Here is a 53,215-nt window from a genome sequence, read left to right on the forward strand (position 1 = left end):
TCGTGCTGATCGGCGACGGCGACGTCGCCGGGGTGATTGCGGTGACCGACGAGAACACCACGATCGACATGTACATGGGCTCGGGCGGGGCACCGGAAGGCGTGCTGGCGGCCGCGGCGCTGCGCTGCGTCGGCGGCCAGATGCAGGGGCGCCTGCTGTTCCGCAACGACGACGAGCGGGCCCGTGCCCGCAAGTGGGGCATCGAGGACCTCGACAAGATCTACAAGCTGCGCGATCTCGCCAAGGGCGACTGCATCTTCGCGGCGACCGGCGTGACCGACGGTTCGCTGCTGGCGGGCGTCAAGCGCCTCAAGGGCGGCACGATGACGACCGAGAGCGTGGTCATGCGCGCGAGTTCGGGAACGGTTCGCTGGATCAAGGGCGAGCACCGCCTTCGCGGCTGAATTTCAGGTGCTTGACGGCAGGAAGGCCGGGTCACGGTGACGCGGCGTCGCTTTGATGTTGCAATCCGATGACTCATGGCTAGAGGCGGGCGCGTTCAGCCACCCATCACTTCCACGCCGTCTCGGGGATTCGCCATGAAGATCATGTCCGGCAACAGCAACCTTCCGCTCGCGCGGGCCATCGCAGCCTATCTCGAGCTGCCGCTGACGGACGCGGCCGTACGCCGCTTCGCCGACGAGGAAATCTTCGTCGAAATCCACGAGAACGTCCGCGGCGAGGACGTGTTCATCGTGCAGCCGACCAGCTATCCGGTGAACGACAACCTGATGGAGCTGCTGATCTGCATCGATGCGCTGCGCCGCGCGTCTGCCAAGCGGATCACCGCCGTAGTGCCTTACTTCGGTTATGCCCGCCAGGACCGCAAGCCCGGCCCGCGTACGCCGATCTCGGCCAAGCTGGTCGCCAACCTGCTGACCGAGGCGGGTGCCGACCGCGTCCTCTCGGTCGACCTGCACGCCGGCCAGATCCAGGGCTTCTTCGACATCCCGACCGACAACCTGTTTGCCGCGCCGGTCATGGCTGCCGACATCCAGGCCCGCTACGGCGACCAGTCGCTGATGGTGGTCTCGCCCGACGTCGGCGGTGTGGTTCGCGCCCGCGCGCTGGCCAAGCGTCTCGACAACGCCCCGCTCGCCATCGTCGACAAGCGCCGTGACAAGCCCGGCCAGTCGGAAGTGATGAACATCATCGGCGACGTGAAGGGCCGCGCCTGCATCCTGATCGACGACATCATCGATTCGGGCGGCACCCTGTGCAACGCGGCCCAGGCGCTGATGGACGAGGGCGCCACCAGCGTCACCGCCTACATCACCCACGGCGTGCTGTCGGGTGCGGCGGTCAGCCGCGTCACCAACTCGGCGCTCAAGGAACTGGTCATCACCGATTCGATCCAGGCCACCGAGGACGCCAAGGCTTCGGACAAGATCCGCATCCTGACGATCGCCCCGCTGATCGGCGAGGCGATCCGCCGCATCGCCGACGAAAGCTCGGTCTCGAGCCTGTTCGACTGAGGACCGGTCTCCGGATCGAAGGCATTCAGGGCCCGGGACGCAAGTTCCGGGCCTTTCCTTTGTTGGCTACTGCCAGGGGCGCGTCTGCCCCGGCTGCAGGCGCTTGAGCATTTCCAGCCGCCGCGCCTGGCGCGCCTCCAGGATCAGCGTGAGGATCGGCTGCGGGCGCTTCACGAATTGGCTGGGCGACATGCCGAACAGTTCGGTGAACTCGTGGATCAGGTGGCTTTCGTCGTAATAGCGCAGGGCGATCTCGTCGGCCTCCTCGGCATCGACAACACCGCGCAGATAGCTTGCCATGTCCAGCGCGCGGGCGCGGCGCAGGACCTGCTTGGGGGACATCCCGAAGTCACGGTTGACCACACGTTCGAGAGTACGCCGCTCCACCCCGCATTCGCGCGCGGCATCGGCGACGGTGATCGAGGGGGAGCGGTAAGTGATCGTCTCGAAGCGGGCGGTGACCGGATCGGGCGGCGGACAGTCCATCTGCTCGATGCGGTGGCGGAAGGTCTGCTCCAGCCGTTGCAGCCATGCCTCCGGACATCCATCCGGCCCAAGCATCGCCAGGTAGCATTCCGAGGGAATCGACACCGCGCTGGTCGAGACCAGCCTGTCCACGTAGTCGCTTATGCGCGGGCCCTGCATGGCGGTGCAGGCACCGGGGCGAAAGGCAATGCCCACGCTGGTGAAACTGCCGGTCACCGTGATCGGCATGCGGTGGGTCTGCGGGCCGAGGAACAGGGCGGCCTTCTCGAATGCATGTTCGCCGTCCGCTGCCTTGGCGGTCCACTTGCCGTCGATCTGGATGCGCAGGGTAGCCGTGTCGCTGAACAGCCCGCACGACAGGGTGTATCCGGCGGGGGCGGCGACGCGCGACACGTAGAGGCGCGCGATCCACGGCGCCAGGTCGACTGCCGGGGCGCGATTGTACGACAGTGGCTGGCCGTTACGGGCAAACCCCTGCTCCGGCGCCAGGGCCGGGTCGACGGCTGGAATGGATCTTTGCAGCATGCCCCTACTCTTGCAGAAGGTGTGCTTCTGCCATGCCGGGATAAATGGGGCGGCATGGCGCTGCAATGTGTGAAAAACACATAAGGTCCGGTTCAGGGGTGATTTCCGGGTGCGGGGATGCGGCGTGGGGACGGGCTCGACGCTGGCCCGATGCTGCCTGGGAGGGGATCGCGTGCCGCTTGACCGCGCCGGGCTGGAAAAGGCACAGGAGCGGCATGAAACTCGATCAGGATATCGCTCTCGCCATGCGACTCGCCGATGCGGCGGGCGAGGCGATCCGCCCGCATTTCCGCTCCGGCCTTACCGCCGAGCGCAAGTCCGACGCGTCTCCCGTCACCATCGCCGACCAGGCGGCCGAGGAGGCGATGCGCCGCATCCTCAAGGCCGAGGTGCCGCAGGACGGGATCATCGGTGAGGAGTTCGGCACCGAGGAAGGCACGTCGCGGCGGACCTGGGTGCTCGATCCGATCGACGGCACCGTCTCGTTCATTGCCGGGCGTCCGATCTTCGGCACGCTGATCGCGCTGCTGGTCGACGGCTGGCCGGTGCTGGGGGTCATCGACCAGCCGATCCTGCGTGAGCGCTGGGTCGGTGCCAGCGGGGCGGCGACGACGTTCAACGGCCAGCAAGTGCGCACCCGCGCCTGCCGCGAACTGTCGGAGGCGATGCTGGCGACGACCGGGCCGCAGTACTTCAACGACCACGAGGGCGAGCACTTCATGGCGTTGGCCGCCAGGACCGATCACAAGCGCATGATGATGGGTGGCGACTGCTACAATTATGGCCTGCTTGCCTCGGGCCAACTCGACCTGATTTGCGAAGCCGGGCTCAAGCTGCACGACTGGGCGGCGCTGGTGCCCATCGTCGAGGGTGCGGGCGGGACGATGTGCGACTGGAACGGCGACCCGTTGCACCAGCAGTCCGAAGGCCATGTGCTGGCCATCGGCGATGCGGCGCGGCTCGAGGACGTGGTCGAGGCGATGGCCTGCCACCACCACTGAGCCGATCTTGGCGCAGGACCTGTTTGTCTACGGTACGCTCCAGCCCCATGCCGGAACGCGCATGGGGGAGTGGATCGCGGCGCGCATGGCCCATGCCGAGCCGGCATGGGCGCCGGGCCGGATTTTTGCCGTGAAGGGCGGAAATGGCTGGTTCCCTGCGCTTCTGCCGGCGCGCTCCGGCGCCGGCGTGCGGGGCACGCTGTGCCGACTGGACTTGCGGCCGGGCGATCTTGCCCGGCTGGACCGCTACGAGGGGCGCGAGTATCGCCGGATCTGCCTGCCGGTACGCCTTGCCTCGGGGCGCCGGGCGCCGGCGCAAATCTATGTCTGGCGTGCCCCGCAGCCCAAGGCCGCGCCGGTGATCCGCGATGGGGATTACCTCGGCTGGCTGGCCAGGACCGGCCGGCGGCCTTTCACCACGCTGCGCAACGGGACCTGAGGCCGCGAAATCCGCGAGGACGGCGCGAGATGGTCGGCAGGGCTTGCGCTGCGGGCCATCTCCCCCTAAAGGCGCGCCCTTCAATCGACACGGTTGAGTCTCCGCAAGGGGATTCGCTCGTCCGCCTGGCGAAAAGGGCTGCCATGGCTGACTGGACGTGTCTGCTGCGAAAGGAAACGAAATGCCCAAGCTGAAGACCAAGAGCGGTGTGAAGAAGCGCTTCAAGCTCACCGCCACCGGCAAGGTGAAGCACGGCGTCGCCGGCAAGCGTCACCGCCTCATGAGCCACAACGGCAAGTACATCCGCCAGAATCGCGGCACCGAAGTCATCTCTGACGCCGATGCAAAGACGATCAAGAAGTGGGCGCCCTACGGGCTCAACTGAGGAGTACTGACCTATGAGCCGTATTAAGAGGGGTGTTACCACCCGCGCCAAGCACAAGCGTATTCTGGACCAGGCCAAGGGTTACCGCGGCCGCCGGAAGAACACGATCCGCGTTGCCCGCCAGGCCGTCGAAAAGGCCGGCCAGTACGCGTACCGCGACCGCAAGGTCAAGAAGCGCACCTTCCGCGCCCTGTGGATCCAGCGTATCAACGCTGCCGTCCGCGCCGAAGGCCTGACCTACTCGCAGTTCATCCACGGCGCCAAGCTCGCCGGTATCGAACTGGATCGTAAGTCGATGGCCGACCTCGCCATGAACGAGGGTTCGGTGTTCTCGGCCGTGATCGCTCAGGCAAAGGCTGCTCTGCCGGCCTAAGCCGATCGTTTCGGGGCCTTTCGAGGCTCTGAAATCGCGATCCGCGAAACAGTTACGGGGTGCGGGCGCTATGGCGTCCGCACCCCGAATTGTTTCTGCTTTCATTGTTTTAACGGCACGGGCGCGCCGAATTGCTTTGCGCGCTTGGTCAAGAGCCTGTAATTTTTCGGCGCGAGGGGCAGTCGACATTGCCGTGACGACAAGCAGGGGCAGTGACAAGAAGCAGGGAATGGCAGCCAGGCGGGTCATCATCCAGTACTGCCCGGTCCCTCCGGGGCTTGAGCGCTACGTAACGGCCTTGTTCTACTGCGACGTCGATCTCGGCGCCGATGAGCGCCTGCACGACGTCCTTTGCCCCGACTGGGCGACCTTCCGGTTCCATTACGGCTCGCCCGTGCGGGCAAGCACACGATCTGGCAGCAGGATCGATGGCAGCCGCTTTACCGTGAGCGGGCCGCGCGCCCAGGAAGTGCGTTTCTCGATGGGAACGGCGCGGCACTGGGGGTTCCGCGTCACCCCGCTGGGTTGGGCTGCTCTCATCGATGCCCCGGCCTATCTTTATGCCGACAGGTTGGTGGACGGTGATGTCGACGTGGTATTTGCGCGGTTCCTGCCGCTCCATGGCCTGCTGTCCGATGTTGATGTTTCGCCCGGGGTCCATCTCGATTGCCTGATCGCGTTCCTGGCCGGGCTGGAACTGCGGGAGGTGGCACACGAGGCGTTGATCGTCGCGATCGGCGATGCCGTCCTCGATCCGGAGCTGCGCACCGCGGTTGACCTTGCCGCGGCAGTGGGCGCGCATCCGCGCATGGTCGAGCGGGTGTGCCGGGCCGCTTTCGGTTTCTCGCCCAAGCTGCTGCTGCGTCGCCAGCGTTTCCTGCGCAGTGTCGAGCAGTTTACCGAGGCGCCGGCGCGGAAGTGGATCGGGGCGATGGACGAGGCCTACCACGATCAGGCCCAGTTCGTGCGCGATTTCAAGGCCTTCATGGGGATGACCCCGCGCGAGTATGCGGCGCTCGACAAGCCCGTGACGGAAACGCTGATGCGCGAGCGGGTTCGGCTCGGCCGGACGGGCATGGGGCGGCGGTTCCGGGCGGGCTGATCGGGGGGCAGCCATGCGGCCCCTGCAGGCGCGGCGCGCTCTCGCCGTTGCGATTCTCGCGCGCTCCCCCTAAGGACCGCGCTTCCAGATATCAGCAACAGTCAGGCAGACACCAGTGGACTACGCAGCAACCGGCCAGGAGGCGCTCTCGCGGATCGCGGAAGCATCCGATCTCGATACGCTGGACGCACTGCGTGTCGAGTTTCTGGGCAAGCAGGGTTCGATCTCCGGCCTGCTCAAGACGCTGGGCAAGCTCGATCCCGAAGAGCGCAAGGTCGAAGGCCCCAAGATCCATGGTCTGCGCGAGAGCGTGAACGATGCGCTCGGCGCCCGCAAGGACGTGCTGGAGACGGCGGCGCTGAACGCCCGTCTTGCCTCCGAGACCATCGATCTCTCGCTGCCCGCGCCCGAAGCGCCGCGCGGCACCGTTCACCCGATCTCGCAAGTGATGGACGAGATCGCCGAAATCTTCGCCGACCTCGGCTTCTCGGTCGCCACCGGGCCGGAGATCGAGGACGACTGGCATAACTTCACCGCGCTCAACATGCCGGAAAGCCATCCGGCACGCGCGATGCACGACACGTTCTATTTCCCGGACCGCGACGCCAAGAACCGCGAGATGCTGCTGCGCACGCACACCTCCCCGGTGCAGATGCGCACCATGCTCGCGCAAGGCGCCCCTCTGCGCATCATCGCGCCGGGCCGCGTCTACCGTTCGGACAGCGACGCCACCCACACGCCGATGTTCCACCAGGTCGAAGGTCTGGTGATCGACAAGGACGTTCACCTTGGCCACCTCAAGTGGACGCTGGAGACCTTCCTGAAGGCGTTCTTCGAGCGTGAGGACATCGTCCTGCGCCTGCGCCCCAGCTACTTCCCCTTTACCGAGCCTTCGGTGGAAGCGGACATCGGCTTCACCCTGATCGACGGCAAGCGCGTGATCGGCGGCGATCCGTCGAAGGGCGAGGGCGGCTGGATGGAAGTGCTCGGCTCGGGCATGGTCAACCGCCGCGTCATCGAATTCGCCGGGCTCGATCCCGACGAATGGCAGGGTTTCGCCTTCGGCATCGGCATCGATCGCCTTGCCATGCTGAAGTACGGCATGGACGACTTGCGCGCCTTCTTTGACGGCGATGTGCGCTGGCTCTCCCACTACGGTTTCTCCGCCCTCGACGTGCCGACCCTTTCGGGCGGCGTTGGCACTCCGGCCTGAGCGCGGGAAGGATCTAGAAAATGAAGTTCTCGCTTTCCTGGCTCAAGCAGTACCTTGAGACCGACGCCTCGCTTGAGGATATCGCCCTGAAGCTCAACGCCATCGGCCTTGAGGTCGAGGGCATCGAGGATCCCGCTGCGAAGCTGGCCGGTTTCCGCGTGGCCAAGGTGCTGACGGCCGACAAGCATCCGCAGGCGGACAAGCTGCAGGTCCTCACCGTCGATACGGGTGAGGGCGTGCTGCAGGTCGTTTGCGGCGCACCCAATGCGCGTGCGGGCCTTGTCGGCGTGCTGGGCCTTGCCGGTGCGACCGTGCCTGCCAACGGTATGGTGCTGAAGGTCGCTGCCGTGCGCGGCGTCGAATCGAACGGCATGATGTGCTCCACGCGCGAGCTGGAGCTTGGCGAAGACCACGACGGCATCATCGAACTGCCCGAGGACGCGCCGGTCGGCACGCCTTTCGCGGACTACCACGGCGCCGATCCGGTGATCGAAGTGGCCATCACCCCGAACCGTCCGGACTGCATGGGCGTCTACGGCATCGCCCGCGATCTGGCCGCCGCCGGCCTCGGCACGCTGAAGCCGATCGAGGTGCTGGACATCGCCGGCAGTTTCCCCTGCCCGGTGGAGGTGCGCACCGACGATGCCGAGGGTTGCCCGGCGTTCTACGGCCGCGTGATCAAGGGCGTGAAGAACGGCCCTTCGCCGCAGTGGCTGCAGGACCGGTTGAAGGCGGCAGGTCAGCGTCCGATCTCGGCGCTGGTCGATGCCACCAACTACCTGATGCTGGCCTATGGTCGCCCGGCTCACGCCTATGACCTTGCCAAGCTGAGCGGCGCCGTTGTCGCGCGCCGCGCCAAGGACGGTGAGACGGTCGTCGCGCTGAACGAGAAGACCTACACGCTCGACGCCGAGATGACCGTGATCGCCGACGATTCAGGCGTGCACGACATCGCCGGCATCATGGGCGGCGAGCATTCGGGCTGCGGCGAGGAGACCACCGATGTCCTGCTCGAAATCGCCTATTTCGATCCCGAGCGCATCGCCAAGACCGGCCGCAAGCTCAACCTCACCTCGGACGCGCGCAGCCGTTTCGAGCGCGGGATCGATCCGAATTTCCTCGATACCGGCCTCGACCACCTCACCAAGCTGATCCAGACGCTGTGCGGCGGTGAAGCCTCGCAGCCGGTGCGCAGCGGTGCGGCTCCGTCGACGCCGAAGATCGTGCACTTCGATCCGGCGCTGACCGAGAAGCTGGGCGGGGTGGCCATCGAGCCGGCCGAACAGCAGCGTATCCTGGAGAGCCTTGGCTTCGCTGTCGTCGGGCAAGAAGCCGGCTTTGATAAGGCATGGGCCGTGACCGTTCCCGGCTGGCGTCCCGATGTGGACGGCGCCCCCGACATCGTCGAGGAAGTCGTCCGCATTCACGGTCTCGACAAGGTTGCCAGCGTCGCCTTGCCGCGCGTTGACGGCGTCGCCCGTCCGACCGCCACGCCGACGCAGGCGCTGGAGCGCCGCGTTCGCCGCGCCGCTGCCGCGCGCGGTCTGCATGAAGCTGTCACCTGGTCGTTCCTCCCCTCCGCCGAGGCCGATGCTTTCGCCGAAGGCAATGGCGCGCTGTGGACGCTTGCCAACCCGATCAGCGAGGACATGAAGGTCATGCGGCCGTCGCTGCTGCCGGGCCTGCTGATGGCGGCCAAGCGCAACCTCGATCGCGGTGCGGCCTCGCTGCGCCTGTTCGAACTCGGCCGTCGCTATCTGCGCGGCGAGGGCGGTGCGAGCGACGAGCGTCTGGCGCTGGGCTTCGTGCTGGCCGGCGAGAAGGTCGCGCGCGGCTGGGCAACCGGCAAGGCGGCGATGTTCGATGCCTATGACGCCAAGGCCGAAGTCACCGCGCTGCTGGCTGAGGCCGGTGCTCCGGTCGAAAAGCTGCAGGTCATGGGTGAGGCTGGTTCGCAGTTCCACCCCGGCCAGTCGGCCACGCTGCGCCTTGGGCCCAAGAACGTGCTGGCGCGCTTCGGCATGCTGCACCCGGCGGTTGCCAAGCAGTTCGATATCGAAGGCCCGGTGGCGATTGCTGAGATCTATCTCGACGCCATCCCCGGCAAGAAGGGCGCCCCCACCTTCGCCCGTACCCGCTACGCGCCCCCGGCGCTGCAGGCGGTGACGCGCGACTATGCGTTCCTGGTGCCGGCGGAACTGCCCGCTGGTGACCTCGTCCGCATGGTTGCGGGTGCGGACAAGGTGAACATCGTCTCGGCCCGCCTCTTCGACGATTTCCGCGGGACCGGCGTGCCGGAAGGGCAGAAGTCGCTCGCGCTCGAAGTCACTCTCCAGCCGCTCGAAAAGAGCTACAAGGAAGAGGACCTCAAGGCGATCAGCGACAAGGTGACCGCCGCCGCCGCCAAGCTCGGAGCCGTGCTGCGCGGTTGAAGGGGCGGCTGAAGAGGCTGCTGGGGAAAAAGGGAAGATCGCCGGTGACTGACGTGGAATTCGTGACCATCACCGCCGGCGATCTGACCGCGCGCATCGCCACGTTCGGGGCGGAACTCTGGTCGCTGGCCGACCGGACCGGCCGCGAATACATGACCGATGCCGATCCGGCATTCTGGACCGGCCATGCGCCGATCCTGTTCCCGATCGTCGGTGGGCTCAATGGCGATCGCTATCGGCTGGACGGGCAGGATTACAAACTGCCCCGCCACGGCTTTGCCCGCCATTCGACCTTCGAAGTGGTCGAGCAGGACGAGGGCGCGGTTCGCCTGCGCCTGCGTGACAGCGAGGGTACGCGCAAGGTCTATCCCTTCGCTTTCGTGCTCGACCTCGTGTTCCGCATCGACGGCGCGACGCTGCATGTGGCGGCGGAAGTTTCCAACTCCGGCGATGCACCGATGCCGTTCAGCCTTGGCTATCACCCTGCCTTCGCCTGGCCGCTGCCCGGCGGCGCGCCCAAGGCGGAACACACGATCGCTTTCGAACAGGCCGAACCGCAGCCGGTCCGCCGCATCGATCCGGCCACCGGCCTCGTCCTGCCGGAGCCGGTGCCGACGCTGGTGGAAGGCCACCTCTACCGTCCCGATGCCGTGCATTTCGTCGAGGACGCGGTGATCTGGGACCGGCTTGCCAGCCGCGCGCTGACCTTCGGTTCGCCCGGTGGCGGCCAGCTCGCGGTGGCTTTCCCGGACATGCCGATGCTGGGCATCTGGCAGAAGCCGGGCGCCAATTACCTCTGCATCGAGCCCTGGCAGGGCCACGCCGACCCGCTGGGCTATTCCGGCGATTTCCGCGCCAAGCCGGGCATGCTCTCGCTGGCGCCCGGCGCCAGCCGCCGTTTTCGCATGGACGTGACCGTCCTGACCGCTGATTGAAGGAGACCTCCATGAAGACCGCACTCGTAACCGGCGCCACCTCCGGTATCGGCGAAGCCTGTGCCCGCGCGTTCGTGGCGGCGGGCTGGCGCGTGATCGGCACCGGCCGCCGGGCCGAGCGCCTGGACGCCCTGAAGGCCGAACTGGGTACGGACAAGTTCCACGCCGCCGTCTTCGACGTGCGCGATGAAGCGGCGCGCGATGCCGCGCTGGCGGCGCTCCCGGCGGAGTTCGCCGGTATCGACTGCCTCGTCAACAATGCCGGCCTCGCGCTCGGCACGGAACCGGCTCAGAGCGCCTCGCTCGACAGCTGGAAGACGATGATCGACACCAACGTCACCGCGCTGGTCTCGCTCACCCATAAGCTGCTGCCGGCGCTGGTGGAGCGCAAGGGCGCGATCGTGAACCTGTCATCGGTGGCGGCGACTTATCCTTACACCGGCGGCAACGTCTACGGCGGCACCAAGGCTTTCGTGCACCAGTTCTCGCTGGGCCTGCGTTCGGACCTTGCCGGGACCGGCGTTCGCGTTACCTCGATCGAGCCGGGCATGGTGGAAACCGAATTCACGCTGGTACGCACGGGCGGCAACCAGCAGGCCTCGGACACGCTCTATGGCGGTGCCAATCCGATGACGGGTGAGGATATTGCGCAGACGGTGCTGTGGGTGGCCACGCTGCCGGCGCACCTCAATATCAACACGCTGGAACTGATGCCGGTTAGCCAGTCCTTTGCTGGTTTTCAGGTTGCTCGCGCCGGATAAGGCTCCGGCAGGGGAGGGATGAGCGAGGGAGGGCGCCGCCGCCGCGCGTTCCCTCGATCCTCTTTCCTTCTGGGGCAGTCCCCAGTAAAGGGCGCCGATGACCAATTCCCGCCGCACTTTCGCAATCATTTCGCACCCTGACGCCGGTAAGACCACGCTCACCGAAAAGCTGCTGCTGCAGGGCGGCGCGATTCACCTGGCAGGTCAGGTCAAGGCACGCGGCGCGGCGCGGCGTGCGCGTTCGGACTGGATGAAGATCGAGCAGCAGCGCGGAATCTCGGTCACCAGCTCGGTGATGACCTTCGAGCGGACCGATGCCGATGGCAATACGGTCACCTTCAACCTGCTGGACACGCCGGGCCACGAGGACTTCTCGGAAGACACTTACCGCACGCTGACGGCGGTCGATTCGGCGATCATGGTCATCGACGCGGCCAAGGGCATCGAGCCGCAGACACGCAAACTGTTCGAAGTCTGCCGCCTGCGTTCGGTGCCGATCATCACCTTCATCAACAAGGTCGACCGCGAAGGCCGTGCCTGCTTCGACCTGATGGACGAAGTGGCCGACATGCTGGCGCTGGATGTCTGCCCGATGTCCTGGCCGGTCGGCATGGGTGGCATGTTCGAGGGCATTCTCGACATCGCCAGCGGACGGATCAGCCGCCCGGAAGGGCCGAGCAAGGAATATCTCGGCCATGTCGACGAAAACGCCGCGCTCCCCGATGCGGTGGCCGAGGAACTGGAGCTGGCGCAGGCCGGGTATCCGGAATTCGACGTCGAGGCCTATCGCGGCGGTGACCTGACGCCGGTCTACTTCGGCTCGGCGCTCAAGAACTTCGGTGTCGCCGAGCTGATCGATGCAATTGCCAGGTTCGCCCCACCGCCCCGCCCGCAGCCTTCGGAGGCAGGCACGATCGAGCCGGACAACAAGGAAGTCACCGGTTTCATCTTCAAAGTCCAGGCCAACATGGACCCGATGCACCGTGACCGTATTGCCTTCATGCGTCTGGTCTCGGGCACCTTCAAGCGCGGCATGAAGCTGACGCCTTCGGGCCTCGGCAAGCCGATCGCGGTCCATTCGCCGATCCTGTTCTTCGCGCAGGACCGCGAGATCGCCGACAGCGCCGAGCCCGGCGATATCATCGGCATTCCCAACCATGGCACCTTGCGGGTGGGCGATACGCTTTCGGAGAAGAATCAGGTTCGTTTTACCGGCTTGCCGAACTTTGCCCCGGAAATCCTGCGCCGCGTCGCGCTCAAGGACCCGACCAAGACCAAGCAGCTGCGCAAGGCGCTGGACGACCTGTCGGAAGAGGGCGTCATCCAGGTCTTCTATCCCGAGATCGGCTCGCAGTGGGTCGTGGGGGTTGTCGGCCAGCTGCAGCTTGACGTGCTGATCAGCCGCCTCGAAGCCGAATACAAGGTCGAGGCGGTGCTGGAACCTGCTCCCTTCGATACGGCCCGCTGGCTCAAGGGCGATGACAAGGCGCTGCGCGATTTCGGCGAATTCAACAAGATGAACCTCGCCCGCGACCGGGACGGCGACCCGGTGTTCATGGCCCGCTCGGCCTGGGACGTGAGCTACCAGCAAGAGCGCAATCCCGACCTGACTTTCAGCGCCACCAAGGAGCGCTGACGGGAACCGCGAGGATACCTTGCGGATTGGACTTATCTCCGCCTTGGCAGTGCCGCGGCGGTCGGCTTAAGTTCCGGTAGCCAAGCTCTCGCGAAAGTTCCCCGTGCAGATCACCTTCGCCAGCTACAATATCCGCAAGGCCGTGGGGTTGGACCGGCGGCGCGATCCCGAACGGATTCTCTCGGTCCTGCGCGAGATCGATGCGGATGTCGTTGCGCTGCAGGAGGCGGACCGCCGTTTCGGCCGCCGGATGAGCGCCTTGCCGCTCGATGCGATCCATACCTCCACCGACTATGTGCCGGTGCCGCTATCGATGAAGCCCGACAGTCTGGGCTGGCACGGCAATGCCTTGCTGGTGCGCAAGGGCATCGAACTGCTCGATGCTGCGCCGGTGCCTTTGCCGGTGCTGGAGCCGCGGGGCGCCGTTCGCGCTGACCTTGCGCTGGACGGAACCCGCTTCCGGGTCGTGGGCATGCATCTCGATCTGTCGGGTCTGCGGCGCCGGTTGCAGGTGCGAAGCGTACTCTCGCACGTCGAGGACTGTGGCCAGCCGATGCCCACCGTCTTGATGGGCGACCTAAACGAATGGTCGGCCCACGGCGGTTGTTTCCGGGAGTTTCAGGCGCCCTGGCAGGTGCTTTCATCTGGCCGGAGTTTCCCCTCCCGCCGGCCACTGGCGCTGCTGGACCGCATCATAGTGTCCGAACAATGGGCGGTTCGTGGAACAAAGGTCCATCATAGCCCATTATCGGCGATAGGATCTGACCATCTGCCGGTATTTGCTGCGCTCGAACTGCCTAAAAAATAGGCAGTTGCTCAGGAATCGGGCGATGGCCCATGCTGCAGTTGCCCGCATCTTGTAAAAATGTGGCGGAATCTTGCCTTTTGGTAAATTGGCACGCCCCTTGCTTTACCTGGGAACGACCGGTGCTGGGACCGGTGGCAAGCAGGGGATAGGCATGAAGTTCATCATAGCCATCATCAAGCCCTTCAAACTCGACGAAGTTCGGGAAGCTTTGGGCGCGATTGGCGTCGCCGGCATGACCGTGACCGAGGTGAAGGGCTTCGGCCGTCAGAAGGGGCAGACGGAAATCTATCGTGGGGCCGAGTATTCGACCAACATGCTCCCGAAGGTGAAGATCGAGGTCGCCGCGCCGGACGATCTGGCGCCCAAGATCGTCGAGACGATCCAGCAGGTCGCCAGCACCGAAGCCATCGGCGATGGCAAGATCTTTGTCCTCGATCTCGCATCCGCGGTGCGCATCCGCACCGGCGAATCCGGCGATACCGCGCTTTGACCGGCGCCTCCCACAGAAGGGATTCCACGATGAACCGCAAACTTCTTTGCGGCGCCGGCGCTCTGGGAGCGTCGCTGTTCGCCGCCATGCCTGCCTTTGCGCAGGCCGCTGCCACCCCTGTCCCCAACCCCGGCAACAACGCCTGGATGATGACCTCGACCCTGCTGGTCCTGCTCATGATCCTGCCTGGCCTTGCGCTGTTCTACGGCGGCCTGACCCGCTCGAAGAACATGCTCTCGACGATGACGCAGATTGGCGCCGTGGCGTGTCTCGCCATGCTGCTCTGGGTGATCTACGGCTACGGCCTCGCCTTCGGTCCTGAAGGCAATGCCTTCATTTCGTGGGGCAAGTTCTTCCTCGCCGGCGTTACGCCTGAGAGCACGGCGGCAACCTTCACCAGCGAAGTGATCAGCGAATATGTGTTCATCTGCTTCCAGATGACCTTTGCCGCCATCACCATCGCGCTGGTGCTCGGTTCGACGGTTGAGCGCATCAAGTTCTCGGCGGTCATGGTATTCGGCCTGGTCTGGCTGACGATCACGTATTTCCCGATCGCCCACATGGTCTGGGCTGCCGGCGGCTTCCTGTTCGCAGGCAAGATGTTCGGTACCGATCTGCCTGCCGCGCTGGACTTTGCCGGCGGTACTGTCGTTCACATCAACGCAGGCGTTTCCGCGCTGGTCCTCGCCATGATCCTCGGCAAGCGCAAGGGTTACCCCTCGGAGCCGATGCCGCCCCACTCGCTGACGCTGACCATGGTAGGCACCGGCCTGCTCTGGGTGGGCTGGTTCGGTTTCAACGCCGGTTCGGCACTGGAGGCCAACGGCTCGGCTGGCCTTGCCATGATCAACACATTTGTCGCCACTGCTTCGGCCGGCCTGTTCTGGATGCTCGCAGAGCGCTTCAGCGGCCACAAGGGGTCGGCTCTGGGCTTCTGCTCGGGCATCGTCGCCGGTCTGGTTGCCGTGACCCCGGCTGCCGGCAATTCTGGCCCGTTCGGTGCGATCGTGCTCGGCGCCGTGGCTTCGATCATCTGCTTCTTCGCCGTCAGCAAGCTCAAGCCCGCACTTGGCTATGACGATGCCCTCGACGCCTTCGGCGTGCACGGCATCGGCGGCATGGTTGGCGCCGTGGGCACCGGTATCGTCTACGCTCCGAGCCTCGGTGGCCCCGGCGCCGCTGATTTCTCGATGGGCGCCCAGGTTGCCACACAGGTCATCGCGGTTCTGGTCGCTATCGTCTGGGCTGCAGTCGGCACCGTGATCGCCGCCTATGTCGCCAAGGCTGTCACCGGCCTGCGGGTTGCACCGGAAGTCGAGCAGGAAGGCCTCGACATCGGTGAGCACGGCGAGCGCGCCTACAACTAAGTTCTCGAGTTTGGCGGCGGCGGGATCTTTCCTCTCCTCCTTCCCGTCGCCGCCTGCCAGTGTTCCTCCTGCGAACACAAACTTAAAGGGCCGGAGCCAGCCGCTCCGGCCCATTTTTCTTTGTCGTGGAGGAGGGTTTGTGGGATGCTTGCGGCATCCGCCAGCCGGCCAGGGAGATACGCGTGAAATACATCGTCGCGATCATCAAGCCGTTCAAGTTCACCGAAGTGAAGGATGCGCTGGCCAGTGCCGGAGTGTCGGGCCTGACGGTTTCCGAGGTGAGCGGCTTTGGCCGGCAGAAAGGGCAGACCGAGATCTATCGCGGCGCTGAATACGCTTCGAGTCTGGTGCCCAAGATCAAGCTGGAAATTGCCGTTTCGGACGCCTTTGCCGATACCGTTATCGAGATCATCGGCAAGGGCGCGAGTACCGACGAGATCGGTGATGGCAAGATCTTCGTGTTCGAACTCGCCGAAGTCCTGCGCGTCAGGACCGGTGAGCAGGGCGATATCGCCCTTTAGGTCTCAGCCGCCGGCCGAAAGCATCTCGATCAATTGACGGACCGGCGATACGTCGTAGCCTGCGGCGGCGGCTTTCGATGCGATCACGGCGGGATTGTCACCGGCCTTGGCGCGGGCGAGCGCCCAGAGCAGGGTCGAGCGGGTTCCCGATCGGCAATAGGCCAGTACCGGACCGTCCAGACCGTCGAGAGCGGAACTCATGGCGTCGACTTGTGCCTGGCTGAAACCGCCATGGCCCACGGGAATGGCCACATAGTCGATCCCGGCGGCGCGCGCTGCCGCTTCGATTTCCGCGCCGGGCGTCTGGTCGTCGCTTTCGCCCTCGGGGCGGTTGTTGATGATGCGCACGATCCCCAGGTCCTTGGCTTCGGCAACGGCCTCCACGGTGATTTGCGGGCTAGCGAAGACGGTTTCGGTGACCTGGCGGAACATCAGACTTTTCCTCGCGATCATGCGGTTGTCCGGCAGCGGTTGAGCCTGAAATTATCTGCCGTCAAGCGCATAGTTCAGGCAACAGGATCACGCGCGAGCCATAGAAAAGCGGTGTTTCGGTCAGATCGCCGGAAAATCCCGCTTATTTGTATTCGCAATGGGCAGATGAGTCGTGTATGAGTCGCCGCTGCAGGTACCGGGAGAGTTATGTCTCTTCCGCTCGTCTGACAGTCGGCACGGCTCGTCCACGTGTCCGGGTGAATACTTTTTGGGGCGCAGCGAAGGTACGTTCGTAAACATGGGTTTTGACAGAGGTCGTCGCGGAAGGGGACGCGACAAGCGAGATCGGTTTGGAGAGGACGAGTTCGACCCGTTCTTTGCCGGGCAGGATCGTTTCGGTGGCGGTGACCGTTTCGGCGGTGGCGATCGCTTTGGCGGCGGTGACCGTTTCGGCGGCGGTGATGACCGCGGCGGTTTCGGCGGCGGCGCTCCTCGCAGCGGCGGCTTCGGTGGCCCGCGTGGCGGCGGCGGTGGCGGCTTCGGCGGTCCCCGCGGCGGCGGCATGCCGGCCCAGGTCGTCGGCCAGGGCAAGGGCGTCGTCAAGTTCTTCAACGGCGCCAAGGGTTTCGGCTTCATTCAGCGCGATGAAGGCGGCGAAGATGTGTTCGTGCACATCAGCGCGGTCGAGCGTGCAGGCCTCGAAGGTCTTGCCGAGGGCCAGCAGCTCGAATTCCAGCTTGTCGATCGTGGCGGCAAGATCTCGGCCAGCGACCTCGTTGTGGTCGGCGACGTGATCCCCGTCCAGAAGCGGGAGCCTGCGCCGCAGCGTCAGCTGACTGGCGAAAAGGCCAGCGGTACGGTCAAGTTCTTCAACTCCATGAAGGGCTTCGGCTTCATCACCCGTGACGATGGCCAGCCGGATGCGTTTGTTCACATCAGCGCGGTTGAACGCTCGGGCCTTGCCGGCCTGAACGAAGGCGATCGCGTGGAGTTCGACATCGAGGTCGATCGACGAGGCAAGTACTCGGCGGTCAACCTTTCGTCGCTCCAGGGTTGATCAAGCCTGCACTCCCCCCGGGCGTTTGACCGGGGGGCTGCAAAAGCCTAGAAGCGCGCAGATGGCGGTCCGACAGGGCCGCCATTTGTCGTTTTCAGATTCCCCGTTTTTCGCTTCACAGATTTGTTTCGAGGAATAACGTCATGTCGATCACTCCACTGATGCCCGTGTACCCCCGGTGCGGCGTTCGGCCGGTTCGCGGCGAGCACTGTCACCTGATCAGTGAAGACGGTCGCCGATTCCTCGATTTCGCCAGCGGCATTGCGGTCAACCTGCTTGGGCATTCGCATGCCGGTCTGGTCGGTGCGATCCAGAAGCAGGCGGAAACCCTGATGCATGTCTCGAACCTGTACGGCAGCCCGCAAGGGGAGGCGATTGCGCAGCGGCTTATCGATCTGACTTTTGCGGATACGGTTTTCTTCACGAATTCGGGCGCTGAAGCCGTCGAATGCGCGATCAAGACGGCGCGCGCCTATCATCAGCATGTCGGCAATACCGAAAAGTATGAACTGATTACGTTCAACAACGCTTTTCATGGCCGGACGATGGGCACGATCAGCGCGTCCAACCAGGAAAAGATGCACAAGGGCTTCCTGCCTCTGCTACCCGGTTTCAAGTATGTCGAGTTCGACGACCTGGAGGCGGCAAAGGCAGCCATTGGCCCGAATACGGCAGGCTTCCTGGTCGAGCCGATTCAAGGTGAAGGCGGCATTCGCATTGCTTCGCAGGCGTTCCTCGAAGGCCTGCGTGCGCTCTGCGATGAGCATGACCTGATTCTGGTGCTGGACGAAGTGCAGAGTGGCGTGGGCCGTGCGGGAACGTTCTATGCTTACGAGCAGTATGGGATCGTTCCCGACGTGGTGGCGACCGCAAAGGGTATCGGCGGCGGGTTCCCGGTCGGCGCTTGCCTTGCCACCGAAAAGGCGGCTCGCGGCATGGTCGTGGGAACGCATGGCTCGACGTATGGCGGCAATCCTTTTGCCATGGCGGCGATCGGCGCTGTGCTCGACGCGGTCGCCAACGAAGAGTTTCTTGCAGATGTGCGTGCCAAGGGTGAGCGCCTGATGGCGCGCCTTGAGCAATTTATCGGCAATTACCCCGAACTGTTCGACTCGGTGCGTGGCAAGGGGCTGTTCATCGGCCTTAAGATGAAGGTCGAGCCGCGGGCCTTTGTTGCGCATATGCGCGACAATCATCAACTGCTGACGGTTTCGGCTGGCGACAATGTCGTCCGGGTTCTGCCGCCTCTCGTCATCGACGACAGCCACATGGACGAATTCATGGAAAAGCTCTCGGCTGCGGCGGCCAGCTATCAGCCGGAAGGAGTTGCCTGATGGCTCGGGATTTCCTCAACCTGGGCGATGCGGGCGGCGATGCGATCGCGAGCATGATCGCCGACGCCATCGACCGCAAGGCGGCGCGTAAGACCTGGCCGAAGGCGCAGCCGGATGCGGACCAGCCGCTCGCGGGACATACCCTTGCCATGATCTTTGAGAAGAATTCCACGCGTACGCGTGTTTCTTTCGACATGGCCATGCGGCAACTGGGCGGAAGCGCGTTGATCATGGAGGCGGGCAGCACCCAGATCGGCAGAGGGGAGACGATTGCCGATACCGCTCGCGTGCTCAGCCGGATGGTTGATGCAATCATGATCCGGACCGACGATCATGCCAAGATCGAGGAACTTGCCCATTACGCCGAGGTGCCGGTCATCAATGGCCTGACCGACCTTTCGCACCCCTGCCAGATCGTCGCGGATCTGCTCACGATCGTGGAGCAGGGGTTTGCGTTGCCGGGTCTGCAACTGGCGTGGCTGGGCGATGGCAACAACGTCGCCAATTCGCTGATCGAGGCTGCAGGCCTGATGAAGTTCACGATCCGGATCGGTGGGCCTGCCGGTTATGAGCCGGACGCCGGTTTTGTCGCACGTGCCCGTGCTGCCGGCGGTGAGGTGATTCTCACGCAGGATCCCGCAGAGGCGGCTGCAGGTGCGCAGATCGTTGTCACCGATACCTGGGTTTCCATGGGGCAGGCGGGCGGCGAAAAGCACATCGCGGCCATGCAACCCTATCAGGTCAATGCCGGACTGATGGCAAAGGCTGCGCCGGGAGCCAAGTTCCTGCACTGTCTTCCCGCCCACCGTGAAGAGGAAGTGACCAACGAGGTTATCGATGGGCCTGCTTCTGTAGTATGGGATGAGGCCGAAAACCGGATTCACGGTCAGAAGTCGGTTCTACTTTGGGCATTGGGCAAGCTGTGACGGATGACGCGCTGATGCGGGACGACGATACCGGGTTCGACCGGGTGCTGGCCTTCACGGTGCCTGCGCGTCATGCGCGGGGCCGTGTGGTCAGGCTGGGGCCGGTACTCGAGACCGTGCTTTCGGCTCACACCTATCCCAGGGTGGTCAAGCACGTCCTGGCGGAAGCACTTGTTCTGACAGCCTTGATGGGCTCGCTGCTCAAGGAAGACGGTGCGCAATTGACCTTCCAGGCTCAGGCCGAGGGAGGCGCGGTCGATCTTCTGGTCTGCGATTACCGAGACGGGGAGTTGCGGGGATACCTGCGGCATGATCCCGATCTCGCCACGCGTCTTGAAGAGGATTGTTCGCTCGAGGCGATCTTCGGCAAGGGGTATCTGGCGATCACTTTCGACCTTGCGGTTTCGAACGAGCGTTATCAGGGGGTTGTTCCTCTTGAGGGGACTTCGCTGGCGCATGCGTGCGAGAGCTATTTCGCCATGTCCGAGCAAGTTCCGACACTCATCCGGGTCAGCGTGCGCTCCAGCGATGCACGCTGCGTCGCTGGCGGGTTGCTGGTCCAGCACTTGCCGGACGGCGAGGAAGGCAAGGAACGTCTCCACGCCAAGGAACAGCATCCCGACTGGGAGCATGTTTCGATCATGGCGGGAAGTGTCCGTCCGGAGGAACTGGTCGATCCGGTCCTCAATCTCGAGCAGCTGGTCTGGCGGCTCTTCCATGAGGAAGAGGAGGTTCGCGTCGAACCGCTGGAGCCGCTTCAGCGCGGATGCCGCTGCTCGGTATCGTATTACCAGAACATCCTGTCCCGCTTTCCCGAAAGCGAACGCATCGATATGCGGGATGAAACTGGCCTGATACCGGTGGATTGCGCCTTTTGCTCGAAGATCCTTCATATTCCGGCCTGAAACCGACACCGAAACCGAAATCGGGGCCGGTCCGGGCAGGCCGGCCCTGCTTCTTTCAGAGGTCAAAACGTATGAAGCATCCAGCACGTGCACTACTTGTGGCGGGGTGTGGAATTACCCTCTGTTCGGCCGCTGTCTTCGCTGAAACGCGCCCGCTCCTGATGCTTGATCAATTGGCTGCGGGGCAGTGGGAGCTGCGTGAGCATGGCGAGGGCATCCAGCCCAGGAAGGTTTGCTTGCACGGCGGGCGAGACCTCATCCAGTTGCGCCACCCCAGGGCGGCATGCAGCCTTGTGGTGATAGACGACAGGCCGAACGAAGTCACCGTGCAGTATACATGTGCCGGGCGCGGATATGGGCGTACCCACGTCCGACGCGAAACCAATGGATTGGTGCAGATCGATGGGCAGGGCATTGCCGGTGGCCAGCCTTTTGCCTTTGCTGCCGAGGGTCGACGGACAGGCGCTTGTGGCGGTTGAAGGTTGTCAGCGCCGGTGAGAGCGCCTAGCGCAGAGGTCATGCAAGACACGTCTATAGCGACTGAGGGCAGGAAGGCTGTGGTCCTTCTGTCCGGTGGTCTCGATTCGATGGTATCCGGCGGACTGGCCCGTGAGGCGGGCTATTCGGTCAATGCCTTGACCATCGACTATAATCAGCGGCACCGGCGCGAGATCGACGCTGCGCGGCAGATCGCGCAGGTGCTGGGGGCGGAGCGCCATGTGGTGTTGCCCCTCGATCTTCGCCAGTTCGGCGGATCGGCGCTGACCGACGATATTTCGGTTCCCAAGGACGGACTGGAGCCCGGGATTCCGGTGACGTATGTACCGGCCCGCAATCTGGTGTTCCTGTCGCTCACGCTGGCCTGGGCTGAGGCGATCGGTGCCTCCGACATCTTCATCGGCGTCAATGCGCTGGACTATTCCGGCTATCCCGATTGCCGCCCCGAATTCATTTCCGCGTTCGAGAACATCGCCACGCTGGCAACCAAGGGGGGGGATGAGGGGACCAAGTTCCGTATCCATGCACCTCTGCAGTTCATGGGGAAGGCGGATATCGCGCGCGAAGCCTATCGCCTGGGCTTTGACGTAGGCATGAGCTGGTCGTGTTATGATCCTCAGCCGGACGGGAGCGCTTGCGGTCTGTGTGACAGCTGCCGGTTGCGGCGAGCGGGTTTCGCCGATGCAGGATTGGAAGATACCACGCATTACGCGGCCTGATCCAAGCTTTTCCGTACGACTCCAAAAACAAAGCCCCGCTCGATCGAGCGGGGCTTTGTTTTTGCCATCGGGCCATCGCCATGTTCGATGGCAAAAGAAAAGGGGGCGGATCGCTCCGCCCCCAATCCATTTACCGTTGCCGGTACACTTACATGCCCGAACCCGGACCGTAGGTGATTTCGACGCGACGGTTCTGCAGTTCGCGCACGCCGTCGGCGGTCGGAACGCGGGGCTGCGTCTCACCGAAGGCCTGGCTCGAGATCGCGCCATCGGGCACGCCGTGGCTGGTCAGGTAAGCGCGGACCGAGTCGTTACGACGGCTCGAGAGACCCATGTTGTACTTGGGCGTACCCGAACGGTCGGTGTGGCCGGCCAGCATGATCGGCACGCTGTTGCAGTTGCCGTAAGCGGTGATCGCGCTGTCGAGGATGGTTGCAGCCTCAGGCGTGATGTCCGACTTATCCCAGTCGAAGAACACGATGTACGGGCCCTTGTTGCAGACCACAGCCGGGGGCGGCGGGGGCGGCGGGGGCGGCGGAGGCGGCGGGGGCGGCGGCGGCGGGGGCGGCGGCGGAGCGGCCGGTTCGCCGAAGTTGTACGCCAGCGTACCCATCAGCGAGTGCGAGCGCCAGCGGGTCTTGTACGACGAACCGTCGTCACCAACCAGCTTGACGTTGTCGACGTTCATGAAGCGGTACTTCAGGCCGACATCGACATGGCTGGAGATCGGCGCGCGAATGCCCGCGATTGCCTGCCAGGCGAAGCCGGTGTCCGAATCGTCGATCGCGTCGACGTCGACGCGGCCAACGCCGGCACCACCGCCGACAAAGCCCTGAAGGCCGTCGTCGGGACCGAAGTCGAGCAGGCCGTTGACCATGAAGGTCAGGTTGCTGGCGTGACCGCCAACATACTTCACCGCAGCCTGACGATAGCTGGCTTCGGTTTCAAGACGGAACCCACCGAAGTCGTAACCGATGGTGGCGCCGCCATCCCAACCGGTCTTGAAATCAATCTGGTCGTCAGCCTTGACGCCGTCGACCTTAACGCTGGCGTCTTCGACGATCATCGGGCCGAAGTCGAGTTCCAGATACCAAGCGTCGTCGCGTGCGAACGCGGGCGTGGCGATGGCTGTCGAAGCCAGCGCCAGTCCGATGACGAGTTTCCTCATACGTTTCCCCTACTAAGAGATTTGGAGCCACCGAGTGCCGTAAGTGTCTACCCCCTCAATAAACAGCGTGCAAGCGCACAATGACGACATGTGTTGCAAGAATGTCGCGTTTTCGGGGCCTTGGGGCCGTCTTGTGACTCCGTTCTTCGAAATCGACGACATCTTGTTGACCCCGGTTGCATTGGCACTTGTCACGCCGAAGGCAGGATACCCACGGCTTGCAGGGAAACCATCAGTTCAGTGATGGCTGCCCGAGCTTGGACGTCAACGGTCGTACCGCCAAGTGGTTCCACGAATTGCGAAGCTTTTCTCCAGATGCCGAAAAAAAGTCGCTCCTGACTGCTGGCCTTGTCAAACACCCGCAGCCCGTCACGCGGCTCCAGGAACAGCCAGGCGCCGTTCTGGCGACAGGCGAGGCTTGCCGGGTGGCCGGTCCATTCGCCGGTCGGGTTTTCTCCCACCAGCCAGACATCACCCTCGGCCGCTTCTTCCGCGGGTTCGTCGCGCTCACCTTCGACCGCGCAATGGAGCAGGGCATCGGTGCGGGAGAATGCTTCGTTGACGAAGGCTTCCTTGCCGGCTTGCCCGGTGTGGAGCAGCGGCAAGGCAAACTTCGCGGTGACGGTCTCGAAGGCGAAAGGATCGGTCATGTCATGTCTTCCCGAGATGGCGGATGGAGGTTGCCGCAGGTCGCTGCGCGTCAGGCTATGGGGCCGAGATCCAGTCGATCGGACAATGCGAAAGTTCCCTTTTGCACCACATGGAATCGTTCATCCGGGGCCTGGGCGGCGAGCGCGGCATGGATGTGCGGTGCGAGGTCGAGCGAGGCTTGGCCGGTCGTCCATTGGGCAAGGGGGGAACCGGGAGGTCCGAAGCTGACGATATAGCTCTCGGTTTCCTCGATCAGCGGAACGTCGACGCCGTCGCGCCAGTCATGCAGTCCGCGCGCGCGCCGGGTCCATTCGAAGCGCCGGGTGCCATCGGCGAGGATACGCGTGCGGGCATGGACGGGGGCGGGCGGGCGCAAGGTGAGACCGGACAGGGCCACGCCCGTTCCCACGCCTTGCGGATCGCCCAGGCCGATCGCCACGATCCGGCGCGTACTGTTGCTGCCAAGCTTGGCCGGATCCAGCGATGTCAGGCGCGAGTCGACCAGGACGAACGTTTCGCCTGCCGCGTGTGTCGCAATTCCGTTCTCGGTCGCGCCGCGACCACGCAGCAATCCGGTTAAACGCCATGTCCCGCCGGAGAGGAGTGTCGCTTGCGCGAACTGGATAAGCTCCTCGCCGACAAGCGCCACGTTTGCGCCTTCGGCAAGCTGGCGTGCCGTAGCCGAGGCCAGCTGCATGCCATTGTCGGCCAATTGCACGATGATCTCCGAGCCCCGGTCGTAACGAAGCGGCGATGCGGCGGCCACCAGGTTCGTGACACGCCCCATGACGCAGCGGGTTCGCCCGCTCGGCCCGAGCGGCAGCAGGGAACCGTCACCGCGGTCGGCATATAGCGCCGCGCCGTTCCAGTTGGCTTGGCCGGACGATACGGCCGCGAGGGGCCGTGCCGTAGCGGGCGAACCGGTCGCCGGATCATAGGGCAATTCGAAGGCGGCAATCAGGGTCGGGGCGGAAGGCAGGTCTTCCTGCTGGTGCGCCTGCCCAGGATCCGTGGGCAACGCCAGAGACCAGGCGCGTTCGGTCGGAGGCATGCGCTCGGCGGTGATTTCAATGCCGGTATCGCGCCATTCCCATTCGCGCACGCGCCATCGTCCCGGCATCTGGTCGAAACTGACGCAGGCTCCAGGCGCAATGTCGCCATCGAGTTCCGCGGTGCGCCAGGTGACCGTGTCACGGCTCCAGTCGAGCCGGCCGGAAACACGTTCGACAAGCGCGCGCGCGCGGGATGCCTCGAGCGCGGCAGGAAGTTCGAGGGTGCGGGGCTGTCCCGGCGTTGCCCGGCCGGTCGCGTGCTGGACGCCGGGAAGATAATCGCGCGACACGTCATAGTAGCGCAGGCTCGACACCGGTTGCTCGGCGCGCGGCGCACGGCGCCGGGAGATGCCGGTGGCGGCGCTGAATTCGTCATCGCCCACAGCGCGCGTCGCTTCGCTGACGGTTTTGGGTGCGCTCTGATAGCGTTCGCGTGCAATGACGAGGCGCGTGCCGGCACAATCGATGTCGAGCGGATAGACGCAATCGAGCGTCGCCAGCGCATCTGCCAAGGCGCCGTCACTGGTGAAACCGGCCAGTTCGTCGAATGTCGTTTGCGTGTCGACCTGGTCGATGACCTCGCCGAGAATGTCGGCAAGGTCGAAGCCTGCGTCGGCGATGACCTCGAATGTCAGCGACGGAATGTGATTGTAGAATCCCGAGAGGTCGAGATCCTCGAAGACGACATAGGCAAGGTCGCGGTGGGCCGGGCACTGTCCGGCACCTTGTGCCGCAGCGAGCAGGGGGTCCAGTTCGCCGTCACCGGTTCCGCGGTGGATGCGCAGGGTACCGCCGGCCTTGAGATCGCCGGCTTCGCCGCGCAGCAGCTTGCCATCGGCCCAGATCCTGCCGAGGCCGAGAATCGGGCGGCTGGACGGGGCAACCGCGAAGCTGGCCGTATAGCTGTAGGCCGTGACCGATGCGGCACCCTTGCCGCCGCCGGTGACTTCGCTGTGTTCGACCAGGTTGGCGGCCCAGATCATCTGTCCGCCGACACGCATGCGGCCGAAATGGCGGGCGATCGGCTGGCCATAGCTGGACGTGGTGACGTCCAGTTCCTTGAGCCGCGCGCCCTGACGATTGGGGGAGCCGAACAGGGCGGCGTCGACCTGGCTGCCCACCAATGATCCCACGGCCCCTCCGACCGGACCGGCGACCATCGTGCCGACCGCGCTGAAAACGAGCGTTGCCATTTCAATTCCTCGGATTTTGCACGCGCCAATGGCCGATCCGGGGCCAGTGGTCGGGGCAGGGGCCTGCGACCACCCGGCGCAGGCCGGCGTGGGCGTGAACGATGAGGTTCCCCTTCGCGGCGATCGCGAAATGGAACTGGGCGGGGCCGGGGCGGAACAGCAGCACGTCTCCGGGGAGGACCTTGCCCCCGGCCGGTACCAGCCCCAGCGCCGATGCCAGGCGCTTGATCGCCTCCAGGTTTCCTCCGCGCAGGGCATAGCCGTTGGGGAAGGCGGCAGTCCTGCCGATGGCGAGAGCCAGCACGCCAACACAGTCGAGCCCGCAGCGGGGATCGCGGCCATGCAGACGAAACGGCGTGCCTACGAGGGCCGACGCGGCGCGAGCTATCTCGTCACCGGTCATGAACCGGGAGTCGGATAGCGGGTCAGCAGATCGTTGCCGGGCAGGAATGGCTCGCCGCGAAAGTTCACGGCATTGCCGAAACGCGATGCGCAGGTCGCCAGCGTGTGGTCGCAGCCTTCACGGACAAGCGCCCGCGCACCCGCGGGGATCGGCGGGACGAGCGGCGTGTCGACTATCACGCCCTGGCCGGTGCTGGCGGCCTGGATGCCCATGGTCATGCCTGCCATGGGCCCATCAAGCCAGCGCAGCGTTCCCCCGGCATGGCCGGTTGAATCGAAGGCACCACCGAACAGGACGGCATTGCTGTCCAGATCGACGTCCAGAACCTGCCGCTCGCGGGTGAAGGCGGCCGGGGAAAGGTTGCAGCCCGGTCCGCAGAACCGGGCGCGGCAGGTGGGGCTGGTGCGCGGCACCGGATCGCGCAGCAGTTCGGCCTTGCGCGAGACGAGTTCGGCGCCAAAGCGTCCATCCTCCTCGCGGACCGTGCCGATGGTTCCGGCGTAGAGGACGCTCGCCTCCAGGGTTTCCCAGTCGACGAGGCCGATATGCACGCCGGCGTCGTCGAAACGGCCCGCCGCAAGGTCATCGGCTGCAATGGCATCGTGGGTGAGCGTTCCCTGCACTTCGGCGCTGTCCGCCTCGAAGCCTGCCGATTTGCGGATCGAGGAGGGGACCATGCCGGGGGAGGCGTGGTGGCGGACACCGTCGAACCACAGGTCGACGTCGTGCGTGGTGAAACCCAGCGTCACGCCGTCGCTGCGCAAGATGCGCCAGAACGTCGCGACGGTTTCGAGCTCGGTGGCGAACCAGGCGCGGGTCATGCGGCCTCCCGGATCTCGACGACGGGAACGCTGGGGGCCTCACCGGCCGCAAAGGCGGACCCGGCGATTTCGAGGCTGTCCTCGGCAAAGCGCACCGGCACGTCGAACTCGAAACCGGCGCTGATGCGGGCGCCGGCCGGGGGCGCCGTTTCGAACACGATCACGCCGAGCGGCAACAGCCTCCAGTTGCCGACCTGCACGGTGCCGTCGAGCGCAACGGTCAGGCTGGAGACATCGGGCCGGGTGATGCGGCGGACCTGCAGGGCCTCTTCGCTTCCATAATGCTTGATCAGCGCAAAGTCGGCGCGCAGGCCGTCGCCGATACCGAGCAGCTGATCGGCGGCGGCGGGCAGGCCGGTCATGCCATTGGAGCTGAAGTCGCTGGGATCGCGCAGGCGAAAACCGCGGGCCGGGCCCCGGCGTGCGCGGAAGAAGGCGATCAGTTCGCCCAGTTCCGCATCCGAGCGAACGCCGGGGCCGACATCGAAGCGCAGGCGCGCATTCGACCAGAGGCTGTTACGACGCTCGAAACCGGAGGCGGTGACCGAGATCGTTGTCGAAAATTCGGGAATCACGGTGGCGTCGCGGCCCAGCGCGATCGGATAGAGCACATCGTCGAAGGCCTGCATCGGATCGGTTCCTGAACTGTCGGAGGGTGGCGGCGGCAGGCGGACAAAGCCGTCGCGGGCGATCTGGGGGAGCGCCCAGACCACGATTTCGTGGGGGGCGCGGGTGAGGGCTTCGTCGATACCGGCATCGATGCGCTGCCATTGGGCGGCCTCATCGCCGCTCAGCACGAAGCCGGCGAGGTAGTCCTGCTGTTCCGGCGGATAGCCAAGCCGGGCATCGATGGTGGCATAGGCTTCCCGCCGCAAGGCATCGGCACCGGCGGTGAGCCAGTCGTAGTCTTCCACCTGCAGCCGGTCGAAGGCCGGGGCTGCCCAGCCGACCGGCAGATTGGCGCGGTGCAGTTCGGGCATGGCCGGATCCAGCACGGTCGGCGTGAAGACCAGCGCCAGGGCTTCCACCGGGGAGGGCGCCACATCGGCGCGGATCGCGGCGACAAGGGCGGCGGTCGACTGGGCCAGCAGCGCGCCGGCGGCATCGAGAAGCGCGGTCTGGGCGGCATCGAGCGGCGCGCGCATGTCGGTGATGGCGGGCGGGGAACCGCCGAACGCGGCGCGGGCCGCTTCGTCATAAAGGCAGATGCGGCCGTCGGCAAAAGTCCACCATCAGGGTTCGCCGACCTGGAAGCGGACGGGGGCACCGGCTGCCACCATCAGCCCCGCCACCGCCTTGCCGACCGACTGGAGCCAGAGCATCGCCGGCGCGCAAGCGGGCGAAAGCAGGGTGGAGGGCGGATCCCAGCCGGTCAGCGCGGCATGGCCGTCGAGGTCGCGCTGTTTCCAGCCGGCGGGGGCATGCTGGTCGAGCACTTCGTAGGACAGCGAGGCAATCGGGCTGAGGCCCCGGGCGACGCATTCGGTAAAGAAGGTCTTGTGCCAGGCGCGGGTCGGGGTGTTCAGCGGATCGCTGCCGGTGCCGACACGATAGCCGCTCTCGCCATGGGTGAGCCGGAAATGGTGGCTCATGCCGAGGTAATGGACGATCGAGCCGCGATAGCCGAGCTGGACGGCGTTGCGGATCAGCCGTCTTGGGCATTGCACGCCCTGATCGTCGAAACCGGTGGCGATGGCGAGGCCGTGCGGCGGCACGATCACGTCGCCGATCTCCAGCATGGCGCGGGCACCGTCGGCGCGGATTTCGCTCAGTTCGATCCAGCCTTCGGCTTCGGCGGCGAGCGGCTCGGTGCTGGTGCCGTCGTAGCCGGGCGGGGCGAACGAGATGAACAGGCGCTCGATCGCGCGCGGCCAGACCGGATCGGCTTCGGCCGGAAGCATGAAGCCGCCGTCGAGGTCGGAGAATCGCAAGGTCACCACGGCATCCTCGCCGGTGCCCTCGGCATAGTTCCAGAGGCGCACGTACCAGGTGCGCGCGGTGCCGGTCTCGTCGCGGCCCTCGATGGTCAGGGTCGGGCCGTTGACCGCATCGAGCGGCACCACGCCTGCCGAGCGCCAGCGGAAACGCAGCGCGGTATGGGCATAGTCGCGGTCGGTGCGGTAGGCGAGCAGGGGGTGGTCGAAGCGGTCCTCGCTTTCCCAGATCAGCCCGCCAAGGTCGGCCTTGCGCAGGAAGGCGGCATCGACGCGCAGGCTGTCTGCGGACGTCGAGACCAGCGCGGCCATCATCGGGCGGGGGAAGTTGACCGTCCAGAAACGCGGATCGAAACGCTGGATCCAGTCGCTGGCCTGCCCTTCGCGCCTGTTCGCGAGCCAGAATGCCATGGGAATTCTCCGGTATGTCAGCGGGTGGAAAGCGCGCGGCGCACGGTGCTGGCGACCTGGCGCGAGGAGCGCTGCAGCGACTGCGGAACGCTGCTGCCGCGCGGGCTGGAAAGGTGGATCGAGACCTTGACGTCGCGCCCTCCCCCGCTGACGCCGCCGGGATTGCCGGTCTCGATCCGACCCGCCGACGTCGGCACGAACATTTCCGGTCCGCGTTCGCCGACGATATAGCCTCGTCCCGGAGAGACATTGCCGCCGGTCGCGCGGCCCGGCAGGCCGAGCAGGCCCGCGAACAGACCGGACAGGCTCGCGGTGCTGCTGCCGGGCGAGGAGGAGCCGCCCGGCGAGGAGAACAGGCCCTGCACCGACTGCGCGGCGATGTCGGACAGCGTGCCGAGGGCCACGCGCTTGAGATCGTCGAAGCCGAGACTACCGCGCTGGATGGCGCCGGTCAGCCCTTTTTCCAGGGCCTGTCCGGCCTGGGTGAATCCGGAGACGAGGTTGCTATCGACGCTGGAACGCATCCGGGCGATGTCGCGCGTGAAGCCATCGGTGCTGGCGCGCACGTCCACCAGCAGGCTGTCGATTTCATCGCTCATGGTCGTTTTCCATCAGTTTCTGGAGGGTCTCGCGGTCGATTCCGGGGGCGTCGGTGACGGCGGGCAGGCCAAGGGCGGCGGCGAGTTCGGCGGGGGTGGCTTCCCAGAACTCGCCGGGGCGCCAGCCGAGCGTGCGCGCGGCGAGACCGCAAAGGGCAAGGGCTGCCGAAGCGAACCGCTCCCCGCTCATCCTGCGCCCTTGAGAATCTGGCCGAGCAAAGTGCGCAGCGGCGCGGCGCAGGCGGCAAGGCCGGCGGCGAGGACGGCTTCGCCTACCGCCTCTCGCGGCGGCCGGCCCTGTGCATCGAGGCAGTGCCAGAACAGTGCCGCCAACTCCGAAAGGCGCAGCTGCCCCGCCCCGGCCCGCTCGACGAGGGCGAAAAGCGGGCCGAGTTCCTCTTCGGCGGCCACCAGCGCGGTGAAGGTCGGTCGCAGCCGGTGGGAGGCATCGCCGATGGCGAGCATGGCCTCGCCGCGCAGGCCATTGGCCGGAGACGCGGCCCCCGTCATCCCGAGTTCCGTCATCCCGAGTTCCGTCATGCCGATGCGACCGTGCCGGAGCTTTCGAGCTGGATCGTGTAATTGCGCTCGCCATTGAAGTCGCCGGCGTAGTCCAGCCGCTGGACGAGGAACTTGCCGCGCAGCTTGTCGCCGTCCTCGAAGCTCAGTTCGTAGTCGGCAAGCGTGCCCGCCATGGCATTGGTGCGGATGCGGGCTTCGGCGGCGCTGCCGAGGAAAATTCCCGCCGCGCTGACCGAAACCGAACGCACGCCCGCGCCCGACAGCAGTTCGCGCCAGCCGCCGCTGTCCTTGCTGGTGATGACGACAGTATCGCTGGTGACCGACATCTGCGTGGTACGCAGACCGGCGACGGTCTGATAGACGGCGGGCGTTGCGCCGTCGGAGATCTTGAGAAGGAAGGCGCTGCCTTTCTGGGCGGGCATGGAATGTCTCCTGTGATCGGGGCTGGATCGGTGAGGCTTCGACAGGCTCAGCCTGAGCGGGAGGAGAGCAGGCACCCAACTGCGCTCATCCTGAGCTTGTCGAAGGATTGCCTGAGGGTCAGGCCGCCATGAGGCGGAAGCGGTATTCGAGCAGGATCGCGCGGCGGCTTTCGCCGCGCTGCTCGGCGCGGGCGCGCAGGAACTGGGCGGTGACGATCTGGAACGCGGGCTGCGTGCGCGGCAGGCTCTCGACCCGCGCTTCGATTCCACGGACGAGGGTTCCCGCGGCATCGGGGGCATCGCCCCGGCAATGGAGCTCCAGCGCCACCCGGATCTCGCGGCCGGGAGCGGTCTTGCAGCTCCAGTCGGCACTCGCGCTCGAAGCGATGGCGAGCCAGGGCAGGCTGGTGCGCGCGGGGGCTTCCTCGGCCACCGCGTTGAGTTCGGCGGCCAGCACGGGATCGGCGGCAAGCCAGTCGATCAGCGCGGCGCGAAGGGCGATTTCCATGGACTATCCTTTCGCGAAAAGCGGCCAGAGGAGATCCGCGCGGCGCCACCGGCTTTTGTCCCCGCGCGCGGCGAGGGCCTGCGTTTCGGCGTTGGCGGCGGTAACGGCAGTCGCGATGGCGGCGGCGCGGGCGGTGAGGCGCCGGGCAAGGGCGTCGAAGGCCTTGTCCACCCGGGTCTCGATCAGGCCGCTGCTCATGCCAGCCGCATCCGGCGCCAGGGCCGCCAGAGCGCGGCGACCGAGGCGGGCGGCAGCGGCGCTGCGCCCTCGTTCTCGCGTTCGCGGTGCTGGTGGGCGGCAAGGCGGATCATGCCGTGGCGCAGGGCATCGGGCAGGCCATCCCAGTTGGCGGCGAGGCCCGCCGTGAAGCGGACGGCGACGCGGCTGGCTGCGGCGGGCATCGGCAGCCGCACCCGGCCGCTGCCATCGGCACCGAGGTCGACCTCGTACATGCCGGAGGAAAGCGGAAAGCGGGTGCCGTCGGCGGCAATTCCGTCGAGCGCGGTGATGGCCTGAACCGGACGCGTGGCCAGTACGTTCCAGCCGGGGTGGGCAGGCAGCGTTTCCTCGCACGAGGCGGCGAGCGGCATGACGCCGGTAAAGGCCTCGAACATGTCGAGTGTGCTCGCAAGGAGCTGCGCAAGCGGAGCGTCGTCGCGCGCGGTGGTGATGCCGAGCCACTGCTTGAGCTCGGCAAGCGCCGAGGACGGCAGGGTGGCCGGCGTAAGGATGACCCGGTGCATGGGTGTCTCCGATCAGGAGGAAAACAGGCGCAGGGGGCGGCCCGGTGAGGGGCGGCACCAGACCACCCCCTGCGTGAAAGCGGGGCCTCGGGGAGGGAGGAGGGCCCCCCGAGGCATGCCGCTTCCGTCAGGCCGAGATCTTGAGCAGCTTGATCGCGTCCGAATCGAGCACCTGCCCGCCGATCCGCTTCGTTGCGTAGAAGTTGACGAAGGGCTTGTTGGTATAGGGATCGCGCAGGATCGAGGTCGTGCTGCGCTCCGTGATCAGGTAGCCGGCGCGGAAGTTGCCGAAGGCGATCGGGAAGGCATTGGCGGCGACATCGGGCATGTCCTCGGCCTCGACCACCGGATAACCCAGCAGGCGGTTGGGCTGGCCTTCCATCAGCCCCGGCTGCCACAGGAACGAGCCGTCGGCGGCCTTGAGCTTGCGCACCACTGCCAGCGTCTTGGAGTTCATCACCCAGCTGGCGCCCTGGCGGTGGCCGCCCTTCAGTGAATGGACAAGGTCGATCAGTTTCAGTTCCGGCGCGGTGTCGAAGCCGCTGGCATTGCCGGAGACGAGGAACTGCAGGGTACCGAATGCGCGGGCGGCGTCAGCCGTCGCGGCGGTGGGAGCGGCCAGAAAGCCCTTGGGCTGGTTGGTGCCGGTGCCGGTGATGAAGGCGGCGCCTTCGGCGCGGGCGAATTCCATCGCGATCTCGTCCGCCAGCCAGGTCTGGATGTCGAACATGGCATCGTCGAGCATGGCCTGGCTTGCCGAGGGATTGGCGTAGAGTTCGCCGGAGGGCGGCACGATCTCGGCAAGGCTGGGGCTGGCGGTCTCGACGCGGGCGCCGGTCTCGCTGACCCAGCCCGAGGCGGTGCCGCCGGTGTTGATCAGCTTGCGATAACCGGCCGTACCGGTCTGCACGACCTGGGCGATCGAGCGGATCGGGCTGACGTTCTTGAGGCGGCTGGAAATCAGCGCGTCGATCTCGCGCGGGACCGCATAGCCGCCGTCCGCGGCGACGAGGCCCGACATCGATTTCAGCTCGGTCTCGCGGCCCATGCGCAAGTAGCCGTCGACAAAGCCCTTCACTTCGACCGAGGCGGCGGTGGCGGCGCCCTCGATCAGCGGGCGGGCGGCGGCGCGGCCGACGCGGTCGAGCCGCGACTTCACGTCCTCGACATCGCCGCGCAGCGCTTCGACGGCGGCTTCGGTGGCGTCCTGGCGGGTGACAAGATCGAACGAGGAGTCGAGCGCTTCGACCGGGTTCGTGGATTCCATGGGGCATTCACCTTTCGCTTGGGAGCCGCCGGACGGGCGGCGGAAAACTGTCGGGAGGAGGGGAAGGCAGAGTCAGGAAACGAGGTGCACCCGCGCGCCGTGCTGCATCGGGTGGGTGACGAGGCTGACTTCGAACAGTTCGAGGTCGAGCAGTTCGCGGCCCGCCGCATCCTGGCGGCTGGAGCGCGCGCGGTAGCCGAACGACAGGCCGTTGACGGTGCCGCGCCTGAGCGCGAGGCCGGCGGCGCCGTCGGGATTGTCGATCCTGGCCACCACCCGCAGGCCGCGCGCGTCCTCGGCAGCGGTCTCGACCCAGCCGATGCGCACGTCCGGCCGGTGCTGCCAGTAGAGCGGCAGCGGATCGCGGCGCTCGGCCAGGGTGCGGGCAAAGGCGCCGGGGCGGATGGTGTCGCGGCCGGAATCGCGCCGGTCGAACAGCGCGGCATAGCCAGCGAAGCGCAAGTCGCGGCTCAACGCAGCAGCTCCGTGGTGCCGCAGCGCACCGCCAGGCCAAGCAGCAGCGCGGCCAGCACCGCGCGCACGAACCAGCCGATGGCGGCGGCCCGGGCGCTGGACTTGGCGTCGCGCCAGGCCTGCAGCAGTTCGCGCAGTTCGGTGAGGTCGCCGGGCGCGGTGGCATCGTCGAGGCCGATCCGCGACAGCATCCGCCGCGCGCCGACTTCGCTCGCTTCCTCGACCACGGCGCGCAGGGTCACCAGATCGCCGCCTTCGGAGGCCGCCTGTGCCAGCAGACCGGCAAGCATGTCCTTCTGGTTCATGATTTGTTCTCCACTTCCTTCCCGGAATGGGGGCGTTCGGGCAGGCCGAGCAGCGCGCGCTTCTCGTCGCCATCGAGGAAATCGGCGGCGCTCACTTGCGACCAGAGCCGCTCGCGGTCCTCGGCCAGCGCGGGGACCTGATCGAGGTCGATGGCAAGGCAGGCCTCGGGGAACCACGGCGCCAGTCCTTCGCAGAGCGCCGCGAAGATCTTGGCGGCCAGCGGCAGCAGCGTCAGCCGCCAGAGCGCGCGGTTGGCCTCGCGGTAATTGGCATAGGTGGCATCGCCCGGCAGGCCGAGCAGCATCGGCGGCACCCCGAAGGCCAGCGCCACGTCGCGGGCGGCGGCGGCCTTGAGCGTGGCGAAGTCCATGTCGGCAGGCGTCAGCGCGATGGCCTGCCACTTGAGCCCGCCTTCCAGCAGCATCGGCCGCCCGGCATTGTGCGATCCGGCATAGGCCTGGCTCAGTTCGGTCTTGAGCCGGTCGAACTGTTCGGGGGTGAGGGTATCGCCGTCCCCGGTCTCGTAGACCAGCGCGCCGGAGGGGCGGGCGGCGTTTTCGAGAAGCTGGCGGTTCCACCGCGCGGCGGCATTGTGGGTGGCGATCGCCTCGTCGGCGGCGGCAAGGCAGCCGGCACCGTAATGATCGTCCGCCGGGTGGAAGTGGCGGATGTGGATCACGTTGGGCGAGGCATCCTCGCCGTGCAGCGGGATGGTCATGCGCCGTCCCGCCACGTCATAGGCATAGGCGGCGGGCCAGCCGTCCTCGCCCGCGACGACGGTCACGCGCTCGGGCCTCAGCGCAAAGAGTTCGACAGGGCGCCCGCGCGCGTCCTTGAGCACCTGCACATAGGCATTGCCGTGCAGCAGCAGGTGGCAGGCGAGCGTTTCCAGCAGCGACTGCCCGGCGCTGGTCTCGCCGATGAGCGCGGCGAGCTTCGGATCGGCGGCCTTGAGCGGGGCGCCGGCGATCCCTTCGGCCACCAGCCGCACCGCGCGCTGGGCGACGGGATTCTCGAGATAGGCCCGGCGCACCGCCGAGGCATATTCGAAGGGGGCTCGCCCGCCGTCGCCTTCGGCGAAGAACCAGGGTGAGGCGGGCCCTCGCGCCAGGGGCACGCGGGCACTCTCGCCCTTGAAGGCGGCGACGAACGTATCGATGAAGGACACGTGGGGTTCCTTTCCAGGCGGGAGGGAGCGGCCGGAGCCGCGCAAGGTTCGTGTTTCAGGGCAAGCGCACTTGCGGGGCCGAAGCCTTGCCGAGCATCAGCTCGGTGAGGGCCCAGACCAGCGCGTCGGCGCGGTCGGGCGAGCGCCCCGGTCCCTGGTAGGAACCACCGGCGACAAGCCCGCAGATCTCGTCTTCCAGCGCCGGGAACAGTCCGGCATGGCGCACGCGTCCGGCCTCGTAGAGCGCGGCCACGGGCTCGGCGCGGGCGACTTTGCCGCGGCTGGCGTGGACCAGCCGCAGCGGCAGCGAAACTTCCGCCGCGCGCAGCACCGAGGCGACCATGGCGCCGCCCTGGTTGGCCTCGGCGATGACGCGGTCGGCGGACCAGGCCACTGCCGCCTCGGCGACGGCGCGGGCCCAGCGTTCGGGGCCGGCCTTCTCGGCCGAGGCATCGGCCAGCACATGGGCGTTGCCGTCCGCCGAGAGGCCGACGACGACGATGCCGCAGGCGTCTCCGCCCGCCGAAGCGGGCGGATCGACGCCGACGACCACGCGGCAACATGCAGGCGCGCGCGCCTCGCGGCAGCGTTCCAGCAAGGCGCGGCTCCACAGCGCGCCCTCGATGTCGGCGATCAGCTCGCCGTCGATCTCCTGCCTGCCGAGCAGGCTGCGGCCGAAATTGCGGCGCATTGCCGAGAGAAAGCGCGCGGGCAGGTTGGCGGCATTGTCGAAGGTGCTCCCCCGCGTGACGACGACCTCGCCCGAGGCGCTATCCGCCAGCAGCCGCGTGACCAGCGGCATGCTGCGCGGCGTGGTGGTGGCGACCACGCGCGGATCGCGGCCGAGGCGCAGGCCCATCAGCAGGTTGTCCCAGGCCGACGTTGCCCGCCCCGCGGCATTGTCCCACTTGGCGATCTCGTCGCACCAGGCGTGGCTGTGCTGGGGGCCGCGCAGCGATTCGGGCTCGGCGGCCGAATAGAGCGTGGCCTGCGCGCCGCCCGGCCAGGTCAGCCGCCTGAGCGAGGGTTCGAACACCGGGCGGCGCCACGGCGCACCGACCGCGAGCAGTCCGCTCTCGCCCTCGACCATGACCGAGCGCGCCTCGCCCAGATTGGCGGCGACCAGCGCGATGCGGGCATCGGGATTCTCCTCGGCGACGAGGCGCACCCATTCGGCGCCGCAGCGGGTCTTGCCGAAGCCGCGCCCGGCCATGACCAGCCAGACGCGCCAGTCGCCGGCCGGGGCGAGCTGCGAGGGCCGCGCCCGGATCGACCAGTCCCAGCGCCATTCGCGGCGCTCGTTCCGGTCGAGGCTGGCCATGAACGCCTCGATCTCCCCGCTTTCGGCCTCGGTCAGCCAGTCCAGCGGGTCGGCCTCAGCCATCCTGGGGGCCTTCCTCTGCCGCGCGGCGGGCGATAACCTGTTCGCGCAGCTGCGCGATCTTGGCCCGGAGCGAGGCGCGCACGGCGCCGATGTCCTCGTCCTCGCGCATGGCCCGCTCGCGTGCCACGGTCTCGCGGTGGAGGCCGAGCAGGCGCAGGGCATTGGCGTTGTCGAACTTCATCTCGCCGTCCTTGGTTTCGCCGAAGCGCAACCGGTGGAGCAGTTCCAGTTCGAGGTTCTCGTATCCTTCCAGCAGGGCGCCGCGCCAGTCGCGGGCGAAGTCGGGGTCATTGCGGCGCAGCTTGTAGGGGCGGCTGAGGTGGACCCCGGCGGCGAGGGCGGCGGCGCTGACATTCGAGGTTTCCGCCAGCACGGCGAGGAAGGCGGTGCGCCAGTGGCGGTTCAGCTTGTCCTCGCTCCTGGCAAGATCGGCATTGAGCCTCGTCCGACGCTTGCACGGGGCAGCAGCGGACGAAGCGCGCTTCGGCTCGGCCATCCGGAACATCCTGTTGCTGTGAGTGGGGGCGCGAAGGAGACGCCGGAGCGACTCGGAATTTCGCGATGTTCCCGATATGTACCTAATCGGCGTTACGCTGTCAATAGGAAATAACCAAATAGGTTATTGCTTGCCGCCCGAACCCGTGCCCACTAAGCACGCGCCCATACCTTATTGCGGAGAATTCGATGCTGCGCCGCCTTTACGACTGGACCATGGCCAAGGCGTCGCACCGCCATGCCGGCTGGTGGCTGGCACTCTTCGCGTTCATGGAAGCCAGCTTCTTCCCGGTGCCGCCGCATCCGCTGCTGGGCCTGATGTGTCTGGCCGAACCGAAAAAGGCGATTCGTTATGCGGTGATCGCCACCACGGCCTCGGTCGTCGGCGGGCTGCTGGGGTATGCCATCGGTCACTTTGCCTATGCCGCCTTCGGCGAGGCGCTGCTGCGCGCGCTGCATCTGGCCGACAGCTTCCCCAAGGCGGCGTGCTATTTGCGCGAATACGGTGCGGAGATCATCATCGTGAAGGGCGCGACGCCGATCCCCTTCAAGCTGCTGACGATCACCGCGGGGTTCATCGGCATGAACCTCTTCGTGTTCCTCGGGGCCTCGGTGATCTCGCGCTCGATCAGCTTCCTGATCGTCGGCGTGCTGTTCCGCCTGTTCGGCGCGCCGATCAAGGCAGTGATCGACAAGCACCTGGGCAAGGTGACGGTGGCCTTCGTGGTGGCGGTGCTCGCCGGGTTCCTGGCGGTTTCGCTGCTGGGCGGCGGTGCCCGGGAAGCCAACCAGAAGTGCGACATGATCGCGGCGGCGAACCAGGCCTGAGCGAGCCTCTGGCAATTCGCGAAACGCGAATTTCGCGGCACCAGCCCGCTCCCCGCTCCCCGCTCCCCGCTCCCCGCGCCCCACTCCCGCGTATGCCGCAGGCCGGGGGATGCCGTGCCGGGTCTCGTTCAGATCGCGTGTTCAGATCGCGTATTCAGATCGCCTGGGCAAGATGCTCGACGCAAGGCGGCGCCGTGAAGAACGGGCCCGCCAGCGAACGCCAGACCTGAAAACCCTCGGACTCGCGGAAGTCGATCATGTGGGCCTCGACGCTCTCCCAGCCGACGACGAGGTGATACCGCGCGGGGTTCTCCACCGAGCGGTGCAGCGCGAAGGAGACAAACCCCCCGGCCGCCTCGAAATGCGGGCGCGCCTCGGCAACCGCGGCCTCGAACGCGGCGGCGCGGGCCGGGTCGATGGTGAGTGTGGCCAGTTCGTGGATCACAGGTCCGGCTCCTCGACGAATTCGATCAGGTTGCCCGCGCAGTCGCGGATGAAGCAGCCCTTGCCGAAAGCCTCGCGCACGACAAAGGCGATGTCGGCCTGCTTCTCCTCCATCTCGGCCAGGAAGGCCTCGAGGTCTTCCACCCGGAAGGCGAGATGCTTGTTGCCGTGGGTCTTGAGATCGCGCGGCGGGGAGCGGCGGTCCTCGGGGAGGGGGGCGGCGCCTTCCACCTCGAAGATCTCGAAGCGCAGCGGGCCCTTGCGGACCATCGCGGTGCGGGACCTGGCCGCTTCGATGTAGAACGTCTTCTCGACCGCGAAGCCCAGCACGCGGCCGTACCAGTCGATCGCCTCGTCAAGACTGGGAACGGAGACGCCGCCGTGGTGGAAGGTGAATTCGGCCATCGCGCTCAGCCCATTTCCGCAAAGGTTTCGGCGCACCAGTCGGCGATATAGTCGCGCATGCCGGTGCCGTTGTCGGCGCCGCAGTGCTCGACCTCGAAATCCTTCCTGGTGAAGACGCGGAGCGTGCGCTTGGGGCTGTTCACCGCCTGATCGTAGCTGAGCTGCGCATTGAAGGCGGGGATCTGGCGGTCGTTCTCGCCGTGGGTGATCAGGAAGGGCACGCGGATCTTCTCCACCTGCCCGTCGAGCGTGATCCGGTCGGCGTATTCGAGGAAGGCGTCGCGCCCCCCATTTTGGGCTTCGATGCCGAAGACCCACATGACGTGGTCCCAATAGTGCGGCACCGGGTTCTCGCCTTCGTTGGCCACGCGCTCGCGCTGGCGGCGGCCCCAGACGTGGTTGGCGCCCATCACCGCGCAAAGCGCATAGCGCGGCTCGTTGGCGGCGATGCGCGGTGCGTGATAGCCGCCGAAGGAGAGGCCGAAAATGCCGATCCGGTCATGGATCACGTCATCGCGCGTCAGCAGGTATTCGAGCGCAGGGGTGCCCCAGCGCTCGCCGTCGAACACGGCGGGAAGGCCGCGCTTGCGGATCGCCTCGCCGGTGCCGGGCTGGTCGACGAACAGGGTGTTCATGCCCCGCTCCAGATTCGATTGGCCATGGCCCGCCATGCAGACCTGCTCCTTCATCGAATCGAGCCCGTTGACCGAGACCAGCGTCGGGCGCGGCGTGCCCGAACCGTCGTGGACAAAAATGGCGGTATAGGCGCTGTCCTCGTAGGGGATTTCGACCTTGTCGACATGCAGCCCGCGCAGCTTCGCGCCCTTGTGGAACAGCTCCAGCCCCTTGTCGTAGGCGGCCCAGCGCGGGGCATAGTCGCGGCTCTGCATGCGCTCGGCCGCGAGATAGTAGCCCGAGGCGCGCAAGTACTTGGTGCCGGCGGAAAGCAGGAAACCGGCCGCCTCGTCGCCTTGGGCATTGGCGGTGACCTGATCGGCGACCGCGATCCAGCTGTCGAACATCTGCGCGGACCCGGCATCGGCGCCGGCCTTGCTCGCCTCCATGATCGGGCGGTTGGCCGCGTCGATCTCGCCGTAATTGCCCCCGCAGGCGAGCGCGAGGTTGGTGGCGAGGTTCCAGACGTAGTTTCCGGGGAACGGTTCGAACATGATCTATCCTGCGGGAAGTTTTGGGTTGTCGCGTTTTCCGAGGCATCAGGTGTTCCACCTGATTGGAAAACGCTTGGGGCGATTATTCTGCGGTCCAGCCGCCATCGACGACAAGGCTGGTGCCGGTCATGAGCGCGGAGGCGTCGGAGGCGAGGAACAGCACCGCGCCCATCAGGTCCTCCACCTGGCCGATGCGGCCGAGCTTGATCTTCGAAAGCACGCTGGCCTTGAAGGCTTCGTCCTCGAAGAAGGGCTTGGTCAGCGGGGTTTCGATGAATGTCGGGGCGATCGTGTTGGAGCGGATGCCGTGGGGGGCAAGGTCCAGCGCCATGGCCTTGTTCATGCCCTCCAGCGCCCACTTGCTGGCGCAGTAGAGCGAGCGGTTCGGCCCGCCGACATGCCCCATCTGGCTGCCCATGTGGATCAGGCTGCCCCTGGTGCCGGTACCTGTCATCCGCTTCACGCAGGCCTGCGCCACGAAAAAGGCGGACTTGAGATTGAGGTCGAGCACGGCGTCGTAATCGCCTTCGCTCACCTCCCACATCGGCTTGGGGCGGTTGGTGCCGGCATTGTTGACGAGCACGTGGAACGGCGCGCGGTCCGCGAAGAACGCGGCCACGGCGCCGAGGTCGGAAACGTCGAGCGTCGCGGCGCATGCACCATTGCCGATCTCGGCGGCAGCCGCCTCGATCTCCCCCGAGGTGCGGGCAACCAGCGTGACCTCGGCGCCCGCCGCCGCCAGCGCGGCGGCGGCGGCGAGGCCGATGCCCCGGCCCGCGCCGGTCACCACAGCCCGGCGTCCATCAAGGCGCAGGCTCGGCGTCTGCGGGATCGCCATGGTCAGGCCGCCGTCTCGGGCGTCGGTTCGGCCTGCCCGGCATAGGGCACGTTGCGCCCGCCGAAGCGCCGCACGCGGATATTCGCCTGCTCGCCGTGGCCTGCGAAGCCCTCCAGCGCGCAGAGGCGCGAGCAATATTCGCCGATCAGCGCCGAGGCCTCGTCGGTGGTGACGCGCTGGTAGGTGCAGGTCTTCAGGAACTTGCCGACCCACAGGCCGCCGGTGTAGCGCGCCGACTTCTTCGTGGGCAGCGTGTGGTTGGTGCCGATCACCTTGTCGCCGAAGCTGACATTGGTGCGGCTCCCCAGGAACAGCGCGCCGTAGTTGGTCATGGTGCTCAGGAAATAGTCCGGATCGGCGGTCATCACCTGCACGTGCTCGCTGGCGATCTCGTCGGCGACCCTGACCATCTCCTCGTAGCTGTCCGCCACGATCACTTCGCCGAAGTTTTCCCAGGCCTTGCGGGCATGGTCGGCGGTGGGGAGGATCTGCAGCAGGCGCTCGATCTCGGCCATCGTCGCGCCGGCGAACTTCTCCGAATTGGTCAGCAGCACGCCGGGGCTGTCCGGCCCGTGCTCGACCTGTCCGAGGATGTCGGTGGCGGCGATTTCGGGATCGCAGCCGATCTCGTCGGCAATGATCAGGGTTTCGGTCGGCCCGGCGAACAGGTCGATGCCGACACGCCCGAAAAGCTGGCGCTTGGCTTCGGCGACGAAGGCATTGCCGGGACCGACAAGGATATCGACCGGATCGATGCTCTGCGTGCCGAGCGCCATGGCGCCGACCGCCTGAATGCCGCCCAGCGCATAGATCGCATCGGCTCCGGCCATGGCCTGCGCGGCGACGATCGCGCGCGCGGGCTGGCCCTGAAACGGCGGGGCGCAGGTGACGACGCGCTTCACGCCCGCGACCTTGGCGGTGATCACCGACATGTGCGCGGAGGCCAGCAGCGGATACTTGCCGCCGGGCACATAGCAGCCTGCGGAATTCAGAGGGATGTTCCGGTGGCCCAGCACGACGCCGGGCAGCGTCTCGACTTCCACGTCCTGCATCGAAGCGCGCTGGATCTGGGCGAAGTTCTTCACCTGCGCCTGCGCGAACTCGATGTCCTTGCGTTCCTGCGGGGTCAGGCTGTCGACGCAGGCGTCGATTTCGGCTTGGCTGAGGCGGTAGTCGTCGCGGTCCCAGCCGTCGAACCGGATAGACATCTCGCGCACCGCTTCGTCGCCGCGCTTCTCGATATCGGCAAGCGCCGCCTCGACGATGTCGCGAACCTTGCGGTCCGCGTCTGCCTTTGCCTCGGCAGTGGCGCCGCGCTTCAGCCAGGTGGCCATGATATTCTCCCGATCCGGTGTGACGTGATTTTCACCGGACCTAGCGCCGGGGGGCGAGCGGGGACCATCGCATGTTATCGATGGCTTGCTATCGATCCTATGCCGTTGTTGCCGCAGGAGGGCTTCGCTAGCCCGGTTCTCAAGGAAAGAGCATTCCGGGAGAGAACCAAGACATGCGCCTCGCAACCCTCGATGACGGCACCCCCGACGGGCGCCTCGTCGTCGTTTCGCCCGAGGGCGACCGTTTTGCGCCCGCGCCGGTGGATACGCTGCAGCAGGCGATGGAAAGCTGGGCCTTTGTCGCGCCGGTGCTGGCCGGGATTTCGGAGTTTCCCGAGGCGCTGGACGCCGCGTTGCTGCGCGCACCGCTGCCGCGTGCCTGGCAATGGCTCGATGGCTCCGCGTTCGCCTGCCACGGCGAACTGATGGACAAGGCGCTGGGCGTCGTGCCGGTGAAGACCGGCAAGCCGCTGATGTATCAGGGCACTTCCGACAAGTTTTACGGCCCGGCCGAGGATGTGCGCTTCCTTACCGAAGAGAACGGTATCGATTTCGAGGGCGAGTTCGGCGTGATCGTCGACGGCGTACCGATGGGGACCTGCGCCGAAGACTGCATGCAGCACATTCGCCTGATCGTGCAGATCAACGACTGGTCGCTGCGCAAGCTGGCCGGGCCGGAGATGAAGACCGGCTTCGGCTGGGTCCAGGCCAAGCCGCCCTGTTCGATGGCGCCCTTTGCGGTGACGCCGGAGGAACTGGGCGACCAGTGGCGGAGTGGCCGCGTCTGCATGGACCTCTTGGTGGACTGGAACGGCCAGCGCTTCGGCGCCGCCAATGGCGAGCCGATGGGGCACGGCTTCCACGAACTGGTCGCCCACGCCTGCGCCACGCGCGATCTGGTGGCGGGTACGGTGATCGGCTCAGGCACCGTCTCCAACGCAAACTACCGCGAGATCGGCTCCTCCTGCATCGCCGAGCGGCGCGGCATCGAGTTGGTCGATTTCGGCGCGCCGCGCACCGAATTCATGCGCTTCGGCGATACCGTGCGCATGCAGGGAACCCTTGCCGACGGCCGCGCGCCGTTCGGCGTCATCGAACAGAAGGTTGTACAGGCATGAGCGAAGTCCTTTCCGATTCCGGCCTGCCGCCCATCCAGCGTGTCGTCACCGGCCACGACGGGAACGGGCGCGCGGTGTTCCGCTCCGAAGACGTGACGCCGACGAAAATGATCCCCTCGGGCGATGCCTCGTTCCTGACGATCTGGACCACCGCCACCGTCCCTGCCGACAACAACGACGAAACCGAAGGCCGCGAACGCCCCACTGGCACGACGCTCGAAGGCGGATCGGTGATCCGCGTGGTGGACATGCTGCCGGGCAAGCAGAGCCCGATGCACCGCACCAACTCGATCGACTACGGGGTGGTGATGAAGGGCGAGATAGAGCTGGAACTGGAGGACGGCCGCAAGACGACCGTGCGCGAGGGCGGCATCATCGTCCAGCGCGGCACCAACCACCTCTGGCGCAACACCAGCGACGCGGTCTGCCGCATCGCCTTCATCCTGATCGAGGCACCCGCTTACCTCCATAACGGCGTGCCGCTGGATGAGGCCAAGCCCGAACAGGTCGATCCCGTCTACAACGCGGCGGCAAACGAGGACTGAGCATGGTCGACCTCTCGGGCCAGTTTGACCTCGCGGGGCGGAGCGCCATCGTCACCGGCTCCACGCGCGGGATCGGACGCGCGATTGCCGAGGGGCTGATCGCGCAGGGCGCGCGCGTGGTGATCTCCAGCGAGGATGCGCAGGACACCGCGCGCGTCGCTGCCGAACTCGGCATGCCCGGGCAGCCCTGCGATGTGACCGATGACGGGGCGCTTGCGGCCTTGGTGGATCGCGCAGTGGCGGAATTCGGCGGGCTGGAGGTGCTGGTCTGCAATGCCGGGATCACCGGCAGGGCAGGGGCTTTTGCCGATCTCGACATGGCTGACTATGCCCGCGTCATGGCGATCAACCTCACCAGTCAGGTCGCGCTCTGCAACCTGGCCCTGCCAAAAATCGCGGAGCGTGGGGGCGGGGCGGCGATACTGGTCTCCAGCCTCTCGGGCCTCAGAGGCAACGGGCGCATCAACGCCTATGCGCTTGCCAAGGCGGGCGTCGCGCAGCTGGCGCGCAATCTGGCGGTGGAGTGGGGACCGCGCGGCGTACGCGTCAACGCGATCTCGCCGGGTTTCATCGCCACCGAACTGTCCGGCCCCTTGCTGGCGGACGAGGCCTTCATGGCCCGCCGCATGGCCATGACCCCGCTGCGCCGCCCCGGCATGCCGCGGGAGGTGGCAGGCGCTGCCGTCTTCCTTGCATCGGATGCCGGGGCCTTTGTCACCGGGCACAATCTGGTGGTGGATGGCGGGACGCTGATTACCGACGGCTCGTGAGCGGCACGTTCCCCCCGCCCCGCCGCGAATCGGTCTGTCCCCCATCGAGCCGATCAACGCCGCAGCGAAAGGCTGGGCATTTCCCGTTTTGCCGGCAGCAAGCCCCGACCCATTGATGCCGCGCACCATGGTGAGCGGCACGCGCGAAAACCGCCGCGCACGCCGCACGAGGCCGTGAGAGCTCGGGAACTATCCCGCAATTTCAGCGATTTGGGGAAGATTGGATGCCCCGCGAGGAATTGGATTGCATCTCTAACTCTCTGTTTAAAAGATATTTTTTAGAGTTCGCCTGTGCCTGATACCCCCTAGGATACCCCCATGGCACTTGATTGGAGGCCTCGCTTGCCTGTTGGGCTTTCCAGCCCTGCACGGCGTCTTCGACCCATGCGACGCGCTGGGCGCTGACCCGGATCGGGGCGGGGAATTCGCCCTTGGCGACGAGGCGATAGATCGTGGCGCGAGACAGCGAGGTCTCGTTCACAACATCGGTGATCTTGAGGAAGCGGCCGGACGGCGCAGCGGCGAAGTCAGACATGCGCGCCTCCCGCGATCTGGTGCGCGCGAACCAGCTTACGCTGGCGCGGCTTCGCAGATCGAAGATGGGATACGTGTTCAACCGGGCTACCTCCGAAGAGAACCCGGTCGCCAGCTGCTGTTCTGGAGGTCGGGCAACACCGAGTTAGCAGACCGGTGAGAAAGCCCATTTCCGGCAGGCCCGAAGGCCTCACGGTGCGCCCGACCATAGAAAACGCGCGGAATACGCACGTCGAGCGGACTGACTCATAACGGCTGCTAAACCGCATCGCCACTGTTTTTGTGGAGACGGAAGTCACCCTGTGCGTGCCCGGAATTGTTGTCAAGGTCATGAGGCTTAAGCTCTTTTTGGCATTCTGCTTGGGGGTGAGGTTGTGATGATGCATGTTCACAACCGACTGTCGGCGGGGACGAGCGCCCGCGTGATCGCGGTGCCCGCTCGGTTCGCGAAAAACCGGGCCGGCGCGCTATGCTCGATCCATCCGAGGGAACGGCGTTCGAGCGCTCTGGCTGTGCGCCAGTTGCGTGCGCTCATGAGCCTGACGCCAAAGCCACAACCCTTTTTCGGGTCGTGGCCGGAGCAGCGGAGCATGACGATCTGGTCTGCCGACAGTCGGCGCGGGGTCACAGCTTATCCCTTAGCAATGACGCGCCTTCGCGTCATGCGGCAGGAAGTGGTCGCAGCCGTGGGTCCCGCGCGCGCCGCAGTGGCGGCAGGGACCGGGGTTGGGCGCGGGCATCATGGGCACGCGCTGGGCGGCGGGGCGGGGCTTGGCGCGGAACGCGGCTGCGAGGCGCAGCGTGTCGAACGCCGGTGCGGGACGGGTCGAGCGCAGGGCCGCGTGAAAATCGGCCATGTCGAGGTCGGGCACATCGAAGAACGCAGCGGGGCTGGCATTCATGAGAACTTGCTCCAATCGATCGGTTCAAGGTGGGCGTGGCCCTTGGCGCGCAGATCGGCGCGGAGGGCGTCTGTCATCGCGCGGATGAGGGCGCGGTTGGTGCGGGGGCGCTCGGGCTTGTCTTCGCGGCGCGGGGCAGCGGCGAGTTGCCGGGCTGCGGCGCTCAGGTCCTGAGCGGGCGCGGCCTCTACTGCCTTGCGACGGCGAAAGAAGCCGAACACGGTCAGTCGATCCCGAGGTTCGACTTGTACGTGTCGAGCAGCATGTCCATTTCGCGGCGGTCGTCCGGCTTCAGCTTCCGGAGCCGCACGACCATGCGCATGATCTTGACGTCGTAACCGACCGCTTTGGCCTCGTTGTAGACGTCGCGGATATCGTCGCTGATGCCCTTCTTCTCGCCTTCCAGGCGCTCGACCCGCTCGATCAGAAGGCGCAGGCGATCATCCACGGCGCGATGCGCGGTGGGCAGTTCTACCGGGATTTCGATCTGCTGCTCGGGTGCCGGCGGCGGCGTCTGGCCATTGATCAGCACCGTGCGACGGCCGACATGATCCGGCGCGGAGACGAAGCCGTCTGCCTCCATCCGTTCGATGAACTTCGCAGCGGCGTTGTAGCCGATGCCAAGATGGCGCTGGAGCCAAGATACCGAGGCTTTGTTATGCTCGCGCACCGCGCCGCAGGCGCTGGAATAGGTCGTAACTTCGGCGTTCACGGGGCAATCCACTTCACGAGTTGAGCGACAGCGACGGTGAGGCCGAGCGCGGGGAGGGCGGCGAACAGCACGCGGCCAAAGAGGGCGGCGCGAGCCTTGCAGGCGGTGAGGCTGCCGATGATCGGGGCGTCGCTGCCCGGCAGGCCCCACATGGCCTCCAAACGGGCGATGTCCTGCGGGGAGAGATCGTCAGCCGGATCGGCGGCAGGGATGATCGGCAGAACGATCACTGCTTCGATCCATCGGGAACGGTTTCGGTGCAGTCCGTGCAGAAGGCGTGGACGTCATCGCCCTCAGCCTTGGTCGACCAGCCTTCGGGCAGAACGGCGGCGCGGCGATGCTCCACCGCGCCGCAGCCGTGGCATTCGATGGTGACGGGAGCGGGCAGCGCGACCGGGGCGGATGCAAGTGCGCGGTCAAGGAAATGGAAGTGCATGGGGTGCCTTTCTCGGGTCAGACCGGGGACCAGTGCGCCGACGCCTGCACAGCCAGTGCCAGGGCGACGATGATCAGGGTGGAAGCCGCGACGAAGGCGGCGATCAGGCGCGCATCGGATGCCGAGGGCGCAGGGGAACACTCCGCGCAACCACAGTCGCGCGGGTGGATTTTCGAACGGTTCATGGAGGGTTTCCTCAGGCCGTGCCGGGCTAGTGACCGGGCGGCGCGTCGAACATGTCGGGCTGTGAGGGATCGCGGGGCCGCAGCACTTCCAGCGCTTCCTGACGCGTCATCTGCTTCAGCGGCAGGTCAACCTTGGGGTTGGGGATGCCGCTGGGCACGATGCCGTAGTCATAGACGAGGGAGGCGCGCCACGTGTGGCCGCACGGGATGAAGGTGCACTGGTAGAAAACCTCGCGGTGCTGGCCGGTCACCGTCTTGCTGGTGCGGTTGCGGGCGCGGCTGTCGCAGTGCGGGCAACGCATCGGCGCGAAGCGCGAGACGTCATCGTCTGCGACCAGCGGCACGTCCTGCGCGGGCGGAATGGACGCTTGCATGTTCATGCCGCCGCAGTCTCCGCTTCAAGGCTGCGCACCAGTGCGACCATGGCGGCAAGGCCTTCCTTCGCCTCTTCCAGCGCGCGGGCCTTGGAGGCGTGATCGCCGCGCCCTGCGGCATCGAGCGCGGCGGCAACCGCTTCGCCCGATTCCTTGGCGACCATGCTGGATGCCTTGAGAACACAGGAGCGGGCGTCGGCGCTGGCGGTATCGACGCCCAGCCGGGCAGCGAAGCAATCGAAGAAGGGCGAGCCTTCGCCGCCATCCTGCCGGTACACCGCTTCAAGCCGCATCGCGTCGCGCAGCTTGATCTCGCGGCCGGTTTCCGGATCGCCCATCTTGCGCAGCATCGATTCCGACAGGTCGGTGATGGCGGCGCAGCGGTCCCAGCCAAGATGCTCGGCCACGACGGCAAGGGCGCGGTAATGGGTGAGGGGCTTGCGCGGCTTGGTCATGCCACCACTCCTGCGCCGCAAGTGTCCAAAATCGCGCGGCTATTTCCGTATCGTGCGCCGTCGCTGCGCTTTACTGCTTTCGGGGTAGCCGAGCGCTGAGGGCGACCAAGGGGGTAGACGACATGCTCTGCGGTGACGGGCAGACCTAGTTCCTGCCCACGCTCCAGCACATGGGGCTGACTTTCGGCCGGGATGCGGCCGACACGCTTCCACGAAGAGACGTTGGAGGCGGGCACTTCCAGTGCGCGGGCCATCGGTCGAATGCCGCCGAACAGGTCGAAGATGGTGTGTTGCGAAATCATGCCTGCGTATGTGTGATAATTTCACGCAATAATCAACGGAAATTTCAAGCAGACGATGTGTGAAAATCTTGCTCAGGCTTGTCCGATGTCGTCGGTAAGTTCGAAACTCAAGGAATTGCGCGAAAAAGCGCAGCCCAAGCTGACCATCCGGGGGATGGCCGAAGCGCTCGGCATCCCTTCGGCGTCGTACAATTTTTACGAACGGGCTGCGTATAAGAAGCCGACGCTGCCGCTGGATCTGACGCGGCGGATCGCTGCTATTCTTTCGGAACGAAACGTCGACCCGGCAGAGGTGATGAAACTCGCGGGGCTGAACGATACCGAAGCGGTTCCCGAGGCGCGTGAAATCGACGCCGCGAGGCCGCAGGTTCAGTTCTTCACGGTCCAGGCGGTAATGCCTAGTGAAGCCGCCCTCGCAGCGATGTTTGAAACGCTGCTTGCCTTGATTCCGGCGGAAGCAAGTCGGGCTGAAGCTGCGCGCATTCTCGCTCAGCGGCTTCCAACTGGCTTTGCAGCAATCGGACCCGGCGTTGTTGAGATACCGTCGGACGAAGAGCCTGAAGGCGTCTCGCTTCTTCCAACTCACGCCACAGGGCGTCGCGGGCCAGCACGGCCGTAGCGCATTTTACGCGGCAGTTCGGACAGGCAAATTCGCATACTGGCGTCAGTCGGAAGACCCTGTTGCTCACCTCGTTGTACCTAAGTTTGTTCTCTATTTGTTCGTTCATTGGCGGAACATGGCATTGGAGGAAAGGGGAAAATTTCAGACCGCGGAATTTTCCTTGTGGACACTAGGGTTACCTGCGCCTTACGTGAATGTACGGATATTTCGCACAGACACGAAGACGGGGGTAAGTGAACATGGATTTTGAAACCAGTATCGCCGAATTGCAGTCCCGGCTTCGTGAGCATCGTGAGGTCCTTGAGACAGAAGAAGCCGCGAAAACGACGCTGGTTTTGCCATTCCTGCGCTCGCTGGGGTTCGATGTCTTCAATCCGTCCGAGGTTAAAGCCGAATTCACGTGTGATGTTGGCACGAAGAAAGGCGAGAAGGTCGATTACGCGCTTTGCGTGGGTGGCGAGGTCACCGTCTTGGTCGAATGCAAGCCGGTTTCGAGCGAACTGTCTGTCAAACACGCGAGCCAGCTTTTCCGCTACTTTGCAGCAACCAATGCGCGCTTTGCATTGCTGACCAATGGCGTGATTTTCAAGTTCTTCACCGATTCCGATAAGCCGAACATGATGGACGAAGTGCCGTTCTTCACGTTCAATCTCGATGACTATCGCAAATCGGATCTTCGCAATCTTTCTGCATTCCAGAAAAGTGAGTTCGATGTTGAGCGGATCGTCGCGCAGGCCGGGTCCCTCAAGCTGCAATCGCAGGTGATGGCAGAATTGAAGAAGGAATTTGCGGAGCCTTCGGAAGAGTTTGTTCGCGTGATTGCCTCTCGGCTTCACGACGGCATGTTGACCAAGCCAGTTCGTGAAAAATACCAGGCAGCGATCACCCAGGCCATCGACGGCCTCATTCGCCAGCGTATCGACGAACGCTTGCAGAATGCGATGACGAGAAATGAGGAGCCGGAACCGGCATTCGAAGTGGCGGCAGCAGATCTAGAGGCTGTCGAAACGACACAAGTCGAGATCGATGGGTTCAACATCATTCGTGCTATTTGTTCAAAGGCGGTCGCCCCGGACCGGATCGTGATGCGCGATGCAAAATCGTACTGTGCAGTTCTGCTGGACGACAACAATCGGCGGACCATTGCACGCATGCACTTCAACAGTCAGACCGCGCGCTATCTCGGTGTCTTCACCGGAAAGGATGAAGAGCGTCGTTCGGTCACGGGGCCGGTCGATATCTATCAGCACGCCGATTCATTGTTGGCGCGGATCGCTGAATTGGACGGGGTGAAATGATCGCGCTGATTTTGGTTGTGGCTGCGTCTGCCCAGGTCGATGCTTGCTATGAGGCGGTTCATGGAGACCTTGTCTCGGCGGAGGCGATTTGCACCGTTTCCAAGGCGCCTGACGTGTTGTTTGATGAAGCGCCGGCAAGCGCCGCGAATGACTTATCGACGGCTTGCAAGGATGCATTGGCGGCGGGCGTGAACGCTGGAAAATTCGGTGCGCGCCTGCCTGCGCCCGCAAAACAAGGCTATGTGCGCGAGTTCGACAAGAAGCTTGCGGAATGCCGGAACCCAACGCCGAAACAGCGGGTCCCGACGCTCAAAACCACGAACTCGTGGGATTGATGTCGCTGGGCCGCGTGGGCAAATTCCGATCCTCATTAGGCTCGGTTGGGCCGATTGCGGAATGTCGGGTTAGGGTTCGCAGAATCGGTTAGCTGCCACTCACGATTATGGCGGACGTAGGTTCCGCCGAACCTGCTAGCGGCTCATCCAGCTATTGCCGTTAAGCCGCTCCCCGAGCCGCCCCAAACCTTCAGCGCTACGCCGGTTCATTTCCGCCGCCTTGTCATCAAATTCGTTCTGTTTGGTGTAGGCCGCGCCACCTTCATAATGCAGGAATGCCGTGACAGGCTTGTATTCCTTTTCGCAGACCGGGCATTGGCCAGCGTTATGTTTGATGTTCTGTTTTAGCTGAAGAATGCGGCCATCGGTTTCGTGGCACTTGGGGCAGATGGGATAGCCAATCGGCCTGCCCTCCTCATCGGCGATATATTCATAATCGCCAGGCCCTTTAACCAGCTTGGCCTTGGCTTCAAAAGTAGCCTTCAGCCGCTCAATCTCCTTGTCCTTTGCCGCCATATCCTCTTTGGCTTCAGCGAGTGCTAGCTTCGCGTCGGTCAGAGATTCGATGACTTCGGCAATTCTCGCCTTCAAGGTCGCTTCATCATAGGTCTTTTCGATGCCGCGAAGCGCCTTAGCGATGCCAAGCCCTTGGGTGACAGCCGCAATGCCGGAAGCAATATCCATAGGGTAGTCCACCTTTAGCTTCATTGTTATTCGTCATCGTGGTCCGCTAGTCGCTTCGACGCCTGTTCAATGCTCTCTTCAACAGCTTCTAAGAGCCGGTCGCAAGCTGCATCACATAGCCATGATATGTCTTCCGTCCATTTGCGATCATACCACTTTTTTTCAACCTGACTGCCTTCATCGTCGAAGCCAGACCAGTCCGTCCTAAGATGCTTTGTCGTATTCTCGAAAATATAGCAGCTAGTAAGGCTAGGGGCGCAACTGATAACGAGCCTAAGTTGGTCGAGTGATTTAAACTTGGGGGAAAATATCACCCGCATTTGTGCTCTTGGTATAGAGCAATTCAGTTTCAAGGTCGTAACTGGTTCATATTCATCGCCATACATCGCCCGAGATAGTGCAGACTCCCAAACAGGATAGCGCTTCTTCTTTTGTCCGATATAGGCGGTGACGAAATTATCGGGCCGCTTTTGCCCAGACAGGCACCGAACCATAAAAGCTTGTGCAGTGGGTTCGACATATTTCGAATGCTCTTCAACCAAAACATCAAAAAAGTCAGTGAACTCGTTGGAGTTAACTCGTTCGATTATCCCATCAAAAAGCTTGTCTATAAAGTCCTTTGCCATTTCGAGTGATGCAAATTTTTGCTCTGCGTCTTCAATAACCTTGAGCATGTTGGCGCGTGACGCAATAGCATCTTCTTCCGACTCTACTAGTTCGCCATCATCTTCATCGGATGACTCAATCCATTCCGCCTCAAACTTCAGCCGGAACGCCGCGAGCCTTGAGGCATCTTCAACGAACAATTCACGGCCAGTTCCTTGTGATACGAAATGTGGGGTTTGGTTGTCGTCTTCAAGAAACTCATCCCTGATGACCCCGATTATGTCCGTATAAAAAACATTTCCTTGGGTCTTCCTGAGAGCAGCCTTGCAGAAACTTTCGGTGAATTGGCTAAGAGGGCTTCCAGTTAGCGAAAACTGAGACTCAAGACAGGAGGAGATTTGAACAATATTGGACAGGTCTCCTTTATTTACCCCAATAAACGACTCGTCTGATTTTATCAAAGTAGTCCCTGAGTTGCAGGCATCAACCACCTTAACGACCGTGACCGGATCGCCGGACCTGAATAGAGTATGCAGCTCCGTTGTCGATAATCCGGTTTCGTTTGGCTTTGTTTTGTCGAAGTTTATGGCGCAGAAATAGAAATCTGATTGTCTTTGCACACCATGTCCAGAGAAATAGAATAGCAGCTCTTCTATGTCTTGGTGGGACTCAAGCGTTTCACGTATCGCAGACTTCATTGCATCCGCGTCAGCATTCACTACCGACTTGATGGTTTCATACTTCCCCGTAGCTTCAAGAAGCTCTGAGATTGCAGTCACATCGGCCTCGCAGCAATCAAGGTTGCCTAGGTTGTCGTATGTGGCATTGCCTATGACAATCGCGATGTTGGCCATATGTCTCATCTAGGTAAGTTGGTGCCTTGGCTTCTTACCTGAACCGATGTGCGGGCGCTATCGCTGGTTTGATTGCCCGGCATAGCGCACTATGACGCGGCGGGGCTGTAGCAGGCGACATGAG

Annotated in this window: 65 protein-coding genes and 2 pseudogenes (1 of these 67 only partly in view); 28 read left to right on the top strand and 39 right to left on the bottom strand. The window is 65.1% G+C overall.

Annotation, left to right across the window (positions count from 1 at the left end; translation table 11 throughout):
- Together glpX and DM450_RS17130 are read left to right on the top strand one after the other, a co-directional pair.
- Positions 1-404: the end of a class II fructose-bisphosphatase gene (glpX, locus tag DM450_RS17125; protein WP_142636819.1), read on the top strand. Its footprint begins 571 nt before the window's first position; only the last 404 of its 975 coding nucleotides appear in the window; the start codon falls outside the window, past its left edge; it ends in the stop codon at positions 402-404.
- Positions 405-539: 135 nt separating this feature from the next.
- Positions 540-1,475, top strand: coding sequence for a ribose-phosphate pyrophosphokinase (locus tag DM450_RS17130; protein ID WP_142636821.1), 936 nt, complete (start codon positions 540-542; stop codon positions 1,473-1,475).
- A 66-nt stretch (positions 1,476-1,541) separates the two neighbouring features.
- Here the strand turns inward: DM450_RS17130 and DM450_RS17135 are convergent, their stop codons facing one another.
- The gene (locus tag DM450_RS17135; RefSeq protein ID WP_142636823.1) at positions 1,542-2,486 is read right to left on the bottom strand and encodes a helix-turn-helix domain-containing protein; all 945 of its coding nucleotides are present in this window, start codon (positions 2,484-2,486) and stop codon (positions 1,542-1,544) included.
- A 215-nt stretch (positions 2,487-2,701) separates the two neighbouring features.
- On the opposite strand from DM450_RS17135, the gene hisN reads away from it, so the two are divergent.
- From hisN to DM450_RS17205, 14 genes are all read left to right on the top strand, one after another.
- Positions 2,702-3,487: a histidinol-phosphatase gene (gene hisN / locus DM450_RS17140; protein ID WP_142636825.1), complete on the top strand. Its 786-nt coding sequence runs from the start codon at positions 2,702-2,704 to the stop codon at positions 3,485-3,487.
- Between the two features lie 7 nt (positions 3,488-3,494).
- Positions 3,495-3,926, top strand: coding sequence for a gamma-glutamylcyclotransferase family protein (locus tag DM450_RS17145; RefSeq protein ID WP_260609957.1), 432 nt, complete (start codon positions 3,495-3,497; stop codon positions 3,924-3,926).
- Between the two features lie 181 nt (positions 3,927-4,107).
- Positions 4,108-4,311 carry a 50S ribosomal protein L35 gene (gene rpmI / locus DM450_RS17150; RefSeq protein ID WP_021232722.1) on the top strand — a complete coding sequence of 68 codons (204 nt, stop codon included), beginning with the start codon at positions 4,108-4,110 and terminating at the stop codon, positions 4,309-4,311.
- A gap of 13 nt (positions 4,312-4,324) precedes the next feature.
- Positions 4,325-4,684 carry a 50S ribosomal protein L20 gene (gene rplT / locus DM450_RS17155; protein ID WP_142636829.1) on the top strand — a complete coding sequence of 120 codons (360 nt, stop codon included), beginning with the start codon at positions 4,325-4,327 and terminating at the stop codon, positions 4,682-4,684.
- Between the two features lie 229 nt (positions 4,685-4,913).
- The gene (locus tag DM450_RS17160; protein ID WP_185928642.1) at positions 4,914-5,786 is read left to right on the top strand and encodes an AraC family transcriptional regulator; all 873 of its coding nucleotides are present in this window, start codon (positions 4,914-4,916) and stop codon (positions 5,784-5,786) included.
- A 115-nt stretch (positions 5,787-5,901) separates the two neighbouring features.
- Positions 5,902-6,999 (top strand): phenylalanine--tRNA ligase subunit alpha, encoded by a 1,098-nt coding sequence (gene pheS, locus DM450_RS17165; RefSeq protein WP_142636833.1) that lies wholly within the window; start codon positions 5,902-5,904, stop codon positions 6,997-6,999.
- Positions 7,000-7,019: 20 nt separating this feature from the next.
- Complete coding sequence (pheT, locus tag DM450_RS17170; protein WP_142636835.1) at positions 7,020-9,431, top strand: phenylalanine--tRNA ligase subunit beta; 2,412 nt, start codon at positions 7,020-7,022, stop codon at positions 9,429-9,431.
- Positions 9,432-9,475: 44 nt separating this feature from the next.
- Positions 9,476-10,366, top strand: coding sequence for an aldose 1-epimerase family protein (locus tag DM450_RS17175; protein ID WP_142636837.1), 891 nt, complete (start codon positions 9,476-9,478; stop codon positions 10,364-10,366).
- A gap of 11 nt (positions 10,367-10,377) precedes the next feature.
- Positions 10,378-11,127 carry an SDR family NAD(P)-dependent oxidoreductase gene (locus tag DM450_RS17180; protein WP_142636839.1) on the top strand — a complete coding sequence of 250 codons (750 nt, stop codon included), beginning with the start codon at positions 10,378-10,380 and terminating at the stop codon, positions 11,125-11,127.
- A gap of 97 nt (positions 11,128-11,224) precedes the next feature.
- On the top strand, positions 11,225-12,763 hold the full coding sequence (locus DM450_RS17185) for a peptide chain release factor 3 (RefSeq protein ID WP_142636841.1): 1,539 nt from the start codon (positions 11,225-11,227) through the stop codon (positions 12,761-12,763).
- Positions 12,764-12,866: 103 nt separating this feature from the next.
- Positions 12,867-13,571 (top strand): endonuclease/exonuclease/phosphatase family protein, encoded by a 705-nt coding sequence (locus DM450_RS17190; RefSeq protein WP_142636843.1) that lies wholly within the window; start codon positions 12,867-12,869, stop codon positions 13,569-13,571.
- A gap of 151 nt (positions 13,572-13,722) precedes the next feature.
- A complete protein-coding gene (locus tag DM450_RS17195) occupies positions 13,723-14,061 on the top strand; it encodes a P-II family nitrogen regulator (protein WP_021232713.1) in 339 nt (112 codons plus the stop codon).
- A gap of 29 nt (positions 14,062-14,090) precedes the next feature.
- On the top strand, positions 14,091-15,428 hold the full coding sequence (locus DM450_RS17200) for an ammonium transporter (protein ID WP_142636845.1): 1,338 nt from the start codon (positions 14,091-14,093) through the stop codon (positions 15,426-15,428).
- Between the two features lie 182 nt (positions 15,429-15,610).
- The gene (locus tag DM450_RS17205; protein ID WP_142636847.1) at positions 15,611-15,949 is read left to right on the top strand and encodes a P-II family nitrogen regulator; all 339 of its coding nucleotides are present in this window, start codon (positions 15,611-15,613) and stop codon (positions 15,947-15,949) included.
- A gap of 3 nt (positions 15,950-15,952) precedes the next feature.
- Here DM450_RS17205 and DM450_RS17210 read toward each other — a convergent pair whose 3' ends face one another.
- Positions 15,953-16,381 (bottom strand): TIGR01244 family sulfur transferase, encoded by a 429-nt coding sequence (locus DM450_RS17210; RefSeq protein ID WP_142636849.1) that lies wholly within the window; start codon positions 16,379-16,381, stop codon positions 15,953-15,955.
- Positions 16,382-16,679: 298 nt separating this feature from the next.
- Here DM450_RS17210 and DM450_RS26475 point away from each other — a divergent pair, with 298 nt between their 5' ends.
- The 5 genes from DM450_RS26475 (at position 16,680) to queC (ending at position 21,820) form a co-directional block, all read left to right on the top strand.
- Positions 16,680-17,438, top strand: a complete 759-nt coding sequence (locus DM450_RS26475) for a cold-shock protein (RefSeq protein WP_142636851.1) — start codon at positions 16,680-16,682, stop codon at positions 17,436-17,438.
- A 143-nt stretch (positions 17,439-17,581) separates the two neighbouring features.
- Entirely contained in the window at positions 17,582-18,772 is a 1,191-nt protein-coding gene (locus tag DM450_RS17220; protein ID WP_142636853.1) for an aspartate aminotransferase family protein, read from the top strand.
- Complete coding sequence (gene argF / locus DM450_RS17225; protein WP_142636855.1) at positions 18,772-19,698, top strand: ornithine carbamoyltransferase; 927 nt, start codon at positions 18,772-18,774, stop codon at positions 19,696-19,698. The genes DM450_RS17220 and argF overlap by 1 nt, the downstream gene beginning before the upstream one ends.
- A 14-nt stretch (positions 19,699-19,712) precedes the next feature.
- Positions 19,713-20,603, top strand: a complete 891-nt coding sequence (locus tag DM450_RS17230) for an Hsp33 family molecular chaperone HslO (protein ID WP_185928787.1) — start codon at positions 19,713-19,715, stop codon at positions 20,601-20,603.
- Positions 20,604-21,121: 518 nt separating this feature from the next.
- Positions 21,122-21,820, top strand: a complete 699-nt coding sequence (gene queC, locus DM450_RS17240; RefSeq protein ID WP_142636859.1) for a 7-cyano-7-deazaguanine synthase QueC — start codon at positions 21,122-21,124, stop codon at positions 21,818-21,820.
- A gap of 148 nt (positions 21,821-21,968) precedes the next feature.
- Here the strand turns inward: queC and DM450_RS17245 are convergent, their stop codons facing one another.
- The 19 genes and pseudogenes from DM450_RS17245 to DM450_RS17335 all read right to left on the bottom strand — a co-directional run bounded on the left by DM450_RS17245 (position 21,969) and on the right by DM450_RS17335 (position 37,342).
- On the bottom strand, positions 21,969-22,988 hold the full coding sequence (locus tag DM450_RS17245) for an OmpA family protein (RefSeq protein WP_142636861.1): 1,020 nt from the start codon (positions 22,986-22,988) through the stop codon (positions 21,969-21,971).
- 191 nt (positions 22,989-23,179) lie between these two features.
- A complete protein-coding gene (locus tag DM450_RS17250; protein ID WP_142636863.1) occupies positions 23,180-23,638 on the bottom strand; it encodes a DUF2793 domain-containing protein in 459 nt (152 codons plus the stop codon).
- 50 nt (positions 23,639-23,688) lie between these two features.
- Positions 23,689-25,884 (bottom strand): phage tail protein, encoded by a 2,196-nt coding sequence (locus DM450_RS17255; protein ID WP_142636865.1) that lies wholly within the window; start codon positions 25,882-25,884, stop codon positions 23,689-23,691.
- 1 nt (position 25,885) lies between these two features.
- Positions 25,886-26,287: a C40 family peptidase gene (locus DM450_RS17260; protein WP_142636867.1), complete on the bottom strand. Its 402-nt coding sequence runs from the start codon at positions 26,285-26,287 to the stop codon at positions 25,886-25,888.
- On the bottom strand, positions 26,284-27,108 hold the full coding sequence (locus tag DM450_RS17265) for a DUF2163 domain-containing protein (RefSeq protein ID WP_142636869.1): 825 nt from the start codon (positions 27,106-27,108) through the stop codon (positions 26,284-26,286). Before DM450_RS17265 ends, DM450_RS17260 begins: the two co-directional genes overlap by 4 nt.
- Positions 27,105-29,453: pseudogene (locus tag DM450_RS17270) on the bottom strand (DUF2460 domain-containing protein). The gene DM450_RS17265 and the pseudogene DM450_RS17270 overlap by 4 nt, the downstream one beginning before the upstream one ends.
- A gap of 17 nt (positions 29,454-29,470) precedes the next feature.
- Positions 29,471-30,052: a tail tape measure protein gene (locus DM450_RS17275; protein ID WP_142636871.1), complete on the bottom strand. Its 582-nt coding sequence runs from the start codon at positions 30,050-30,052 to the stop codon at positions 29,471-29,473.
- Positions 30,042-30,242, bottom strand: a complete 201-nt coding sequence (locus tag DM450_RS17280; RefSeq protein WP_142636873.1) for a phage tail assembly chaperone — start codon at positions 30,240-30,242, stop codon at positions 30,042-30,044. Before DM450_RS17280 ends, DM450_RS17275 begins: the two co-directional genes overlap by 11 nt.
- Positions 30,239-30,577, bottom strand: a complete 339-nt coding sequence (locus DM450_RS17285) for a gene transfer agent family protein (RefSeq protein ID WP_260609964.1) — start codon at positions 30,575-30,577, stop codon at positions 30,239-30,241. Before DM450_RS17285 ends, DM450_RS17280 begins: the two co-directional genes overlap by 4 nt.
- 11 nt (positions 30,578-30,588) lie before the next feature.
- Entirely contained in the window at positions 30,589-30,996 is a 408-nt protein-coding gene (locus tag DM450_RS17290; protein WP_142636875.1) for a phage major tail protein, TP901-1 family, read from the bottom strand.
- A 118-nt stretch (positions 30,997-31,114) separates the two neighbouring features.
- Positions 31,115-31,504 (bottom strand): DUF3168 domain-containing protein, encoded by a 390-nt coding sequence (locus DM450_RS17295; RefSeq protein ID WP_142636877.1) that lies wholly within the window; start codon positions 31,502-31,504, stop codon positions 31,115-31,117.
- Positions 31,505-31,507: 3 nt separating this feature from the next.
- On the bottom strand, positions 31,508-31,702 hold the full coding sequence (locus DM450_RS17300) for a hypothetical protein (protein WP_142636879.1): 195 nt from the start codon (positions 31,700-31,702) through the stop codon (positions 31,508-31,510).
- Positions 31,699-32,247 (bottom strand): hypothetical protein, encoded by a 549-nt coding sequence (locus DM450_RS17305; protein WP_142636881.1) that lies wholly within the window; start codon positions 32,245-32,247, stop codon positions 31,699-31,701. Before DM450_RS17305 ends, DM450_RS17300 begins: the two co-directional genes overlap by 4 nt.
- Positions 32,248-32,374: 127 nt before the next feature.
- Positions 32,375-33,514: a phage major capsid protein gene (locus tag DM450_RS17310; RefSeq protein WP_142636883.1), complete on the bottom strand. Its 1,140-nt coding sequence runs from the start codon at positions 33,512-33,514 to the stop codon at positions 32,375-32,377.
- A gap of 72 nt (positions 33,515-33,586) precedes the next feature.
- A complete protein-coding gene (locus tag DM450_RS17315; protein ID WP_242526288.1) occupies positions 33,587-33,988 on the bottom strand; it encodes an HK97 family phage prohead protease in 402 nt (133 codons plus the stop codon).
- On the bottom strand, positions 33,985-34,293 hold the full coding sequence (locus tag DM450_RS17320; RefSeq protein WP_142636885.1) for a DUF6127 family protein: 309 nt from the start codon (positions 34,291-34,293) through the stop codon (positions 33,985-33,987). Before DM450_RS17320 ends, DM450_RS17315 begins: the two co-directional genes overlap by 4 nt.
- Positions 34,290-35,462: a phage portal protein gene (locus tag DM450_RS17325; protein WP_142636887.1), complete on the bottom strand. Its 1,173-nt coding sequence runs from the start codon at positions 35,460-35,462 to the stop codon at positions 34,290-34,292. Before DM450_RS17325 ends, DM450_RS17320 begins: the two co-directional genes overlap by 4 nt.
- Before the next feature lie 55 nt (positions 35,463-35,517).
- Positions 35,518-36,846: a DNA-packaging protein gene (locus DM450_RS17330; RefSeq protein ID WP_142636889.1), complete on the bottom strand. Its 1,329-nt coding sequence runs from the start codon at positions 36,844-36,846 to the stop codon at positions 35,518-35,520.
- Positions 36,839-37,342, bottom strand: coding sequence for a hypothetical protein (locus DM450_RS17335; protein WP_142636891.1), 504 nt, complete (start codon positions 37,340-37,342; stop codon positions 36,839-36,841). Before DM450_RS17335 ends, DM450_RS17330 begins: the two co-directional genes overlap by 8 nt.
- 188 nt (positions 37,343-37,530) lie before the next feature.
- Between DM450_RS17335 and DM450_RS17340 the strand changes: the two genes are divergently transcribed.
- Positions 37,531-38,169, top strand: coding sequence for a YqaA family protein (locus tag DM450_RS17340; RefSeq protein ID WP_142636893.1), 639 nt, complete (start codon positions 37,531-37,533; stop codon positions 38,167-38,169).
- Between the two features lie 154 nt (positions 38,170-38,323).
- On the opposite strand, the gene DM450_RS17345 is transcribed toward DM450_RS17340, so the two are convergent.
- The 5 genes from DM450_RS17345 to hisD all read right to left on the bottom strand — a co-directional run bounded on the left by DM450_RS17345 (position 38,324) and on the right by hisD (position 42,359).
- Positions 38,324-38,614 carry an antibiotic biosynthesis monooxygenase family protein gene (locus tag DM450_RS17345; protein WP_142636895.1) on the bottom strand — a complete coding sequence of 97 codons (291 nt, stop codon included), beginning with the start codon at positions 38,612-38,614 and terminating at the stop codon, positions 38,324-38,326.
- The gene (locus DM450_RS17350; RefSeq protein WP_142636898.1) at positions 38,611-39,018 is read right to left on the bottom strand and encodes a VOC family protein; all 408 of its coding nucleotides are present in this window, start codon (positions 39,016-39,018) and stop codon (positions 38,611-38,613) included. Before DM450_RS17350 ends, DM450_RS17345 begins: the two co-directional genes overlap by 4 nt.
- A gap of 5 nt (positions 39,019-39,023) precedes the next feature.
- Positions 39,024-40,187: an alpha/beta hydrolase family protein gene (locus DM450_RS17355; RefSeq protein WP_142636900.1), complete on the bottom strand. Its 1,164-nt coding sequence runs from the start codon at positions 40,185-40,187 to the stop codon at positions 39,024-39,026.
- Positions 40,188-40,269: 82 nt separating this feature from the next.
- Complete coding sequence (locus tag DM450_RS17360; RefSeq protein ID WP_142636901.1) at positions 40,270-41,025, bottom strand: SDR family NAD(P)-dependent oxidoreductase; 756 nt, start codon at positions 41,023-41,025, stop codon at positions 40,270-40,272.
- 2 nt (positions 41,026-41,027) lie between these two features.
- Complete coding sequence (gene hisD, locus DM450_RS17365; protein ID WP_142636903.1) at positions 41,028-42,359, bottom strand: histidinol dehydrogenase; 1,332 nt, start codon at positions 42,357-42,359, stop codon at positions 41,028-41,030.
- Between the two features lie 173 nt (positions 42,360-42,532).
- Here hisD and DM450_RS17370 point away from each other — a divergent pair, with 173 nt between their 5' ends.
- Genes DM450_RS17370 through DM450_RS17380 form a run of 3 tightly spaced genes read left to right on the top strand, consistent with a single transcriptional unit; the run spans position 42,533 to position 44,792 of the window.
- Positions 42,533-43,477 carry a fumarylacetoacetate hydrolase family protein gene (locus DM450_RS17370; RefSeq protein WP_142636905.1) on the top strand — a complete coding sequence of 315 codons (945 nt, stop codon included), beginning with the start codon at positions 42,533-42,535 and terminating at the stop codon, positions 43,475-43,477.
- Positions 43,474-44,022: a cupin domain-containing protein gene (locus DM450_RS17375; RefSeq protein ID WP_142636907.1), complete on the top strand. Its 549-nt coding sequence runs from the start codon at positions 43,474-43,476 to the stop codon at positions 44,020-44,022. Before DM450_RS17370 ends, DM450_RS17375 begins: the two co-directional genes overlap by 4 nt.
- 2 nt (positions 44,023-44,024) lie before the next feature.
- A complete protein-coding gene (locus tag DM450_RS17380; protein ID WP_142636909.1) occupies positions 44,025-44,792 on the top strand; it encodes an SDR family NAD(P)-dependent oxidoreductase in 768 nt (255 codons plus the stop codon).
- A 202-nt stretch (positions 44,793-44,994) separates the two neighbouring features.
- On the opposite strand, the gene DM450_RS17385 is transcribed toward DM450_RS17380, so the two are convergent.
- From DM450_RS17385 to DM450_RS17425, 11 genes and pseudogenes are all read right to left on the bottom strand, one after another.
- Entirely contained in the window at positions 44,995-45,327 is a 333-nt protein-coding gene (locus DM450_RS17385) for a helix-turn-helix transcriptional regulator (RefSeq protein ID WP_142636912.1), read from the bottom strand.
- A 637-nt stretch (positions 45,328-45,964) separates the two neighbouring features.
- Positions 45,965-46,228, bottom strand: a complete 264-nt coding sequence (locus tag DM450_RS17390; RefSeq protein WP_142636914.1) for a hypothetical protein — start codon at positions 46,226-46,228, stop codon at positions 45,965-45,967.
- On the bottom strand, positions 46,225-46,449 hold the full coding sequence (locus tag DM450_RS17395) for a hypothetical protein (protein WP_142636916.1): 225 nt from the start codon (positions 46,447-46,449) through the stop codon (positions 46,225-46,227). Before DM450_RS17395 ends, DM450_RS17390 begins: the two co-directional genes overlap by 4 nt.
- Before the next feature lie 2 nt (positions 46,450-46,451).
- On the bottom strand, positions 46,452-46,715 hold the full coding sequence (locus tag DM450_RS17400) for a DUF2312 domain-containing protein (protein WP_185928788.1): 264 nt from the start codon (positions 46,713-46,715) through the stop codon (positions 46,452-46,454).
- A gap of 48 nt (positions 46,716-46,763) precedes the next feature.
- Positions 46,764-46,952 (bottom strand): annotated as a pseudogene (locus tag DM450_RS26295) (DNA translocase FtsK); the annotation flags it as partial.
- Complete coding sequence (locus tag DM450_RS26300) at positions 46,937-47,170, bottom strand: hypothetical protein (protein WP_260609968.1); 234 nt, start codon at positions 47,168-47,170, stop codon at positions 46,937-46,939. The gene DM450_RS26300 and the pseudogene DM450_RS26295, both read right to left, overlap by 16 nt.
- Positions 47,167-47,376, bottom strand: coding sequence for a hypothetical protein (locus DM450_RS17410; protein ID WP_142636918.1), 210 nt, complete (start codon positions 47,374-47,376; stop codon positions 47,167-47,169). Before DM450_RS17410 ends, DM450_RS26300 begins: the two co-directional genes overlap by 4 nt.
- Before the next feature lie 17 nt (positions 47,377-47,393).
- Positions 47,394-47,561 carry a hypothetical protein gene (locus tag DM450_RS25900; RefSeq protein WP_185928643.1) on the bottom strand — a complete coding sequence of 56 codons (168 nt, stop codon included), beginning with the start codon at positions 47,559-47,561 and terminating at the stop codon, positions 47,394-47,396.
- A gap of 26 nt (positions 47,562-47,587) precedes the next feature.
- Positions 47,588-47,941: an ogr/Delta-like zinc finger family protein gene (locus tag DM450_RS17415; protein WP_142636920.1), complete on the bottom strand. Its 354-nt coding sequence runs from the start codon at positions 47,939-47,941 to the stop codon at positions 47,588-47,590.
- Entirely contained in the window at positions 47,938-48,390 is a 453-nt protein-coding gene (locus tag DM450_RS17420) for a phage regulatory CII family protein (RefSeq protein ID WP_142636922.1), read from the bottom strand. Before DM450_RS17420 ends, DM450_RS17415 begins: the two co-directional genes overlap by 4 nt.
- On the bottom strand, positions 48,387-48,692 hold the full coding sequence (locus tag DM450_RS17425; protein ID WP_142636924.1) for a carph-isopro domain-containing protein: 306 nt from the start codon (positions 48,690-48,692) through the stop codon (positions 48,387-48,389). The genes DM450_RS17420 and DM450_RS17425 overlap by 4 nt, the downstream gene beginning before the upstream one ends.
- Positions 48,693-48,777: 85 nt before the next feature.
- Between DM450_RS17425 and DM450_RS17430 the strand changes: the two genes are divergently transcribed.
- From DM450_RS17430 to DM450_RS17440, 3 genes are all read left to right on the top strand, one after another.
- Entirely contained in the window at positions 48,778-49,311 is a 534-nt protein-coding gene (locus tag DM450_RS17430; protein ID WP_142636926.1) for a helix-turn-helix domain-containing protein, read from the top strand.
- Between the two features lie 242 nt (positions 49,312-49,553).
- Entirely contained in the window at positions 49,554-50,612 is a 1,059-nt protein-coding gene (locus DM450_RS17435; protein ID WP_142636928.1) for a type I restriction endonuclease, read from the top strand.
- Positions 50,609-50,947, top strand: a complete 339-nt coding sequence (locus tag DM450_RS17440) for a hypothetical protein (protein WP_142636930.1) — start codon at positions 50,609-50,611, stop codon at positions 50,945-50,947. The genes DM450_RS17435 and DM450_RS17440 overlap by 4 nt, the downstream gene beginning before the upstream one ends.
- Positions 50,948-51,082: 135 nt before the next feature.
- On the opposite strand, the gene DM450_RS17445 is transcribed toward DM450_RS17440, so the two are convergent.
- Together DM450_RS17445 and DM450_RS17450 are read right to left on the bottom strand one after the other, a co-directional pair.
- Positions 51,083-51,631 carry a hypothetical protein gene (locus tag DM450_RS17445; RefSeq protein WP_142636932.1) on the bottom strand — a complete coding sequence of 183 codons (549 nt, stop codon included), beginning with the start codon at positions 51,629-51,631 and terminating at the stop codon, positions 51,083-51,085.
- Positions 51,632-51,657: 26 nt separating this feature from the next.
- Positions 51,658-53,091, bottom strand: a complete 1,434-nt coding sequence (locus tag DM450_RS17450; protein WP_185928644.1) for a caspase domain-containing protein — start codon at positions 53,089-53,091, stop codon at positions 51,658-51,660.
- Between the last annotated feature and the right edge of the window lie 124 nt (positions 53,092-53,215).

Source organism: Sphingomonas sp. IC081 (assembly GCF_006874585.1).
Classification (GTDB): Bacteria; Pseudomonadota; Alphaproteobacteria; order Sphingomonadales; family Sphingomonadaceae; genus Novosphingobium.

Excerpts from the sequence above, each read along its gene's own strand:
- DM450_RS17130 (WP_142636821.1), top strand. The coding sequence starts at position 540 with ATGAAGATCATGTCCGGCAACAGCAACCTTCCGCTCGCGCGGGCCATC.
- DM450_RS17135 (WP_142636823.1), bottom strand. The coding sequence starts at position 2,486 with ATGCTGCAAAGATCCATTCCAGCCGTCGACCCGGCCCTGGCGCCGGAG.
- hisN (WP_142636825.1), top strand. The coding sequence starts at position 2,702 with ATGAAACTCGATCAGGATATCGCTCTCGCCATGCGACTCGCCGATGCG.
- rpmI (WP_021232722.1), top strand. The coding sequence starts at position 4,108 with ATGCCCAAGCTGAAGACCAAGAGCGGTGTGAAGAAGCGCTTCAAGCTC.
- rplT (WP_142636829.1), top strand. The coding sequence starts at position 4,325 with ATGAGCCGTATTAAGAGGGGTGTTACCACCCGCGCCAAGCACAAGCGT.
- DM450_RS17160 (WP_185928642.1), top strand. The coding sequence starts at position 4,914 with ATGGCAGCCAGGCGGGTCATCATCCAGTACTGCCCGGTCCCTCCGGGG.
- pheT (WP_142636835.1), top strand. The coding sequence starts at position 7,020 with ATGAAGTTCTCGCTTTCCTGGCTCAAGCAGTACCTTGAGACCGACGCC.
- DM450_RS17180 (WP_142636839.1), top strand. The coding sequence starts at position 10,378 with ATGAAGACCGCACTCGTAACCGGCGCCACCTCCGGTATCGGCGAAGCC.
- DM450_RS17185 (WP_142636841.1), top strand. The coding sequence starts at position 11,225 with ATGACCAATTCCCGCCGCACTTTCGCAATCATTTCGCACCCTGACGCC.
- DM450_RS17195 (WP_021232713.1), top strand. The coding sequence starts at position 13,723 with ATGAAGTTCATCATAGCCATCATCAAGCCCTTCAAACTCGACGAAGTT.
- DM450_RS17200 (WP_142636845.1), top strand. The coding sequence starts at position 14,091 with ATGAACCGCAAACTTCTTTGCGGCGCCGGCGCTCTGGGAGCGTCGCTG.
- DM450_RS17210 (WP_142636849.1), bottom strand. The coding sequence starts at position 16,381 with ATGTTCCGCCAGGTCACCGAAACCGTCTTCGCTAGCCCGCAAATCACC.
- DM450_RS26475 (WP_142636851.1), top strand. The coding sequence starts at position 16,680 with ATGGGTTTTGACAGAGGTCGTCGCGGAAGGGGACGCGACAAGCGAGAT.
- DM450_RS17220 (WP_142636853.1), top strand. The coding sequence starts at position 17,582 with ATGTCGATCACTCCACTGATGCCCGTGTACCCCCGGTGCGGCGTTCGG.
- argF (WP_142636855.1), top strand. The coding sequence starts at position 18,772 with ATGGCTCGGGATTTCCTCAACCTGGGCGATGCGGGCGGCGATGCGATC.
- DM450_RS17230 (WP_185928787.1), top strand. The coding sequence starts at position 19,713 with ATGCGGGACGACGATACCGGGTTCGACCGGGTGCTGGCCTTCACGGTG.
- queC (WP_142636859.1), top strand. The coding sequence starts at position 21,122 with ATGCAAGACACGTCTATAGCGACTGAGGGCAGGAAGGCTGTGGTCCTT.
- DM450_RS17245 (WP_142636861.1), bottom strand. The coding sequence starts at position 22,988 with ATGAGGAAACTCGTCATCGGACTGGCGCTGGCTTCGACAGCCATCGCC.
- DM450_RS17250 (WP_142636863.1), bottom strand. The coding sequence starts at position 23,638 with ATGACCGATCCTTTCGCCTTCGAGACCGTCACCGCGAAGTTTGCCTTG.
- DM450_RS17255 (WP_142636865.1), bottom strand. The coding sequence starts at position 25,884 with ATGGCAACGCTCGTTTTCAGCGCGGTCGGCACGATGGTCGCCGGTCCG.
- DM450_RS17260 (WP_142636867.1), bottom strand. The coding sequence starts at position 26,287 with ATGACCGGTGACGAGATAGCTCGCGCCGCGTCGGCCCTCGTAGGCACG.
- DM450_RS17265 (WP_142636869.1), bottom strand. The coding sequence starts at position 27,108 with ATGACCCGCGCCTGGTTCGCCACCGAGCTCGAAACCGTCGCGACGTTC.
- DM450_RS17275 (WP_142636871.1), bottom strand. The coding sequence starts at position 30,052 with ATGAGCGATGAAATCGACAGCCTGCTGGTGGACGTGCGCGCCAGCACC.
- DM450_RS17280 (WP_142636873.1), bottom strand. The coding sequence starts at position 30,242 with ATGAGCGGGGAGCGGTTCGCTTCGGCAGCCCTTGCCCTTTGCGGTCTC.
- DM450_RS17285 (WP_260609964.1), bottom strand. The coding sequence starts at position 30,577 with ATGACGGAACTCGGGATGACGGGGGCCGCGTCTCCGGCCAATGGCCTG.
- DM450_RS17290 (WP_142636875.1), bottom strand. The coding sequence starts at position 30,996 with ATGCCCGCCCAGAAAGGCAGCGCCTTCCTTCTCAAGATCTCCGACGGC.
- DM450_RS17295 (WP_142636877.1), bottom strand. The coding sequence starts at position 31,504 with ATGGAAATCGCCCTTCGCGCCGCGCTGATCGACTGGCTTGCCGCCGAT.
- DM450_RS17300 (WP_142636879.1), bottom strand. The coding sequence starts at position 31,702 with ATGAGCAGCGGCCTGATCGAGACCCGGGTGGACAAGGCCTTCGACGCC.
- DM450_RS17305 (WP_142636881.1), bottom strand. The coding sequence starts at position 32,247 with ATGCACCGGGTCATCCTTACGCCGGCCACCCTGCCGTCCTCGGCGCTT.
- DM450_RS17310 (WP_142636883.1), bottom strand. The coding sequence starts at position 33,514 with ATGGAATCCACGAACCCGGTCGAAGCGCTCGACTCCTCGTTCGATCTT.
- DM450_RS17320 (WP_142636885.1), bottom strand. The coding sequence starts at position 34,293 with ATGAACCAGAAGGACATGCTTGCCGGTCTGCTGGCACAGGCGGCCTCC.
- DM450_RS17330 (WP_142636889.1), bottom strand. The coding sequence starts at position 36,846 with ATGGCTGAGGCCGACCCGCTGGACTGGCTGACCGAGGCCGAAAGCGGG.
- DM450_RS17335 (WP_142636891.1), bottom strand. The coding sequence starts at position 37,342 with ATGGCCGAGCCGAAGCGCGCTTCGTCCGCTGCTGCCCCGTGCAAGCGT.
- DM450_RS17340 (WP_142636893.1), top strand. The coding sequence starts at position 37,531 with ATGCTGCGCCGCCTTTACGACTGGACCATGGCCAAGGCGTCGCACCGC.
- DM450_RS17350 (WP_142636898.1), bottom strand. The coding sequence starts at position 39,018 with ATGGCCGAATTCACCTTCCACCACGGCGGCGTCTCCGTTCCCAGTCTT.
- DM450_RS17355 (WP_142636900.1), bottom strand. The coding sequence starts at position 40,187 with ATGTTCGAACCGTTCCCCGGAAACTACGTCTGGAACCTCGCCACCAAC.
- DM450_RS17360 (WP_142636901.1), bottom strand. The coding sequence starts at position 41,025 with ATGGCGATCCCGCAGACGCCGAGCCTGCGCCTTGATGGACGCCGGGCT.
- hisD (WP_142636903.1), bottom strand. The coding sequence starts at position 42,359 with ATGGCCACCTGGCTGAAGCGCGGCGCCACTGCCGAGGCAAAGGCAGAC.
- DM450_RS17370 (WP_142636905.1), top strand. The coding sequence starts at position 42,533 with ATGCGCCTCGCAACCCTCGATGACGGCACCCCCGACGGGCGCCTCGTC.
- DM450_RS17375 (WP_142636907.1), top strand. The coding sequence starts at position 43,474 with ATGAGCGAAGTCCTTTCCGATTCCGGCCTGCCGCCCATCCAGCGTGTC.
- DM450_RS17380 (WP_142636909.1), top strand. The coding sequence starts at position 44,025 with ATGGTCGACCTCTCGGGCCAGTTTGACCTCGCGGGGCGGAGCGCCATC.
- DM450_RS17385 (WP_142636912.1), bottom strand. The coding sequence starts at position 45,327 with ATGTCTGACTTCGCCGCTGCGCCGTCCGGCCGCTTCCTCAAGATCACC.
- DM450_RS17390 (WP_142636914.1), bottom strand. The coding sequence starts at position 46,228 with ATGAATGCCAGCCCCGCTGCGTTCTTCGATGTGCCCGACCTCGACATG.
- DM450_RS17410 (WP_142636918.1), bottom strand. The coding sequence starts at position 47,376 with ATGCACTTCCATTTCCTTGACCGCGCACTTGCATCCGCCCCGGTCGCG.
- DM450_RS25900 (WP_185928643.1), bottom strand. The coding sequence starts at position 47,561 with ATGAACCGTTCGAAAATCCACCCGCGCGACTGTGGTTGCGCGGAGTGT.
- DM450_RS17415 (WP_142636920.1), bottom strand. The coding sequence starts at position 47,941 with ATGAACATGCAAGCGTCCATTCCGCCCGCGCAGGACGTGCCGCTGGTC.
- DM450_RS17420 (WP_142636922.1), bottom strand. The coding sequence starts at position 48,390 with ATGACCAAGCCGCGCAAGCCCCTCACCCATTACCGCGCCCTTGCCGTC.
- DM450_RS17425 (WP_142636924.1), bottom strand. The coding sequence starts at position 48,692 with ATGATTTCGCAACACACCATCTTCGACCTGTTCGGCGGCATTCGACCG.
- DM450_RS17430 (WP_142636926.1), top strand. The coding sequence starts at position 48,778 with ATGTCGTCGGTAAGTTCGAAACTCAAGGAATTGCGCGAAAAAGCGCAG.
- DM450_RS17435 (WP_142636928.1), top strand. The coding sequence starts at position 49,554 with ATGGATTTTGAAACCAGTATCGCCGAATTGCAGTCCCGGCTTCGTGAG.
- DM450_RS17440 (WP_142636930.1), top strand. The coding sequence starts at position 50,609 with ATGATCGCGCTGATTTTGGTTGTGGCTGCGTCTGCCCAGGTCGATGCT.
- DM450_RS17445 (WP_142636932.1), bottom strand. The coding sequence starts at position 51,631 with ATGGATATTGCTTCCGGCATTGCGGCTGTCACCCAAGGGCTTGGCATC.
- DM450_RS17450 (WP_185928644.1), bottom strand. The coding sequence starts at position 53,091 with ATGGCCAACATCGCGATTGTCATAGGCAATGCCACATACGACAACCTA.